This window comes from Lysinibacillus sp. NPDC096382, assembly GCF_044762845.1.
Lineage (GTDB): Bacteria > Bacillota > Bacilli > Bacillales_A > Planococcaceae > Lysinibacillus.
This window is the reverse complement of sequence record NZ_JBIWFC010000001.1, coordinates 671,441-729,111: the sequence shown is the minus strand read 5'-3', so window position 1 is coordinate 729,111 and position 57,671 is coordinate 671,441. Positions and strand designations below refer to the sequence as shown.

Sequence of the window (57,671 nt, the reverse complement as noted above, 5' to 3'; positions counted from 1 at the left end):
TTGGTGTTATCCTCTCCTACCTTTTTTAGTTTTGCATCCTTTTCTAATTGCAAGGCTAAATTGATTTGAATCGTATACCCTTTAGCCGCCTCTGCTTGAATGTAATCCACTACACTATCTTTATCATGCGCATCAATAAACACACTAAACTTTGTATCTATATTAAACAATAGAAACCTACCTTTATATTTAACATCACCAGGATATAAATATTCTAAAAAATCATCAATACTATCTATCACTCTATAAAACCTCCTAAATATTTTATAATCGAATCATAAAATAAATATTTAGGTATCGTCTATAAAGTTTTACGCACTTATAAAAATATTTTTAATATACCTATCTTACAATTTCACTTTAATTAACCATCCTAACACAAAATAAAAAACACTCTCTAAATGAGAATGTTTATTTAAAATTTAGACTTGTTTTTTTATATGATTGGATTGGTAAATTCCCATTACTTATAACTAAATTACCTTACAATACTTTGAAGCGCCTTTGTTTAATACATATAAATCTGCTTCGTATTATATACAACTCCTGTTATGTTTAAAAACTCACTTGAGGTTATCACTCTTTTAGCTCTCATATTTGAACAAAATGCTACATGTTTCTTCCCACTTTCAAACTCTTTTTTAAGGTTTTCATAAATGTTTTCGTCACTTAACAATATCGAAACAGAGGCATATTTATTTTTACCATCTTCATTTTCTCCAAGAAATTTAAGTTTAAGCTTGATGGAGTGATATGAAAAATTCTCATTAGCTTTTTCAAAATTTTTAATCTCTCCCTCTATACAAAGCGGATAATTAATTTTGTTCTTCATAAGTTTACTGAAACATTTTTCATAGTCATCAAATTCAAAATAAAAATCCGACCACCTAATATTCTCACTATTAAATTGAATTTCTATTAATTTTTTCAGTTCAGATTCATCTTCAACTTTGGATTTAATTTGCATTATTTTTTTCATGGTTGATAAATATGCTGAAATCTTCCCTGAAGAAATATAATTTTTAGTAGGCTGTTTTGTATTATCAACATCCACATCTGTGCTTTCTTTCTTTTTTGATGAATCACTATTTTTTATTGCTTTTGAAATTAAATTAAGCCTTAAGCTATACTTTTTATCGTTTAAACTAACCAACGCATCGTCTGAATCTCGAGCTGCAATATTTAATTGACCTAACGTGTTATAACCACACTTTTCAATATGCTCTACTTTCCCTCTCCTTCTAAAATAAGCACTAACTGGACGGTTCTTCCTTGTAGAATTACCAACAAAAGTTAACGGAATTCGACATTTCTCATTACTACAATAAAGCTCATCTTTAATATTATTTTTTGTAGCTTCTTCAATTGTTACATCCCTTTTTAGTTTTTCAGAATATGCTTCCGGCATTTTTAATCCCACAATCTCACCTCGTTGTTATTTACCTATAGTAATAATCTTCGACAAAAGGTAGAGATTTCCTGCTAAAAACGACATAAAATAACATCGACTTATACGCGCATTACTTAGCTTTTCTAACTAGTTACATCAGTTACAATAGTTACACCCTTTTAACATAAAAGTTTTATTACAAAATTTATTTTTAAAAGAAAAGATAAAATTATCTATACATAACTATCAAAATAGTGTAACTGGTGTAACCCATATCTCTTTATTATCTATTGTAAGAAATAGTATGTAGTATTTTATAAAATTAATAGTGCCATAAACTTTGATATATCAACGTTTATAAACCCTTTTATAAATTAAGTATGTATTTCATCATTAATATTTCGTGCAAAAATGGATGTAACCAGCAAGGCTAAAAGTGTAACCGACATAGCCAAAAATGTAACCAGCCCCCTCAAAATTGTAACTCGTTATGTCTATATGCAATAAAAAAACGCTACTTGATGTAAGTAACGTTTATTGAGCAATATTGAACTATTCTTCTTAATTATTCATAGAGTAAATTGTAGCTAACTCGCTCATAATTTGTTGTCCTAACTTTTGATATTTTTCTTCATTTAATGGTTGTTTTTCATAATTAGCTCTTAGTAGGCTCCTTACTGATAAAATATATTTTGTATATTCTTTATGTTTCTTTATATATGTAGGTACATGTAATTTTTTCTCATATTCATTTGAAACATCTGCAAATGCACACCATGTTGCAATTGCATAATTCAAGTCCCTGGCATATTCAAGTTCCTTTTCCCCTGGGTTTTCGAATTGTATTGCGTTTATTTCTTTATAGCCTAAATATGCATCAATACCATTCACCTTTTTCTTTATATCCTCTGTTGAATCAAAATATGCATAATTTTCAGCAGCCTTCCTACAAGCAGTATACTCTGTTAATATAGTCTTCCCTAATTTTGCAATTTCATTGTCAATAATAGCTTGATATTCTTTTTCACCATATTCATCTATTATTCGCTTTTCATCTTCTGCATGTATTATTTCATGTGCTAATATATTTCTGAATTCAATACATTTATCATCTTTAAGTACAACTTTGCTTGGACTATTAATTCCCAATTTAAATTCTTCGATTACTATCGTAATTAGTAATTTATTATTGCATACTTTGGGAATGCAGTATCCAGCTACGTTTTCAGTTAATCTTGTTATCTTTATTTTTTCAATAACATCTTTTGCGTTACTTGATTCATAAACTTCTTTAGCTACTGTGAAATATTTTTCTTTCTCAAAACCTCTAGGAAATGCTGCTTCTTTTCCTTCTAATAAATAAATTATCTTTTCCTCAAATGGTATTTCAGAAATAACTTTCGTTTTAGTATTTTCATGGTTTTGCTTCACATCCTCTTGCGTATTCACCGTATCTTCTTCTTTATTTTTTCTTCTAAATAAATTGAAAAACATATTCAAACTCCCTTCCTTTTTTAGCATTATTCGACAAAAAGGAAATGTTCCCCTTCTTTATTAGACAATAAAAAACTGCTAATCGACTAGACTAGCAGTTACTACGCATAATGGGACTTACTTTTTATAATGAATTAACGCTGAATATTCAACACTTGGGTAAACACCGTATTCAGAATGCGTTGCAATCGCAGTTGGTGTCGTTGCATATTGGATACCAATAAGTTGGTCACTAGAAAGTTTTCCTAAAAATTCGTTTACTTCTTGTTGAAATTCTTTTTTATCCTCATTCGTTATTAATTCTACTTGATTCAAATTTATCACCTTCCTTCCATCTACTCATTTCGACAAAAGGAGATGTTTCCCTTTGATAAAATTCCATTGTTTTTAACAAATAACAATTACTATACACAATAGAACTATTATGAGGTTTTAGAGAAGAGTTTTTCATATCCGTTAGATTTTAAAATTTTCATCTAAAATATTTCTGAAATTTTCAAGGACAAAATTGAGGTCTTTTTTCATTGGTGGTTTACCACTATCATGTGCTAATGTGTTTAGAATTACTATGAAATTATTTGGAATATCTATTGTTGATATTTTCTTTTTTAAATCACCTAATGTTAAGTGACTATATTTTGATAATATTTCGCTTGAAATCTTCTCGAATTCTTTATAATCCATCTCGTAATGTTTATATAGGATATAATATTTCAGTAACCTTTCAGATTCTAATCTAATTTCACTGCCTAAATTTTTTAGTTGGCGACTATTGAGATAATCCTCTAAAGAACACAATTCTCGTAACCAAGTATTATATAGTTCTTTGAATTCGTTAATTAAAACCATATCCATTATCACTTTAGATACACTTATATGTAAAGGATTATTTTTTTCTTGAATCATTACCGAATTAATAGGAAACGGTATAAGTTGACAACTGTGATTATATCCATTTGAATCTTTAAATAAAAATTCAATATAATGACCACTTTCAATTTCAATTATATTTTCTTTAGAAACCTTGAAAGTATTAACAAGACTTGAATATAATTCTTTTTTCGTAGTGTAATTGCACCTTACTACAATATAAATCTCTCCCTTATGCTCAAGGATTTCTAAATTATTTATATTCATCACTTGATAAATGTAAGTATTACCACCAAAAGATTGGTAATTCATTATTTCAAATTCAGTTAATTCATCAACTCTCGAAAAATAATCCTCGAAATCTTTCCAATATAAATAAAAGAAATCGTCTATACGCTTAATTGCACATAATTCGTCTGCATAGCCTCCTCCATAAAAATCAACATTTAAACGCCCATTTGTAGCTTCAATAGCCTTTTCTAAAAACGAAAAAATTTCATCTGGTTGATAAATATTATTTTTCAATCCGAAGTTTTCCCAGACCTTATACAATGAAGTTTTCTGTTTTGGTTTCATAAAACACCAGCCTTTCTAAAAATGTTAAAATATGTTACTTTAGTATTATACAATATTTAGTGAGGTGTTCAATTAAATATGCGTTTCACAATTGATTTTGGATTTATATCAGATAAACATAGGTTGAAAAATAATAATGAATTTAAAAAGATTGATGACCGTTCTACTACTTTTTATGAAGATGATATGATTTTCTCAAATTATCTTGATGCTCAAAAATACGCTGAAAATTACGCTGAATCTCTTAAAACAATTAAATACACAAACTTTTTAGGTAATATTGTAGAAGGTGAGTTAAGTGCAAATTCAGCAGGTTCAGGAATTGTTAGCTTAAAAATCGTTTCTCATAGAATTGAAAAACCAACTGAAAAGCTATTTAGTTTTAACGATGTAAAGGAATTGTTACTATATGGCGATGATTCACATAATAATTCACTGGTTATAGATGAAAACGGTAAATTATTATTAATGGAATTTAATATAGTCAAAGACACATTTTATGCAGTGCGCCATGAAACTTTCGTAGCTAATAATGGATATGTAGGAAATAAAAATATAAGTGATGATTTTATCCGTTCTGTCTATATTTCTATGTTAGATGGTTGGGAAAGTCATCTACATTCGCATCAATCAGTGTATGTGGATTTACATATAACTGCTGATGAAGAATCTCTAATAAATAATATTTCAGAACTAATCGAGAAGATATAGAGATATATGCATACTAAAATATTTTTCATAAACTACTTTAGTATGCATATTACCAAATTGATTTATTTTACACCGTTCATTTCCATTTTGCTCATCATTTCAAACAACTTTCCTAATAGCCTTTTATTGCTCCCTTTTTCTTCTTCTAACCCCTTCTCCATCTTGGAACTTTATCAAAAACATAAGATATCTTTTCTTAACTCTTCATCAATTTGTTTTAAATTGTTACCAGTAGTACCACCAGAACGAGTTAGTTTTACATATCCTTTTTCTTGATAAATAAATACTTATTACTAGATATTTTTAATTTGTTTTTTATAAATTAATCTCCCTATTTCATAAATTACAGATTCTTCAAATGAAGTTACTTTGTCAATTTTTTTGTTTGTACTACGGTTATAATAATATATGCCATCTGAATATATCCATTTATAGAATATACTCATATCAATCACTTTAGCTGGCATCGTTCCTTGTGAGGTAAGGATACCTATTGTGCTTGAATGATACCCATTGGTAATTATTCCTATTTTGAATGGTTCTATGTAGTGAGCTATATGATTACTCGGCTTATATTCCCATTCTCCTCTTTTTATATTTACCATTACACTATAAAACCTACTTAAAGACCACGGGAAACTAAGAACAATATCTATGCTAAAATCTATCATGACTTCTTTTTCAGTATACATTTCACTAAAAATTTCAGTAGGTATATTATGCTTTTTTATCAAATTGTACTCTGGATGAAATAAATTTATATCTCTTTGATGAGGTATGTCATGTTCATATGTAGTAATTATATTTTGTAAAAAATGTGATTGTATACCTCGTGCAAATATATGGATTACTTTATAAATTGGATGGTTAATTGAATCTAATGAAATACTTTCGTTATCCTCAATTATATTGTTTGCAATTTCTAAAGCATGTTTAAATCGCTTTCTTGTCAAATTATCGGTTTTGAATATCAAATTTTTCATCCCCTCTCAACGACCATATTCTACAAAAGGTGAAATTTTCCTTCTTTATTAGATACCAAAAACAGTGTGAAACAAAAAATCTCTGCAACATTTCACAGAGATTTTTACAATTTTCACAAGATTTCTTTATTCAATACCCAACTCATCATTTACCATTTGGTCAATTTCTTCATCTGTTGGTAAATAAATTGCTTCATGCATTTTTGTTAAATCAGATTCAGTAACCAAATCTAGGTTTCCATATGCCCACGATTCATCAGGAAATTTGATTTGAAAGCCTTCCCTTCCATGCCACCCTCCACGAATATAAGCTGTACCCCTAACATCAGCCTGTGGCAAAACATACAAAGAAAAACCTTCTTCTATATATTTTTTAGGAATATAATTCACGATGTAAAACTTATTTGAATCGCCTTGAACATACTTTTCCGTATGCTCTCGTTCCTCATTGTTAAAGAAAAATACTTCATCTATACTTAGATTAAAATTTTGGTCATCACGGTACAAATCATATCTCAATGTATCTGGTTCAGCATGTATTTTTAAAGCTGGTCGGACATACCCTACACTGCCACTTGTAGGATAATCATTGACAATTGTGCCCTCATATATCAATACAACATTATTCTCGAACTTTTTTCGCTTTCCTTCTTCTGTAACTTTATCAGATACAATGCTTTGACGATACTGTGTTGATAAATCACCGTAGCCAATATAAATATTATCTATATAAAGGGTTAAATACTTTGAAAATTGCATGATAGAACCAGGGACGAGTATATTACTACTATCACCATAATGTTGAGCATTAGGGAATCGTCTGTAATGCAAAACTGCGTGTTCCCCTTTAATAACCGCATCAGAAATCATATCAGCATACCCAACAACAGGCGTTACATTAGCTGGTTCTGTGTTTTCGTCATTATAACGTGCGGTTTCTCGTAATCTTTCTACAATTTCTTCTCGTTTAGCAGACTTCTCTTCTTCTGTTACGATTTTTGGTTCTAGTTCCTCAGATGATTGTTTTTTATCAGATTTAGATACAGCTTCATTCTCTGTATTTCCGCACGCTACTAAAAATAGAGCCAGTAAAGGGAATAAAAATAATTTTTTCATCGACTATCTACGCCTCTCCATATGGATATTGATGTATCAGCTTGCTAAATAATTATTTTTACTCATAATCTCCATTTCTTGTTTTATCGGGGAAATAAGTAAAACTAAACTCGCCATCTTCATATGGGAAACCTGTTAAATACGTTTTAATGCCAAAACGAACGACAAGATTTCCAGCGTAGCCGTATTCATACGATAAGTTTTGCTTTTTATCAATCCATGTTTTATATGAATTGATTTCAGTAAGCGTTCGCTTTGTGCCTGAAATATCGCTCACTATCATCGCCAATGCTTGATTAGCAGTAGGTGTATTGCCTGTAGCTCTTACATGGTACTTACGTTTCCCATATAAAGATGTAGCAAAATCATTTGAGCCATAAGTAATGGTTAGATACTTGTCGTTTTTATCCACAAAAAATATTAAATAATGGTCATCACCGCTTGTTGCTCCGTCTACTACATAGTGTTGATTTAAGTATTGAATCGTTTCAGATGTTAATTCTTTTTCCAATTTATCCAATGCTTTAAAATCAAATAACTCATGACCAGCACTTTTATTTTTTACACGTTCTGCAAACTTAAACGTAGCCGAATCAAATAATGCTCTGTATCGTTTATTGTAGTCCTCCGTTTCTTCTTGATTGATTCTTCCTCTTTCTAAATCCACATGTATACTACCTTTCGTCAATAGATAAAACAGATAACCAGTACCTTGCTTTGCTAATTTCTCGATGTCTTCATTGGAAGCATATTGACTAAGTGCTTGTTTGCCTTGCACCGATTTGATATTTGCTAAATGCAATTTGTAAAAGAAAACAACCACTTGTGAACGAGTGACATGATTGGCATAGCCAAAATGTTGCTCAATTAATTTTTCTGTTGGGTTTTGACCACTTGATACTTTATTATCATATAAAAATTGAATGCTATCTTTTAACGTCATCTCATCCTTTGCAAGATAAGCGAGTGCTTCTGCTACAACGCCACGCTTCACAGGCTCAAAACGTTGTACCTCGTTGACATAACCATTTAATGGCACACTATAACTTGCTAATTGGTCATAAAAATCATCAGACCAATGGCGTTCCCCACTATTTCTCATCAAAGTGCCTTTTGCAACATCCAGCTTAAAGTAATTCACTAACATTTTTGCAAATTGAGCCTCTGTGACTTTATCATTTGGCTTAAATGTACCATCCTTATAACCGCTAACAATCCCTTCTTTACTAGCCCATAGAATAGCTTCATAAGCAGCATCCTTTTTACTCACATCTTTAAATGGATTGCTTACCTGTTGCGCTACATGACTTGATGCATGTGCTACCATGTCACTTGTACCGAGAGTTCCGCCTACTAAACTACTTACTAATAATGCGCTACACATGCCTAATTTCATTTTGTTCCTCATACTTTCGCCTCCTAAAAATTATAAAAAATAAGGCTATTGATAAAGTGTATTAAAAATAGCCTTTAAAACACTTTAAATAAATTTGTTATCCATTGATGGTATTGACTGTTAACCTACTCTTTAGATTCATCTAATTGTTCGGATTCTTTTGCTAAACATTTTTTTGTAAATGCCATACCACGTAAAATATCAAGAATTCTTTCCTGACATTCAATGGGTAGCTCATTTGCCGTATCAATGATTTCGTTCAGTACCCGAACGGATGAAACAGCTCCGTTTTGCTTTGTCAATTCATCCACCACCTTATTTTTGCTTTATAAATGAATAGTAACATATCCATTTTTCATTGTAAATGCAAAACGATTAAAATTATTTTCACCATCAAGGCAAAAATGCTTTGATAATGATTTTTAATTTGGTTATAATAAAATACGAGGTGATAGTTTAATGGATTCTTTAGGAGAAAGATTAACTCATGCTAGAAAAAGTAAGGGATTCACACAAGAGGCACTTGCTGAAACAATTGGTGTATCAAGGGGTGTGATTTTTAATCTTGAAAAAAATAAAACTGAGCCACAGATGATTGTGATGAACGCCATTAGCCAATGTTTAAAAATCAATAAAGAATGGCTTCTAAATGGTGAAGGGGAAATGCATGAAAAAGAGGATGTTGCTCAAAGTGCTAAAGTGCTTGCGGACATTTATGCCCTTGCAAACGAACTATCAGAAGAAGAACAACTATATATTCTCGATGTTATCAAGACCTATAAAAAACATTTTGAACGATAATAACACCACTTTTCCTATTTATATCTTCACACATAAAAATCCATTCTTACCTAGATGGTCTGAATGGATTTTTATACATACTAGCTATTCATTTTCTGTTAAGCTGAATCGTTTCAACATATACGGTAAACGTATTTTTTCTCTTTCAATTATAGCTCTTTTTGCATCTGATTTATCTTCATCTATCCCTAATAGCTCAATACGATTAGTGAACAACCAACGCATAAAATAAATTTGAGCCGAACTTTTTCTTATTTTTTTAGACAGCGTGTAAAACGTTTTTGGATTTTCATATTTTTTAATCAATGCATCAATTTGCTCCCTATCCATTAAAAAGATACGCTTATCCACATCTTTATCTGATAAAGACTGATTTATCATAACCTTTGCAAAGGCAAGTGGATAATATTTTTTGAACCACGCTAATCTATAAGCATTAATGACATAAGCAGCAGCATGGGCTACCGGATACAAATATTTAACTTTTTTCATACTTGCAATAAACCACTCATCTACATGATGCTGTCTTAAAACTTCCTCATATTTTTTCCATTCAATTTGATTAGCGGCTTTATTTTTCTCACTATGCAATTTCCCTTTGCGAATAAATTCAACGATTTTATTACTTAAAACTTCTTCCACACCGTATTGCATTAACAATCTTTTAAAGTTCTCTCTGCTTGTAATCAGTTCGCTAATTGCCTTGCCGTTCTGTAGCAATACATCCGCATTACCATCCCATAAACCTTCTCCATGCGTTAAACCGCTAATTGCTACCAAGTCGCTAAATTTTTGAGGGCATACTTGCTTGGTGACATTGGTAGAATAATTTGTATTAAATTCGCTTATCATTTCAGTGCGCCCTAACGCAAATTGTTGTATCACATCAGTATCATACATATCAATATCAACAATACTAAAGCCTGTTTCTTTTTCTAAATAGTACAGCCTTGTACTATCATCTTGGCTCAAAATGTCAAACTTTAAAATTGCATCCTCATACGGCTTATATTCTGATTGCAAGGCTATATTACTAGCGTCATTACCATCCTTACTGTAGGTAATACCACTGTAATAATGTACATCTAACTCCTCTGGAATCACTAACATACCACCAGCATGTTGACCACTACTAAATGCTACACCATTTAAAAAATCGAGTGTTTCTTCTAACACCAAGCTATCGAAATCAAATGTTAATATCTCTACTAATGGCTCACGATTATCCTCTTGTTTTAATTTTTCTATATAAATCATGTTGTGATTATTTATATCAAAATGAATGTAATCAATTGGATGTAAATTTCCCTCATCATCTAATTCATAAAAATCACTAACATCATTATCGTATCGTTCTTTTAGCGTTTCTACTTTTATATTTCCTTTAGCTTTATGATACTCCCATATGATTTTCTTACTTTTCCCCTCGGCAAGTGTGCTGGTTGTGCCAGCTCGTACTATATTGCGCTCACCGAATAAGCTGGTGATAAAATCAATCATATGCTTTTGAATCTCGCTGCTAAAATTTAAATCCACATCAGGCGTTTTCTCACCGTTATAGCCCATAAAGCTACTCCAATGAATGCCAAAACCATTTCCCTTTAAAGAACCACCACAAGCACATTTCTTAACAGGCAAATCAAAGCCACATACTACATTTTCCTCTTCGTAAAATTCTACTTTTTGGCATGTATCACATTGATAATGTGGCGATAATGGATTGACTTCACTGATACCCATTACATAAGCAAGTAACATACTGCCAACGCTCCCACGACTACCTACTAAATAGCCTTTGCGTTTGCTTTCCTCTACTAATAAATAACTGCCATAAAAGACAACCTCATAGCCACCTTTAAAGACCATTTCTAGCTCTTTATTTAACCTTTCTTGAATAACCTTATCAACATGCTCACCATATAACTCTTTAAGCCTTCTTTCTACGACTTCAAGCATTTTCTCCTTCTCATTGCCTTCTAACATAGATGGCTTTACTAGTGGATGCGTTGGTACTACCTCATAGGGAGAAAATTTATCTAATAATTTGATGGTATTGGTGGACACAATTTCTCGGCTTCTTTCCTCACCAAGGAAAGCAAAATCATTTAATAGTTCCTCTGTCGATTTATAATAAACATTGGTTCTTGCTAATTCCTTATTTTGAATATATGGATGAAATCTTCCACTCACAACCTTTAGTTTTAAGTCTTTAATATCAGCATTTAATAAATCACCACCTGTTAATTCACCTTGAATAAATTTGTTATATATCTCTTGTTCAGTATCAGTAAAAGCTAGTCCTTTTTGAATTTTATTATCAAAATATTGCTGAATGATGGTGACATTTTTATCAAAAAATATCTTACTCCTGTTATCGAACCACAGCATATCTAAATATCTCTCTTCGTATTTATGAAGACACAACACCTCACCCAAGCTGATAACCATTTTATTTTGCTTTTGACAGATACCATCAACAATTTTGATTAATTGCTTTAATGTTGCTACTGGTACATCCTCATAATGATGATTACTATATGGGCTATTTAAACCAATCACATCATAATTCTCTAAAACACGCTCATCAAATTTGCCGTTTAGTAAGCATTCAAAAATGTCTTTGCAATAAAAGCCATTGCTTACAACCAAAATATTTTCTCGAAGCCCTTCAACATTTATATCATCCCAGCTTAAAACCCTGTTTGTTGTATCAGTGTTGACCTTGCTACTTAATTGATTAATAAAAGTTAAGCCTTCTCGATTTAAGGCATACAGCGTGACCATTTGGGGAAAACGCATATCTAGCTGACTTTTTAAAGGCTCATTACACGCTACTAAATCTTTATTATGAGCTTCCATATCCTCTAACAACTTTTGGAATAATTTAAACGTATACGAGCTATCAGAAACAGCTCTATGATGATTTTCAATCTTGATTCCATACTTTTTTAACATGCCTTCTAAGCTATAATTCTTACGCTTTCTCTGCTTCGCTAATACCTCTTCCTCTACAAGTTTACTTAAATACAGGGTATCAATTAAGGCAAAATCATTTAATTTCTCATCGAGCTTATACATTCTGCTTCTTACATTGATAAAATTTAAATCAAAATCCCTAGCATTATGCCCGACTAATACATATTCTTCATCACCAATAAATTCATAAAAACGCCTTAATGCTGTTTCTTCATTCACACAATACTCTACCATCTTATTTGTGATATTTGTGATGCTGCTAATTTTTTGAGTGATTTTATTTTTAGGTTTAATCAGCTCATTAAACTCTTTAATAACCTCACCGTTCTCTATAACTACTGCTCCTATTTCAATCATTTCATGAAAAAGTGGGTAAATACCTGTCGTTTCTATATCAAATACTAGATATTTAACATTTCTCAAAAATTTCTCACTAGTGTTCTCACTGTTTTTCTCATGCAATTTCTCACTATTTACTAGGTAATGCAGATACCGATTTTGATGAACTAAAAAATCAACACCATAAAACATCTTTAATTTTTCAATATTCTCTAAGCGTTTTTGATTCTCTTTGCTTGGATTATTCTTGTATTTATCTACCATCACCTTTTTGTATTGATTAAATTGTTGCTCTATCAAAGGAAAGCCTCTTACCGTTCCTTTTTCTACAAAGCCTAATCCTTGATAATTAAATCTATTGGTCAACTCTATAGCGGCTGCCTCTTTTACAATGCTTTGCATCGTGGAATATTGACTAATCGCTTTAAATTCAACTCGACCTATTTCATCTGTGTCTACTCTATGCCCAATATCATTCGTAATATCCTTACAGTCCTCTATATCTACTTGCAATTGCATAGTAGGCACATTGGTATTACCTATATGAGCAGATGTCACACTAAAATTTGTGTATTTTTTATCTACGCTTGTACTACCTTTCAATTCGTAAAAATGCCCTTTAACAAAGAAGTTTTTAATTGTTTCTATGCTGGCTTTGTCATGGTTTTCGTACCTCACAAAGATAATACACTTTAGATTGCTTGTTCCATCATTCAAAACAAAAATGAGATTCTCACCTTCGCCACTTTTCCATGTCTTGACCGTTAAACCACTTACCATTTTTCCACTGACACTTACAAATTCATTTTCTTCGACCATTTCATTGATACTTTTTTCTTTATAATATTTACCCATTATTCGCCCTCCTTAATTTTTAGAAAAATAAAGCGAGTGAAGCACTTACACCCCCACTCGCATCAACATATTTAATCAAACTTGATAAAATCAGTATAATTAATATCATCTGTTCCATTTACATTGGCTTGAGTGCTTTTCTCCTCATTTCCTTTTACTTCATTTTCCAAAACTTGATGTGCTTCATCTGGTGAAACCTCATCAACTTTCTCAATGTCGCTTACTACCCCATCAACTTTCTCAATTTTTTCAACAGGTTCATCAAGTTTCTTAAATTCTTGATTTTTTCGATGAAAATTTTCTAATGCTTTTTCCTTCTCTTCTATGCCATACAGCCACCCAACTTCATTCCTCCCATTCTTTGTGTAGATAACGCTAACAACTTTCAATTCCTTTAACTTTTCTATTAAAAAATCTTTTAATTCTGACTCTTTTACTGCTAAATTATCAAAGTCAATATCCAGCAATCCTATTAAATGCATTAATTGATTTTTTCCTATGTCATTCACATTTGCTTCATCATAGACTAATACATTTTTTGTTAATCTATAATCTCTATCTACTAAACGCAATTTGAATTTCCACATTTCATATCTATTTTGATTTTTATCTACTTTATCTGATTGGCATTCAATATTTTCTATGATTAAATCATATATATCATCCTTTAATAATCCACCTTTCTTATTTTTTATATTTATCAAATCATTTAAATTAACCATACCATCATCCTTTCTTCCAATCTTACAAACATATATTATTACATAACTATCAATTCCATCAACCAATTTTTACGCAGTTTCAATTTTTTATTATGTAGCGGTTACAAATTTACTATCATGGGTTACATTTTTACCCCTCTCGGTTACAAAAATAGCTATGCTGGTTACACATAAAAACCGCTAATTTTTCATTTAAAATAGAACATAAAACCTCCATAAACCCTGATATATCAAGGTTTATAATTAATACTTTATTTTTAATATGATTAATTTATCTATTACGGTTACACTGGTTACACTATTTTTATAGTTAAGATATACATCTATTTTTTTTATGTAGTAAAGAAAAAATCCTAATAAACCTTTTAGTCAAATAAGCTGTAACTTGTGTAACCGATGTAACCGCAACAAATGGAATCCATAAACAAAAAAACCATGCGTTTATACTCGCATGGCTGCATCTATGACCTATGATATTTTGGCTTATTACTTATGCTAAAACAGCCTTAAAAGCTAGATTATGCCTTTTCCTTTGTAGGAAGAATTACCTCAAATAAATGTGCTTCTTTATCTACGCCTAATTTCTCTTTATCGGCTTCGGGAACAACCTCTATTTTCAGGCGTTCAAGTGGTAAGTCAATGCCATCCACTTTTAAATCATCCACAATTTGATTGATACTAACCGTTGTTTTATGACCACCCTCCGTATTTCTCAACCCGTAAAAAGTATCTTCTTCATTACTAAATAAGATAAATAACTTTGTTTTATTGCCTTTTTTATCAACACCAAATTTAAAAAAGCCTAATTGTTGTTCATCTAAATATTCTTTTAGGATTTTGGATGTAGTTAGCTTTGTAAACTCTCTACCTGTATCGTTATATACTTGTTTTCCAATTTTTAAGAACATATATTTATTCCCAGCACCATAATATCTACTTTTATCATTCTTATTATCTTTCCAATTCACAAAACCATCTCCTTATTACATATCATTATTTAATTATATTATAAATTAAACAATCAAAAATTCCAACTACAAAATAAAAAGGTGCTGATTTCATAACCAACACCTCACCATTAATTTAATTCATAAATATTTAAAATCTAACTATACAATCTTTCTATAAAGCACATCTATCCTCCGCATCATAAAAATACTTTAACATCATGAATATCTCTTGTTTTGTTAATGTAACCCCGCCTATCTTAATCGACTTACCAATGGATAAATTGATGAATGTTTCAAATGTAACTGTTTCAGCTTCTTCATTATAAGAGGCTGTTATCTCATGAAATCCATCTATTTCTGTGTTAAATATGGTTGTCATGTGTAAATATCTATAAAAAATCACGTAAATTTTTTGCTACTGTATCAACATCTAACCCCAAATATCTCGTAGTTGTCGATAAGTCAGAATGCGCTAAAGCATGAGATACTAAGTTTATATCCGCCCCACGTTTCACCAAATTCTGAGCATACAACCTTCTAATAGAATGAGGATTAATGTTCTTTAAATTCCATTTTTTACTGTATACCCATAAATTTTTTGCAATTAAATTGGACGGTGAAACTGTATTTGAAACTGGTACGCCTATGTTTGAAAGAAAAATATAATCATTCTTTTCTCTATGTTCTTTCCTAACATCATCATTTATTGAAATTAGCTCGCTTAATAAAGTACACATTTCATCATCTAAAGGGAGAATCAATGGTCTATGCGATTTCATTATCTCTCCCTGTAACTTCAAAAGCATATTTTCAAAATCAATATTCTGTTCTCTCAATGCACCTAATGTTTTAATTCGAATACCTGTTTTGTATAAAAGTAAAATCGCTATGCTATCACGTAATCCCGAATACGTTGATTTATCCAAAAGTGATAACAAGAGTGCCAGTTCACTTTCCGTAGTAGCTTCCTTAACGCTTGTATTTACTTTTATTTTGATGTTTGTCCAAAACTTCGAGTTATACCAACCATTATCGTGACACTTGCTTAAAACGGCTTTAATTTGCTTTAAACGACCATGTAGCGATGTGTCCTTTGCATTTTGGAAACTTGATAAATATTGATAAATTTTTTCATTGTTGATTTCGTGGAGATATTCAACTTTAGTAACTTCAACAAATCGCTTAAAATTATAGTTGTAACTATCAATTGTCCTTGGTCTTAACCCATTCAGTCGCCATTGTTGATTTAAAATTTGTATGGCGTGTTTAATAGTTATATTTCTGTTGTCCAATTCATCAAACGTATCCATTTTGTTATTGATTTTTGTCACCATTTCTTTCTTTGGTTCTTTTTCAGTTTTGATAGTCAATAAGCTTAAATCAATGTTTTTGTTAACTTTATTAAATGATTTCGACAAATAAAAAACCCCCTAACATTTTTTGTTAGAAGGTAAAAGTTACATCGGAAAATAGATGATTTTTTTATTGAGTTCTATTCGTAGTTATTTTCGCTACGCTTCTTAGATTAGAAATTAAACTAAATCTTCACCGAAGAATAAGCCGATTTCGCGCTCTGCAGAAGCAAGTGAATCAGAACCGTGGATAATGTTGTGAGAAACAGTTGTTGCATAGTCACCACGGATTGTACCTGGGTTAGATTCTTCAGGTTTAGTTGCTCCCATCATTGTACGAGCAAGTTTAATTACGTTTTCGCCTTCCCATACCATAGCGAATACAGGACCAGAAGTGATGAAATCAACTAATTCACCAAAGAATGGACGTTCTGCATGCTCTGCATAGTGCTTTTCTGCTAATTCTGTAGGAATTACCATTAATTTAGCACCTTTCAATACAAAACCGCGACGTTCAAAACGATCTACGATGTCTCCTACTACTTGACGTTCTACGCCATCAGGCTTAACCATTAAAAAAGTTTTTTCGATTGCCATTGTTTAAAACACTCCTTAAATTCGGATAACAGGTTTTACACCTACCGATAAATATTAACAAAAAATGAGCCTTTGTACAACAAAAAGCTAGAATTTACGCTTCCCCATAAATAACGCGACATCACGTAGTTTTTTCTTGACGGGATGTTTTGGTAATGCATCTATTTCTTGTAATGCCTTTTTCAAATATTTATCACTCATTTTATTAGCTTGCTCAATCGCGTCGGATTTACGCACATACTGCAGCATATTTTGACGTTCTGTTTCCGTCAATGTGCCTGCAAATACTTTTGCCAAATAAGGTTGCATTACAGGATCATCTTTTAACATTAGAATCGGTAATGTAATATTACCTTGTAGTAAATCACTACCTGCTGGCTTTCCTAATTCTTTATCTGTTGCCATAATATCTAAAACATCATCGATAATTTGGAAGCTCATGCCCACAAAATAGCCAAATCGTTTCAAATGTCTTACCGTTTTAGGATCGACACCTGCTGCCACTGCACCAAGTTCGCAACTAGAAGAAATCAATAATGCCGTTTTTCGTTTGATTCGTCTAAAATAGTCCTTTAAGCCTTGATCTAATCTGAATTTATCTTCGATTTGAATGACTTCACCGTTACAAATTTCAACCATTGTACGCGCTAAAATTTGATGAACTAATGGGTCTTCAAGCTTTGTAATATATTCAAGTGCACGCGCAAAAATAAAATCGCCCGTGTACATTGCAACTCTATTATTCCATTGTGATTTGACCGTCGGGCGTCCTCTTCGCATATTGGAATCATCAATTACATCATCATGCACAAGTGATGCCATATGAATAAGCTCTACTGGTACGGCTACATCCTTCATCTTTTCGATATCATATACGCCAAATTTCGCGCCAAGCAACACAAAAATTGGTCGTATCCGTTTGCCACCAGCTTGCAATAAATGGAGAGAAGCATCATTGATCAAACCTGAAGAAGAGTTCACTGCTTTTTCTAATTCTTGTTCAATGATTTCGATATCTGATTTCAAATCGGAATAGAGTAGTTTTAACTTCATCTTTTCCACGTGTGAAAACCTTCCCCCATTAACGTACTTTTTTTAAGCCCATATGCATTGCCGCAGCACCGCCACTGTATGCTTTGTACGTTACTTTTTCTAAACCTGCCTGCCCAAACAATGCCGCTAACTTCTTCATACCTGGGAAATCATTTGCTGATTCCTGTAGCCAAGAATATTCTTTATAGCTTTTCGCAAATATTTTACCAAATATCGGCATTATATATTTAAAATAAAAACGGAATAGTTGTCGATAGCCTGGAATTTCAGATTGAGATGTTTCTAAACAAACAACCATTCCCCCTGGTTTTACAACACGATTCATTTCCTTTAAAACTTGTAAATAATCTGGTACATTGCGAAGCCCAAAACCAATTGTTACATAATCAAAAGTATTGTCTGGGAAAGGTAACTCCATAGCATTTCCATGTATTAGTTCAATTTGTGGGTATGGCTTTACCTTGTCTTCACCAACCTTCAGCATGTTTTTACTGAAGTCTACCCCTTTTACTTCTCCGCCTTCACCAACTGCCTCGGCTAATGCAATTGTCCAATCTGCCGTACCACAGCAAACATCTAGAGCCTTCGCTCCAGGTTTTACTGCCATGTGCTTCATTGTATCATTGCGCCAGCCAACATGCATTTGGAAACTAATAACGCCATTCATTTTGTCATAGTTTTCCGAAATACTTTCAAATACTTCGTGCACGTGCTCTTCTTTCGTTTTAGCCATTTTGAAAAACCCCTCTTATCCATTAGTAGAAGCAATGGATGCCTCTACACGTGCTTGTAGAGCTTGTTTCACATCACCTTGTAAAAACGATGCATCTTCTATCACCTGTAACAGCTCTGTTGTTAATTGCATAATTTTGTCCTTTATGATGTTGCCATAGGTCGCTCCAGCATATCTCGCGCTTTCTTCAAGAACTTTACTCATTAAAGATACTTGCCCACGTTGATATGTCGCCCATTCTCTTTCTAAACGCAAGATTAATAAGCTCTTCTCCACAATTGGAATATAATCTCTAAATGAATAGAGCTCAAAAAATTTTGAGATTAATCCTGATTCAATGTTAGTGATTGAGGCAAACCATTGTTCAATTGATCGTTTTTCTGCCTCATATACTTTAATTTGGTGCTCACAACGTGCCACAATTCCTTGTGACAAATTTAAAATCATTGCGACATTTCCCGACATCGCTAAAATCTCATAATAACGGCCACTATAAAAGTCTCCAGCTAAAACGGTTAGCTGCTGTTCTTTTGATGTGGCATCTAGTTCTTTAATATGATCGTGCGCTGCTAAGGCTGCGTACACAATTCCAACAGTGATTGCAGCTTCTCGTTCATCTTGTTGCCACTCTTCCCCATTAAAAAAGGGCACTAACAAGTAAAATAATTGATTTTCATCGAGCACAGGCAATCCTGTGTATTTTTGCAAAGTTCTATGACGAACATCCATGAAAATCTCTGTTTTTAATTGTGCAATTGAATTTTGAATGTATGTTGCATTCATAGACCTTACTCCATTTCACTTTCAAATTCGTTAGTCCTTTCATGACCTAACGCTTGCTTACTGAGTCATTATAGCATACGCGACGATTCGGAATAAAAAGTTTTTGCTTTATTCAACATGATAGGCAGAAGAGCTTCCCCGTTTAAAAACGGAAGAAATCCAACTGCCTATCAATTATGCCTCGGCATAATCGCGTCCGGAATCGGCTTTGTGTTTGCACAAAGCGCTTTCGCACAGATAAATTGCCACAGAACGTGGCATTCTTAGTCTATTTCAGCAATGTTTAACACCTGCTGAAAGAATCGAATCGAAAACTCCATTACTAAGTTTTACACATCTAGTCGATTTATATGTGCCCTCACTAATTTACATAGACACGATGCATTTCTGAATGGTATTTCTCTCTATTACTTTTTAGCTTCGCTATTTATAACACCGTGTGCTGTATGAATCTGTGCTTTCCCACGAATTTTCATGGCAGATGTATGTTCGGTAAATTGAGCAATCATAACTTCGCCTGCATCTAGTTTTTCAGAATGATGGAACTTTGTATCTGTACCTCGTGTTAAACCGATTACATGTACGCCATCTTCCTCTGCTTGAATAACAATATAATCTTGTGCCATTGTCTGTACACTCCTTAAATCCGACAAATTCTTAGTCCATCATAACATAATTAGACACTCAATTTAAGACATTTGAATAAATGATAAAACTTCTCTACGTTTTACTTCATCTTCTTCATAAATACCACGTGCAACCGATGTCACAGTTTTAGATCCTGGCTTCTTAAGTCCTCGCATAGTCATACACATATGCTCCGCCTCTATCACTACATAAACACCTTTCGGAGAGAGCATTTCCATAATCGTCTCTGCAACAGTGGAAGTAATTCGTTCCTGTAATTGCGGTCGACGAGCAATAGTTTCTACAGCACGTCCTAATTTACTTAGTCCAGCAACAATGCCATCGTTTGGTATGTATGCAACATGAGCTTTTCCATAAAAAGGAACTAAATGATGCTCACACATTGAATAAAACGGAATGTCCTTTACAAGTACTAATTCCTCATGGTCTTCATGAAACACGGTTCTAAAATAATCTTTTGCATCTTCATGTAAGCCGCTAAACATTTCCGCATACATTTTTGCTACCCGTTTCGGTGTATCGAGTAAACCTTCACGATTTACATCTTCTCCTACCGCCTCTAAAATCATTTTTACTGCTTCTTCTATTTTCAATAAATCAACATTCGACATCCGTAAAAACCCTCCTGCGTATCAGTACATTACACATTTCCTTATGCATCGTAGCATATCCAAAAGGTAAGCGCAAAACGTCTTACTTGATTCAAAAGAAATTCAACGCTATATGAGCAAAATAGCCACTTATTGCTTTCTAATTAGCAGTATGTTTTGTAAATTTTGGCTCATCACCATAACGTCAGGTTGATTTCCGTTCCGGCTGGGCGCTTTGTTGCTGCCGCTACGTTAGCACTACGCTTTCGCACAGAGCAAAGCTTCCTGGGGGCGTCCGATGAGCCGCTTCACTCGCAATGCTCGCTCCAGGGTCTCGGGCCAACACGATGTTGGTCACGAAGGCGTTATCACAGGATGTGATGCTTTTAGCCTTCGTTCCTCTATCGCTGATCCCCAAGGAGTCGCCTAGCCTCCACTCCAATCAACTAATATTCTGGTATTAGCAAAGATAGCTCTATTTTTAGTGATGGACCTAAATTGTGCAAATAATATCTCTAACGCTTACACTTTCGTTTATTGCATCTTTCTATGTACATTAACTTTTTTAGCTATCTTTCACATCTTTTCTTAGTGGAAAAACCATTATGTGGGTCATTCCGTTTCTATAGCTTCGCCTTCGCACAGTTAAATTGCCAAAGGTCGGGGTGTTCTTAGACTCTATTTAAGCGAATTTTTGGATACCCGCTGAAAAAAGTTAAAAAGAGCAGCCTCCATGTTATTTACATGAAGACTGCTCTATGTAACTACTAGACGTGTATTATTTTACAGCATCTTTAAGCGCTTTACCTGGTTTGAAAGCAGGTACCTTGCTAGCAGCGATTTCGATTTCTTTACCAGTTTGTGGGTTACGACCTTTACGAGCCGCACGTTCACGTACTTCAAAGTTACCAAAACCAATTAATTGTACTTTGTCACCCTTTGCAAGAGCATCTTGAATTGTATCAAATACAGCTTCAACTGCTTTAGAAGCGTCTTTTTTAGAAAGACCTGCAGCTTCAGCAACAGAGTTTACTAATTCTGTTTTATTCACACCATTCACCTCCTCTCAAAGGGTCATGAACCAATTCTGTAAAAAGATTAACACATAGAAAACCGCTACGCAACTGTATTCATACATGATTATAACCAAAAAATGCGTTTTTCACCCAAAAAACAAAAATAACAGGACTTTTCGCATAAAAACGAAGAGCCCTGTGATAATTTTTTGCGCTTTATTTTTCATTTTTTCACTACAAAATAAATGTAACTAATCCTCTATCACCTTCATTCACCATACGTTCAATTGTTTGGCGCATCCGTTTTTTAGCTGTTGATGGAACGGCATCCATTTTATAGCGTATTCCTTCTTTTAACACTTCATGTAGCGGAGTTCCAAAAAGTTGTGTGTTCCATAAAGCATCACGATCATGTAAATAAGCATGATTTAAATCCTTAAGTAATTGTTGGCTATGGAATTCTGAGCCAATTAGCGGCGCGAATTCTGATTCCATATCTACACGAATGATATGGTATGATGGCGCTTTTGCCTTCATACGCACACCATAAAAATTATTTTGTTTAATGAGCTCTGGTGCTGTTGGCTCAAACTCCTGCATCATCGGCAATGTTACGCCATAACCTTTCGAATCTGCTTCACTAATAGCAGTTTTAAAGCGTTTTTGCGCCTCCTTTGCTTCTGCTGACTCTTTAATAAATAGTAGCCAATCTCGCTTCGTCTCAATCGGCTCATCTAGCCATTCATTGCAAACCGACTTATATAGCTCACCTTGTAATGACACTCGAATGACTGCGGTCCCAACACCAGCATCCACATGCACCACTTCACTCTGGTCAATAAAATCAATGGCTTTAAAGGCATCTGACGCCTGCTGTACATCTCTTATTTTCATAATAGATGACAACACTTCTTCCATCGAATCAATTAACGCAACATTCAACGGGTGTGTAGCATCTAAAACATCTAACCAATCTGGTTTTTCCACCTCAATTGTTCGAATTGGAAATTCAAATAATGCTTCTTGCAAAATAAACTGAATATCAGATGCACGCATTTGATCAATTGAAGTAGCAATTACTGGAACATTATAGCGCTCAAATAACTCATTTCGAAGCTGTACCGTTTCCTCTCGCGCTGGCATTTGGCAATTTAATACAATAACAAAAGGTTTTCCAATGTCCATTAATTGCTCTACAATTTCCTCTTCAGCCTTCTCTGCCGCACGACGACTAATTCCATTTACCGTGCCATCTGTTGTTACAACAATTCCAATATTGGCATGGTCACGAATAACTTTATCTGTGCCTATTTTCGCCGCTTCTTGGAAAGGGATAGGCTCTGTATGCCAAGGTGTATGCACATATTTCGGCCCATTTTCATCTTCATAGCCCTTTGTACCTTCAATGACATAACCAACGCAATCTGCTAAACGAATTTGGAACGTCATTTCATCATCACCGACCGCAATACGTGTTGCTTGGGCAGGCACAAACTTCGGCTCAGCAGTCATAATGACTGGCCCCGGCGAGCTTTGTGGCAACTCGTCTTGTGCACGCATTCTTTCTGTATCATCCACAATATTTGGTAACACGACTGCTTCCATAACCTTTTTTACAAATGTTGATTTACCTACACGTACTGGACCGACAACACCAATATAAACATCGCCATTTGTGCGCTCTGCAATTTCTCTAAATACTGCTTCACTCAAGGTTTCTGCCTCCTTTATCTACGCTTTTTCACTATATGCGAGCAGATAGATAAATATGAAAAGCTCCTCACAAATGTAAGGAGCTTAGTGACTAATCTTTTTTAGTTTTGGATTTAGATTCTTGAATTGCTTTTTCTCTAGCTTTTTCTCTAGCTTTTTTTGCGTCACTATTATAGGCGTCCATAAAATAAATTGGCTCACCTTTTTCATCTACTGTATATGGTATAGAATAAGCTGGTACTACTGGATATTTATCGACAAGTAGCTGACGTATATCATCTCCAGGCTTCACATTAGGTTTGTCTTCCTTTAGTAGTTGACCTAAATCGATGGAATAGTCCACATGCATTTCACCATCACCTGTCATAAATATTGGTAATTCGGTACCAGAATAGGGGCTTTTCACAGTTACATCTTTTTTATAGCCCAATTCTTCAAAGTTAATTTGATATACATTATTAGAAGACGCACCCTTTATCGGTAAATATTGGGTAGAAAGTTTTTGAATATTAATTTCACGAATTCGCTCTGCAGCATTTAAATCTACCAATTTTACTTTAGCTTCATTCTCAGGATCCCAAATAATATACTGGAAAATCCCACCCTTTTCATAGGCATTTCCTGGAATTTGAGCAAGATATTTAGGCATTAGTTTTTCAAAATCAATTAAATATTTTATATATATATCTGTATCTAGCTCACTATTTTTAATTGGAACTAGGCCTCCAGTTGCTTCACGGTATTCATCAACCGCACGCTGAACAGCGGCTAACTGGTCAGCATCAGGCACTAATTTTGCCCTTTTTTCGTCTTCTGGATATGCACAACCTACTAGAAGAACTGCGGTTACTATTACCAAAAGAAAAGCACTTAGTTTTTTCATGTCACTTCCACCTCATCATTTTTTATCATGGCCATGTTGCTACAATTAGTACCATTAAAAATGTGCCTAGCCCAAATAGTATGTATGCAATTAAATTTACGATTGTACGTAAAAAACCGTTTGAAACCTTATTCCGAGCTAAATAAATTAAACCAACAGAGATAATCATAAAGCTGATACAATAAAATGATACCCACATTACATCAAGCGCTGGCAAATGTGCTAACGGACCCATTTAAGACAACCACCTTTCTTCAACGTCACGAAACAATCAAATTATATTATACTATGTGCTCTCGCCAAAAAGAAATAGTTGTCCAATAACTATCAATCAATTATGCCACGGCATAATTACGCCCGGAATCGAGCTTACGCAAAGAACTCCTTTCCGATTCCGTGACATCCACCGGAGGCTTTAACTTCTTTCAGCGGGTGTTTGGACATCCGCTGAAAAGTAGCTTAAATTCGCATCATACCAACACCTATAGAGGTGGGAGACATTTGCAAAAGAAGTTAAATGTACAACCTTTGTAGCGTTATAGATTTTTCAACTAAAAGCATACAATAAGGTGTCTCAGTTATTCACTGAGACACCTTATTTATGTCCATTTTATGACAAAACTAATCACATAGATCAGGCATGTTGATTAGTCATTTTTATCCACTATCCAAAAATCTATATAGCGGTTAATGATAACACTTACCTTTGTATATTTTTTATTAGTATATCATGTCATCGATTTCTCGCTTTTTCATACGCATCATTAATGCATCAACCGCTACTTTCGGTTCTATATCACTAAATAGAACACTATAAAGCGCCGTAGTTATTGGCATAGCAACGTCATATTTCTCCGCTAGTTGATAGGCAGCTTTTGTTGTGCGTACCCCTTCAACAACCATACCCATTTGGTCTAGTACCTCTGGCAGTTTCATTCCTTGCCCCAGTAAATTACCTGCACGCCAATTACGAGAGTGCACACTTGTACATGTTACAATTAAGTCTCCCATGCCTGTAAGTCCTGAGAATGTAAATGGATTCCCACCCATTTTAACACCAAGACGTGAAATCTCAGCCAATCCTCGAGTAATTAGTGCCGCTTTGGCATTATCACCATAATTTAAGCCGTCTGAAATACCCGCAGCTAATGCGATTACGTTTTTTAAGGCGCCACCTATTTCTACACCAATCACATCTTTGTTTGTGTAGACACGGAAAAATTGATTCATAAATAAATCCTGTACTTTTTCCGCGGCTTCAATGCTTGCACAAGCGGCTGTAACAGTTGTCGGGTGGTGTAAGACAACTTCCTCTGCATGGCTTGGACCTGAAAGTACAACAATCTCTTCTACACATTCAGCTGGTAGACTTTCTGCTAAAATTTCTGAAATTCGTTTTAATGTATCAGGCTCAATCCCCTTCGAAACATGAACAAACAGTACTTTTTTATCGAGCTCTGCTATCATTTTTTCACATACTTCTCGAATAGCCTTAGTAGGTACAGCTACGACAATAGTCTCCGAATGAGCAACTGCTTGAGCAATATCACTTGTTGCATACAAATTTGCTGGCAGCTCCGTTTCAGGTAAATACTTCCTATTTGTATGCAAGCTGTTAATTTCTTCAGCTTGATCAGTTCGATGAGTCCATAGAAGTGTATCATGCCCATTCTCTGCAAGTACCATCGCAAGTGCTGTACCCCACGAGCCTGCCCCTAACACACAAACTTTTTCCATTCAAAATCCTCCCTTGTTTAGAAAAGACAATTCATTCTTATTCGTTACGAAAAATGCTAGAGAAAGGCTTACAACAGTAAAGCTTTCAAAGCAATCTTATAGTAGACATTAGAAAAATTGTTCTTTCCTCTCTTGTAAAAAGACGCCACCCAACAATAATTGTCGGGTTGGCGTATTGTATGTGTATATTTTTCCTAAGCACGAGCACGGGTAATTAAACGAATTGGCGTTCCTTCGAAATCAAATGTTTCTCGAATACGATTTTCTAAAAATCGCTCATAAGAGAAATGCATTAGCTCTGGTTCATTGACAAACACCACAAACGTCGGTGGCTGTATCGCAACTTGAGTAGCATAGTAGATGCGCAGACGGCGGCCTTTATCAGTTGGTGCTGGGTTGCGTGCTACTGCATCCTCAATCACTTCATTAAGGATAGATGATTGAATACGCATTGCATGGTTTTCACTTACACGTTGTATAATCGGTAAAATTTGATGTACACGTTGCTTTGTATTGGCTGATACAAAAATAATTGGAGCATAGTCTAAGAATAAGAAATGCTCACGAATTTGCTGTGTAAAGACGTTCATTGTTTTTTCGTCTTTTTCAATAGCATCCCATTTATTAACAACGATGACAATAGCTTTTCCAGCTTCATGCGCATAGCCTGCAATTTTTTTATCTTGTTCTTGAATGCCTTCTTCTGCATTTAGAACAACTAAAACAACATCAGAGCGTTCAATTGCACGTAACGCACGTAATACAGAGTATTTCTCTGTCGTTTCGTATACTTTCCCTTTTTTACGCATACCTGCAGTATCAATAATGACATATTCCTGTCCATCATACTCATAAGGCGTGTCAATAGCATCTCGAGTAGTTCCTGCGATATTACTAACAATAACGCGGTCTTGACCTAAAAATGCATTTACCAACGAGGATTTCCCAACATTTGGACGACCAATTAACGAGAATTTAATGACCTCGTCCCCATATTGATCTTCATCTTCTTTAGGGAAATGTTTTGCACATTCATCCAATAAATCCCCTAAGCCTAAGCCGTGAGAACCAGAAATTGGCCAAGGTTCACCAAAGCCAAGCGCATAGAAATCATAAATCATCTCACGCATGTCCGGGTTATCAATTTTATTCACTGCTAAAACGACCGGTTTTTTTGTTTTGTATAAAATTTTTGCTACTTGCTCATCAGCAGCTGTTACACCTTCACGACCATTTGTCATAAAGACGATAACGTCCGCCTCATCAATGGCAATCTCTGCTTGTTGACGAATTTGCTCTAAAAACGGTTCGTCCCCAATCTCAATACCACCTGTATCAATAATATTAAAATCATGTGCTAACCACTCTGCCGAACTATAAATACGGTCGCGTGTAACTCCTGGAATGTCTTCCACAATCGATACACGTTCTCCAACGATACGATTAAAAATCGTCGACTTACCTACGTTCGGACGACCTACGATGGCTACTACTGGTTTCGTCATCTGTACTTCATCCTTCCAACTTCTTGTCTTTCGCTATTATACACGAAAAATGCCATTATATCATATCATATCCATAAACGAGCGCGCTATGTACCGTTCTATTTATCTCTTTGGTATTTTTTTCATCGTTTCCTCTTAAATCTGCTGGTTCGATGTGGTTTATCCTCACTTTGTCTTATTCGATCCATCTCTTTGACACTTCTATCTATTTTCTCCATAAAAAAGCGAGGACACAAATTGCATCCTCACATGTCTAGTTTATTTAAAATTTTTCAGTTTATCGCCAATGACATCACCGAAAGAGAAACCTGTGTTTTCTTCTGGTAATTCATAGTCAACTACTTCCTCTGCCTCAGGATTTTCAAGTAAATCCTTAATGCTTAATGCTAAGCGACCTTCTTCAGCATTAACGTCAAGCACTTTTACTTGTACATCTTGTCCTTCTTTTAGAGCTTCGTGTGGCGTATTAATATGCTTATGCGCGATTTGTGAAATATGCACTAAACCTTCTACACCTGGGAAAACTTCAACAAATGCTCCAAATGAAGTAAGACGTTTTACTTTTCCATCAAGTATTGTACCTTTAGCTGCACGCTCTTCGATGTTCGACCAAGGACCAGGAATCGTTTCCTTAATGGATAGCGAAATACGCTCATTTTCTGGGTCTACAGAAAGGACTTTTACCTTCACCTCTTGTCCTTCCGATAAAACTTCGCTTACATCACTCACATGCTCATGAGACACTTGTGAAATATGCACAAGTCCATCAATACCACCAAGGTCAATAAATGCACCAAATGATGCGATACGCTGTACTTTACCATCTAAAACATCGCCAATTTTAATGTGGTTAATAACATCTTTCTTTTGAGAAGCTTTTTCAGCTTCAACTACAGCACGATGTGATAAAATCAAGCGATTTTTTTCTTTATCTAGCTCAACAATTTTAAAGCTAAGAGATTTGCCTTTATAGTCTTCAAAATCATCAACAAAGTGGTCTTCTACTAGGGATGCTGGAACGAAGCCACGTACTCCTAAATCAACGACAAGACCGCCTTTAACAATATCTTTGACTTCCGCTTCGAAAATTTCCCCAGCGTTGAATTGTTGCTCAAGTGTATCCCATGCTTTTATAGCATCTACTTTACGTTTTGATAATACATAGTTTTCTTCTTCGACTTTTGTAATCATCAGCTCTAACGCATCTCCAACGGAAATTACATCAGACGCTTTTTCAATGTGTAAGCTTGATAATTCACTTATTGGTATAATACCGTCAAATGGTGCACCTGGAATTGAAACAGTTACCGCTTTTTCATCAACTTGCTCTGCAATACCTTTGACGATATCACCTTCGTTAAACGTTTGTTCTGCATAGTTCATTTCTTCAGACATATGTAACCCTCCTTCGCATCTTCCCTTACTATTTTATTCGAAATTGAAGATAAAGACAAAAATAAATCCTTTAAATTCAAAAAATGTCTGAAATTTTAGGATTTATACCATTTTTTCTTGCGCTAATTTTAAAATGGCCTGTGCTGCTTCATCAATTGACAATGCTGTCGTATCTAAAAATTTGGCATCTTCTGCCTGAATTAGTGGCGATGCTTCACGCTCGCTATCCATTTTATCGCGCAGGGCAATTTCTTCTTGAAGTTTTTCAATAGAAGATTCGATTCCTCGTTTTTGATTGTCCATAAAACGACGTCTTGCTCTCTCTTCTACAGTTGCAGACATAAAGATTTTTAGTTCTGCAGTTTTTAATACATGCGTAGCAATATCGCGACCATCCATAACAACACCACCTTGAGCCGCAAGCTTTTGTTGCTGCGCTACTAATAGTTCACGTACTTTAGCGTGTGCCGCTACTTGTGAAACAGATGAAGTTACCTCATTAGATCTAATTTCTGCCGACACGTTCTTCCCGTCTAAAAAGACAAGTTGTCCTTCAGCAGAAGGCTTTAAGTCAATTGTGCTGGATGCTAGCATTTCTGCTAATTTTGTTTCATCATTTAAATGTATGTTTTGTTGCATTGCTTTATACGTCACAGCACGATACATAGCACCTGTGTCTATATAAGTAAATCCAAGTGCCTCTGCAACAATTTTCGCAATTGTGCTTTTCCCAGCACCAGCCGGTCCATCAATCGCAATTTGAATGTTTTTCTTCATATTTCCCCCTACTTTCTAACACACCATATTGTATCATAAAAAAGCCCTCTTTAAGCAGAGGGCTTTCTTAAATCAAAATACTACTCGAGTTGAAGATGTGTAAACTCCCTGCAAAATTTCATGGAATTTTCCACTCACCAATGGAAGTTGGGAAAACCAATCAATTATGCCACGGCATAATTGCGTCCAGAATCGGCTTTGTAAAAATCAGGCATCAAAAGGATTTATTTCTTTACGGCGATTCACTAATTGGCGATCAAAGCAGAAACGAACAATATGCTGTTGGTCCACATCATCCGTTTCTGTTAGTTGAATAGTTGCAATTTTCATCTCATCTTTTTCGTATATACGAACAACCGTCGCATCTGTGACCACGTATTTTATATCCCCATTGGCATATGGTAAAACGATTGTTAATTGAACCTCATCACCATCTTGGAAAGCAATTGCCCCTTTCAAGGTTACTGCCAAACCACCTGCGCTAATGTCTGATGTTACTAGCTGATATTTGTAATCCTTAAACTGTATCGCTACATCCACAGGCGTTTCCACACGTACATATTCACGACGTTGAATTTTGATAAAGTCATCTGCCTTTGGACAATGCAACATAATCATAGGTATATTACCAGCCTTACGTCCAATTACTTCAGTATTAAAAGCAAATGATTGTTTATCTTCCGTGTGAAAAGTTGCTCTAAATTCAGAGCCATCTATTAAAAAAGCTGTTTTCTTTGTGGCAATATTTATTGGATAATCGATATAAATAATATTATCTTTTTGTTCTACAACTTTACAGCGGAATTTTTCAACACGCTCTGTATAAGTTGGTTCTAGTTCTAATTGTGTACCAATTTTTATTTCCATGAGCATCTCCCCGAACACAAATATACATTTATTATCGCATGAGATGCCCATTTTGGCTATATAAACTGGTAGTTTTTTCTCATATTATGTTAAATATTCCACTTTTAAAACATTGTGATTTTCAGCGTCAATAACAATTCGGAATGTTTCTTGCGCGTTTTTATCACGGACCGCAATTACCTCATAACAAAGACGTTGTTCAAATGAGCCGTTATCTGTATAAATATTTTTTACTTCTTGTACTTTCACATCATCATCGAAGAAAGTTTTCCAATCAATTGGTTTTGCAGTTTGTGGTTTAATCGTCTCTGCCTGAATATATTCCATCGCATTTGCACCAAGTAACTCGCCTGTATCCTTAGCCAGTTTCAATTGCACCCCATCTGCATAAATCAATGCGTTATCGCCAGGGTGAACACGCGCAAATGTCACATGCCATGCTTGATGGTTTTCACGAGATTCCACAAATGCAACATCATTCATTCCAAGTCGTTTTACATATTCTTCAGCTTTTTTCATAATTTCATCTTGTGATAGCCTTGCTTCATCTACTGGACGTTCCACTAAATAGGATATTAAATGTCCACCCTTTTCTGTTAAATCGACATATCCTAAACGAATATCTTGGTGGAATTGGATATGATAAAACGGATATGGTGCCGTATCGCTGCTTTTCGTTACAGTAAATGTTGCGTCTTTTATGATAGGGAATAATTGTTTTACTTTTTCCAACGCTTCTTTTTCAGTAATGTCTGAATCTTGCAATGCTTTAAGATCCATTTTTTTCTGCCAATCCGATTCGCTTAATGTAAGTGGGAAGTCTTTTTCACTGTAATCCTTTAATGTCTTTTGTACATTATCAAATGTTGTATTCGGGTTCTTAGTATCTACTTGTCTTAACCAGACATCCATCTTACCGTTGTTTTTATAAAAATCTACTGTTGCAGATGACCATTCATCTGAAAGTGCCTGTAAATTTGTAGAGACTTGTGGCATTTTTTCTCGCCATGCTTTATAATCACCAGTTTTAGATGTTTTCTTTGCCTCATCTCCTAGGCGCCCTAAGTAGCTTAGCCAGTCGTTCGACACTTCCTGCCCGATAGGAATATTCGATATAGAAGATCGAACGTCAGAGCTTAGTCGCCAAACAGAATCTAACTCATTGTGAATGGCATTGTCATCTCGAAACAATAGAGATTGCGAAACAGCTCTTTGTAAATGAGATAATTTCTCGGATGCATCCGTTAAATTATCCGTGTACTGAGCTAGCACAGTACGTTGTAAACTTGCATTTTTGCCGTGCATATTAATGCTATATGCCCCTAAACCAATAACTGCAGCAGTGAGTATAACGAGCATAGTTCTCATTTTTTTCCTCCTTTCTTATGAACAGAAAATATGTTCTCCAATTCGTTTAATTTGAGGTCGTGACCAAATCCACTTACTTGTTGCTGTTTTCGGATTAAAATAATAAAGTGCATTTTCCGAAGGATCCCATCCATTCATAGCATCAAGAACTGCTTCTTTTGCACGTTCATTTGGTTCAAGCCAAATTTGCCCATCTGCCACTGCAGTAAAAGCGAGCGGTTGGAAAATAATACCCGAAATAGTATTTGGGAATTCAGGACTTTCCAAACGATTTAAAATAACAGCCGCTACAGCCACTTGACCTTCATAGGGCTCTCCCCTAGCTTCGCCATAAACCGCATTCGCCATTAACTGTACATCTCTGTCAGTATACTTTGGAGGTACTTGAGTTTTAGTCCCATTATTATTACTACTACCACTACTTTTACCACCTCCACCACCGCCGCCAGTGTTTGTTTTCACTTGCTGTTCAAGTGGCGTTCCACCATAATAAGTAAATTGATTGCCTGCATTTAATTGCGCTTTTACCCATCCTTCATCGTAATCCGAATAACCTGATAAAGTTTTTTTAGTTTTTGCACCGGCTATTCCATCTACTGGTAAACCATATCTCTCTTGGAAATTTCGTAAAGCCCAATATGTGTTATAGCCAAATTTGCCATCAATTTTACTTTTATAAAATCCTAAGTATTGTAGCCTTGCCTGTAGCTCAATTACATCATCTCCATAAGCACCACGAGAAATCTGTTGCTCGGTAAATGCAATGGCGTCATTTTGCGGAATAGCAAAAATACTAATCCCCAACATCAAAGCAAAAACTATGCTTACTAAACGCATGATCATCACTCCTTTTTTCATAGCTTGAAACAAACGACTCATTTTATACATTTAAAAAATAGAAAATGAAAAACTATTGTATCAATGAGATTAAGGTGTCGTATTAAATAAAGTATGGTTCTTCAGCAAAACGAGAGGTTGATTTCCGTTCCAACTGGGCGCTTTCCTAGGGGCGTCCGATGAGCCGCTTCGCTTCGCTGCAGGGTCTCATCTGTGACGCTAATCCCCAAGGAGTCGCCCAGTCTCCACTCCAATCAACCACTTCACATAACATACATCTTCTGGGCATGTGTATTAAAATGAAACTTCAACAATAATGTTTATCTTTGCGAAAACGCAGTGAAAAAGTAGCTACTGCAACTACAAGTGTGCTGTGCAAAAGCGAATTATCTGCAACAATGTTTTATCTGTGCAAAATCAAATCGGCAACAATGATGCTTTTATCATACAAAAAAACTGCAGTAACAACAGATTTAACATTCGCATTCGCTTTATAAGTCTATTCAGTTCTATTGCAATAGCGTTGGCTTTTGAAATGCAAAACTATCGCTGATTGGAGTGACAGGCTGCTCGAGTGCTCTTGTCGCTGCGCTTTCGTCGCAAAGCAAAGTTCCCGCAGTGAAAGCGAAACAAGCGAGGTATTGTGAGAAACATTAAGAAAAGCGCAGAAATCTTTTTTAGATTTCTACGCTTTATATTTTTTTATGCATATGCAAATGTTGTACTAGGTGATAGTGAGCGAGCTTGACTTTCCGTAGCCCAAACCACCACAAAAATAGCATAAAAGGGATCATTAAATATACCCAATACCCTTTGAATGATAATATTGTATTATATAAAATGTGTAATACTACCGGTGCACAAAGCGCCATAGCAATCATTTCTTTCGTCTTTGCAAGCTTAGAAAACTTGGCACGTCCATAATAATAGCCCATTACAACACCGAACAAAGCATGACTCGATACAGGTAATAATGCACGCATAAATGCAGTATTCAAACCGAAAGAAAATAAATAAAGCACATTTTCTATCGTGGCAAAACCAAGAGATATACTTGCACCATACAGTATGCCATCATAAGGATCATCGAATTCTACATGATTGTAGATTGCGATCAACAGCACAAACCATTTAAAAAACTCTTCAACTACACTAGAAAAAACTACATCTTGTAGATAAAGATAACGAAAGACCCCTTCCTCTGTTAGTACATATTGTAAGAACAAGATTGGGAACGTTAAAAATGCGCCATACAAAAACGTTTGAAGTAAGGTTCTTCTTGGCTCCGTTGCCATCTGATTGCGCAAATAAAAGTAACTAAAAAGCGCTAGACCGGGAGCAATGGCAGCTGATAATAAAATGATCATGATGCCGGCTCCTTTCAAAAAATCAATTTCGCCTTGACATATTTATGTTAAGATTTTAAAATTCGTGACATCCTTCAAATACATTAAACCAACAAATCTATTCTTGCGCGTAAGCGAAGCGACAGCACATAATGTTGGGTTACTTTGGTGTTTTCAAAGGATTAAAATTCCATATCCCAAGTTTATCTTTATCTACCGAATATTGGACACCTGCATAAAAAATATATCCGTATATCTCAGGTGGAAAACTTATGAGACATTAAGCTTCCGTTTTCGACAATAAATATCTTTTACATGAAGATAAACTGCTATTATTATACCATGATATGATAAAAAACTTTTTAAAAGGAGATAAATATTTTTTATGAAAAAAACAATTTTATTAATTCATACAGGTGGCACAATTTCTATGGCGATGAGTGATGAAGGTGCCGTTATGCCAAACAAGGAAAATCCTCTAATGAAGGAAAGCCGTAAACTTGATGCACTTGCCACAATTATTGAAATGGAGGCTTTTAACCTCCCATCACCACATATTACGCAAAAAGAAATGCTTAAATTACGTAATCTAATTATCGAAAAAGTTGCAGAGGAGAAAATTGATGGCGTTGTTATTACTCATGGTACTGATACATTAGAAGAAACAGCTTATTTTTTAGAGTTAACGACTGATTTATCAATTCCTATTGTCTTAACAGGTGCAATGCGCTCCTCAAACGAACTTGGTGCAGACGGTATTTATAATTTAGTAGAAGCCGTTCGTGTGGCAGTTGATGAAGAAGCTCGTGAGAAAGGTGTACTTGTTGTCATGAATGACGAGGTCCACCTTGCTGTTAACACTACAAAAACAAGCACTAGTTCTGTAAATACCTTTCAGTCACCTCAATATGGCCCAATTGGACTTATTACAAAATCAAGAATATTATTTCATCATGCCCCTATCCGCCGTCAATATGTAGAAATTGATGGATTATCAAAACGAGTAGCCATGCTGAAAGTGTATGCTGGCATGGAGGTTGACTTACTTGATAAAGTACTCGCATGTAAATATGATGGCGTTGTGTTAGAAGGCCTTGGACAAGGCAACGTCCCTCCAACAGTTGTTAAAGGTATTGAAAGTCTTTTAGAGCGCGGTATTCCTGTTATACTGGTATCCCGTTGTTTTAATGGTATCGCAGAAGGAGTTTATGGCTATGTTGGCGGTGGCAAAATGCTCGAAGACTTAGGTGCTATATTTGCAACTGGTATTAATGGTCAAAAGGCACGACTAAAATTATTAATTGGGCTCAACAAAGTAGGAACTCCTCTTGATTTAAAGGAATTTTTCATATAAGGCTATTGTATTCAATTTTCAATTAAGCTTATGCATCTACAATTTGCTTATAATAATTCAAGATTTTATGTAAATGATTGATTGCTATCTCAAAATCCGGCTGAATAACAGAGAGCTGTATGAAGTCTCTTTGACGTAAGTATTGGCTATCCGCATGAACATAATAACCATTTAACATTAAATCTCTCTGTAGATTTGCCAAAGTCTTAGGAAGCTGTAAAGTTATCAGCATCGGATACTGTCTAGTTGAAACTTGGTAGTGCATAAATGGTAGTTGCAGTAATGTTTTAAAACGTTGCTGTAACTGTCCATACCTTTCTGGATATGCTTGTAACGCTGCAGTAACATTTGCAACAAGTACTGCTGGTAATGTAAATGGAATCGCACCTTGCTGGTAATTAGCTAAATCGAGATAAGCTGGTAATGTTGAAGAAGATGTCACAATGTTTTGCGAAAAAATAAAAGCCAAACCACTGAGCGCACCTATTGCTTTTCCACTCACAGCAGTCGCTAAATAACAATCTTTTAAAGAAAATGGCATTGCTCCGAAAGAACTAATACAATCAATGCAAAGCTTTATATTATACCGCTTTGTTAGCTGTATAATTTCCTTTATATCATTATAAGTACCAGTCGACGTTTCTCCATGTACTGCTAGAAGCCATTGATACGATCTTTTTTGCAAATAAGCGTCCAAAATATTTGTATCAAAGGAACTTCCCCAATCTTGCTCAATTACATCAAAATCCAATGACCATCTCTCTGCTTGCTTTCGAAGACGTTCTCCAAACTCACCATTTGTTAAAATTAGTCCACGCCCTAATTGTTGAGCCTTCAATTGCCCTAGCATAACTTCATTTGCCAATGTCCCAGTCCCTACAATTGTAGCTACATGCTCTGCTCCTGATAATTGAAGCAACTTATTTCTCATTTGCTCAAATAATGATTGAAAGCCTAACGAACGATGAGAAAGCTCTGAATACATAAATGGTTCTCTTTGTTTCACTGGACCTGGATAAAAAGTATGACATTCCTTCTCAAGTCTTTGCTGTAAAGACTTTTCAAACTGCTGTCTTGTTAATACCATTGGTAAAAATAAAGCATCCTCGGTCCCTGTAGCAGGTGCAAATTGGCTAAAGCCCATTTGCTTATAAAGCTTCTCTTCACGAGTAGTACCTGAAATAACCGCTGCCGAATATCCTTTTTCGTATGCAAAAGCAGTCAATGCCTGTGTCAATTTCAGCAGTACTCTTCCTGTACGGTATGCCTTCTTAACTGCAAGCAATCTAATTTCACATAGCTTAGCACTAATCTCTTTTGATAAATATTGCTCAACTTTTCCTATCTTTTCATCAATTGAGAACGGCCTCTGATCTCTAAATGCAAGCATACCTATAAGTTCTATTCCTTTATAAACAACAATATACGTATTTTCATGATGAAAACGGTCAACTTTTTTCCTTTCAGAGTTTGGTTTATGCTGTGGAATTTCTTCAACAAAGGTTTCGTAATTTAAACGTGCAATTTCCTCAAACTCCGCTTCTGTATGCGCAATTTTACACCAATACATATAATCACTTCCTTCTCTCTAAAGACTCTTTAATATTCGACATATGTTTAATAAGCATAAAACAAATTGCTACTAGTATCGGTATGTATAACAGTAATTTATCTGTATAAACAATTGCTCCAACATATAAAACTAAGCCACCTAACATACTAAGTGTTAAACTTCTAGTTACACTAAGCGTAATAGCTGTTCCAACAACCATCATAAAAAATAAGCTCGGAGATAATGCCAGACCTATACCTATAAAAGTTGCTACTCCTTTTCCCCCATTAAACTTAAGCCAAAACGGAAACATATGACCAAGCATGCCCAAACTAGCGCCTAACACAATTACCCATTCTTCGCAATGCAATAAACGCCCTACACTAACAATGAGTGCACCTTTAAAAGAATCCCCTAAAAAAGTCCATAGAAAAGCACCTTTCCCAATCACACTACCAGCATTTCTAGCACCTAAGTTTTTACTTCTTTCTTCCTGTAAATTAACGCCATATGCTTTTCCAACGACATACGCTGTCATGAAGTTCCCTATAACATAACTTATAATCCAATATAATCCAATCATTCTTTCCACCTTTTTTATCAACTTCCATTAAAGAAATTATGTACTATCACCATAATATAAGGTTGATTTCCGTTATGACTGGTCACTTACCTGGGGGTATCCTGGGAGCCGCTTCGTTCTCATTTAGTCTCTCTGGACCTTTCTTCCGTCGCTTCGAACTTCTCCCGCTGCTTTCTCTCTTCTATCCGACGGTTTAAAAAAGCTGTATAAGCTTATATGCCTATACAGCTCATCTTGCTATTTTGCTCTTTTGTCAATTGTCTTTGCAATACAATCGCCATGGAAACGGCCATTTTCTATAAAAATTTCATTGGCATTATTTCCAGCTGCAATAACTCCCGCAATAAATAAGCCTTCTACATTTGTTTCCATAGTTTCTGGATTAAAGAAAGGACGACCCGTTTCATAATCAATAGAGACACCCATTGCTCGAATAAATGAATGATCCGGATGATAACCTGTCATAGCAAAAACAAAATCATTTTTTAAAGTTTTCTTGCTACCAGCAATTTCTATTACGACCTCATGCTCTCGGATTTCCAGTATATTTGTATTGAAATGCATTTGGACTTCTTCATTTCGTACTACACCTTCAAATTCTGGTAAAACCCATGGCTTGATGCTAGGTGAATACTCACTGCCGCGATAGGCAACGGTGACGCGAGCTCCAGCCTTATTTAACTCAAGCGCCGCATCTATTGCAGAGTTTTTCCCACCTATTACAAGAACATCCGTATCAAAAAATTCATGTCCCTCTTTAAAGTAATGGAAGACTTTCGGCAATTTCTCACCTGGGATGTTTAAATAATTCGGATGGTCATAGTAGCCTGTTGCAATCACAACATAAGGCGTTGTATAGACCTCTTTATTTGTCGTTACTGTAAACATCGCTCCATTTTTTACAACGCTATTTACTTTCTCGAAACGGTTTACTTGAATACCTTTCAAACGTACAACTTCTCGATAATAAACTAGTGCTTGATTTCGCTTTGGTTTACGACCTTCAATTATAAAGGGTACATCACCAATAGCTAGTCGTTCACTAGTACTAAAAAAAGTTTGATGCGTAGGGTAATTGTAAACCGCATTTACGATATTGCCTTTTTCAATGACAATTGGCTTTAATCCAATATTTTGCAAAGCTATTGCTGCTGCTAAACCACATGGGCCTCCTCCAACAATAATTGCATCTACTTGTTGCATTTCTTGACACTCCTATCAACTTTGTATCAGCAATTTGCTAATACTTTACTTTCAATAATCGGGCTTTTACCGAATAAATCCTTATCGCTTCCATTATACGCCTTCAATCGAGTTTTGGTTGTTTATTTACCCGAAATTTCAATGTCAATAATATGACACTGTGGTCTCGCACCAAGCCGGAAAGGCAATAATGTCGTACCATAGCCGTTACTTACTAACGTCATCACACCCTCACGCTTCCGGTAAGAGCCATTAGGATGCACACCGTATGGACCAATTCTAATTTGACCACCGTGTAAATGCCCACCAATCATTAAATCTGCTCTAAATTTTGCACGGACTCTTGCAAAAACACCAGGGTTATGTGAGATGAAAACAACTAAGTCTTTCTCTCCTACCTTTGCAAATGCTTCATCAAAGCTATATTTCATTGTAGATGTGTCTTCAATTGCATTTAGCCAAAAACGGTTTTTTTTAGGTAGTAATACAGCATCATTAGCGATGATCTGAACACCATGTTCCTGCAAAATACTTCTTAATCGTCCTTCGCCTACTTCTCTGTCATTATTACCCCATACAAAAAATGTCGGTCCTAAAGGAGTTAATAATTTTAGGTTGTCATGAATACGTTGAATAGGTGTGCGTCCATCTGCAAAATCTCCACCAATAATAACAGCATCAAATTGACCATCTAACTGTTCAATCATTTGGCGATTAATTTTGCGTAAATGTGTATCCGAAATAAAAAATAGTCGGATCTTTTCCTGTTCACCCTTTAATAACAATTGATGCTGTAAAACATTATTTTCATGTGCCACCTTCAACATATAAAGCAGGAACGCAATGACTAATAAAACAAATAGTCCAAAATAAATCATTCCCTCACATCTCCTTACGAAAGCAAAAAGACGATTCGTAATAATGAAGAATCGCCTTTTCACTAAATCAGACGTACGCCTCAACCATATTTGGTGTTGACGTTTGTCCATTATTTTATACTAGAAAAACATCGTTGCCAAAGAATGACACCCGCTTTTCTTATGGTAGCTTAATCACTTGCCCAATCATTACATTATTTGAAGACATACCATTTGCTGCACGAATTTTCGATAATGTTGCTTCACTTCCATCGCCGTAGTGATTTAAAGCAATACGATATAGATTTTCATTTGCTTTTACAGTATGAGTACTTGCTTTTGCAGATTGTTTTGCTTCTTCTGCTTTGCGTGCTTCATCGGCTTTACGTGCTTGTTCCGATCTTTTAGCCTCTTCTGCTTGTGCTATTCTAGCTTGCTCAGCTTTTTTAGCTTCGTCGGCTTTTCTAGCTTCTTCTGCCTTCTTGGCTGCTTCGGCCTTTTTCGCTTCCGCAGCTGCCTTCTGCTCATCAGCTAATTTCTCAGTGTCTTTCTTAGAAGGCTCTTTTGCTTTGTCTGCCTTATCTTTGTTTGCTTTATCGTCTTCTTTTGCTTTGTCAGTAGATACAGGCACCTTATCTTCATCCCCTGAATTGTCAATTTCTACAATTTCCGAAGAATTTTTTTCAGCCTCTTCAATTGTTGTTCCAGGTTCATAGAATTTCAAAAAATAGACTAATATCGATAATGGAATTAAGATAAAAATTACAAAAAGAATCGTCATTAATGGCGGTTTTCGTTTTGTATTACTTGGTTTTTTATTGTCATTTCCATTTTTCTTCATTCTTGAAACTCTAGATAAATCTTGCTGTTCTTTTTGTTCTTCCTCAAAAGATTGACGATGTTCTTCGATTTTATCGCGATAATCTTCTTTACTCATTCGCCGTTCCTCCAACCTTACTACGCTTTCTATCATTCTATTATGACGAATTTTGCGAAAAAAGTAAATGACCGTCAGTTATAGGCTAAAAAGGACACATCGCCATAACGTGGGGTTGATTTCCGTTCCACAGGGCGCTTTCCTGGAGGCGTCCAGTCGGAACGGAAATCAACTTATATATGGCATACGTTTTTAACAAATGTCATCCACAACTTTTAGTGATGAGCCTTTAACAACCCATTAAGAGCTGCTTTAGCCGACTTTTCCATGGAATCATTTCTATTTTCTTCTCTTCTTTTAAGCGTACCTTATTGATTTCATCATAATGGATTCCACAATTTTCACAACAGTTTTCTGGTTTTTTCAGCAATTTTTGCCCAAAATACCCGACTAGCTGTGTGCGAATACAGTCTTTTGTCTGAGTAATTTTATGCATTTTATCGACAGCTCGATACTTTTCCAGTGCTAAATGATTTAAACGTACTTTAACTTGTTCCACCGTTTCTTGTTGTAGCCAGTAATCAAGCACACGAAAAGCGGTCTCACTCACCTCTCCATTTTTCAACATTTGTGAAGGATGCATTTGTTGATTTAGTAGTTCCTGATAACGATCAACATAACCAGCTGTTGGCAAATCGCCTGTTACAACAAATTTCGCAAGTTCCTCATCACCATCACTATAAAGTAAAATTGCGAGCGCTGATTGACCATCACGCCCTGCACGGCCAATCTCCTGCATGTAATTTTCTACATTAGCAGGAAGCGTTTCATGAATAACCTGACGAATATTTGACTTATTGATACCCATTCCAAAAGCATTCGTCGCCACAATCCAGTCGAGCTCCCCGTCAATAAACTGTTGCTGAATAAACTGACGGTCCTCAGCACCATAGCCTGCATGATAAGCTGCCGCTCGTATACCAGCCTGTATAAGCGCTTCGCTATATTGTTCAGCACGCTTACGCGAGGACATATATAATATACCCGGTCCTGCCGTCTCTTTAACATGTTGCATAATCCAGTGTGTTTTATCTGCCCTATCCTCAAATACGACACGCCCAAGATGAATATTAGGCCGATCCACATTGTACAAAAACTCAAATGGTGTATCTAGCGACAGTGTATCTCGTATGTCATTGATTACTTTATTCGTCGCAGTCGCTGATAATGCTAAAATCGGTGGACGATTAACTTGTGAAAACCATTGTCCAATTCGTAAATAATCTGGCCGAAAATCAAAGCCCCACTGAGAAATACAGTGTGCCTCGTCCACGACGATAAGACCTAGCTGCATTTGTGAAAGCTTGTCTTGAACTTGCTGCTGTAAAAGCATCTCCGGTGACGTAAATATAAAACGATACTGCTCTAAAAAATGTAATACATATCGTTTTTCACTTACGGTTAAAAATGAATTTAAGGCAACTACCCTCTTTTCACCAAAGCGTTTTAGCTCCTCTACCTGGTCCTGCATTAGAGAAAGCAGCGGAGAAACAATTAATACTGGCTTCTGCAGGATATATCCGGATAGTTGGTAACAAAGTGACTTTCCCATTCCAGTTGGTAATAAAGCAATAACATCTTTTTCTTCTAAGATCGCTTCAATAACCTCTTTCTGGCCTGGACGAAATGTTGTATAGCCAAAATACTTTAGTAACGTTTGTTCAAGTTCCATTTATACTTCTCCTTTCGCGAGGACAAGCCTTAACTGGAAATAACTCATACCTTCAACTACTTCATGCAATGTTTTCAATTTTTTTGTTTGATAGTGTTTCGATGCCTGCCAAACTTTTTCCGCTTCTTCATATGAGACGAATGGACCAATCGAAAAGTTCGGTTCGTTCATGGCTAGTTCCACCAAATGATCCTCGATTGTACTTTGTTTTAGTTTCCTTATTTGCACAATCTTTTCAATTGAATAGCCCTGCTCATATAAATGTGCTGTTTGCTGCGCTGAATCAGTTAGTAATGCTTTTACTCTTAATCCTTCTGCGATCTTACCAAGCAACGGATAATCATTTGTCTGACGAACTTCATTTAATAATGTATGTAGCAATTCTATAAACGCTAACTGACAATCTAAAACTGTTTCCTGACGTTCACCCGCAAGCTGCTGCCACGTCCATCCAGGTAAACTTTGACCACTCAACCGATAGAGGACAAGCTGTTTGTTGGCATCTGATAAAGGTAATACAGAAAGTACCTGTTCACATTCCTCCAATAATCGTTGCTGTAAATGCCCATCTTGATAGTTATGCTCGATTAAAAATGTACGCACCCAAGACTGAATATTCGTATCCCTACTTATGGGAGAAAAAGAACGAACCCCAGCACTTTGATAAGATAAACTTTGTACAATTAACGAGAACCTCGCAAAAAAAACATGCTCATTTCCCCGATAGTGCCACCCGTCAAATAAAAAATCAGGTGTCTGCTCTGCTCGCTGTAAACCTAGATTTTTCATGGAATAGTGACCAGATTGTTGCATTGTTAACCAACTATACTGTAAAAACGAAGTTACGGCTTCATCAAATGTCTTCCTAGGTAACTTAGGTAATAGCCCAAAATAATTATATAACTGAAATAGGCCAATGTCTTGAATAGTCTGACCTGAGCGCTTTCCTCTTAATACGTGATAAGCAGCAGAAATTGTTCTTTCGTTATTTAGTTTTTGAAAGATTTGCAATAAAATTTGATGAAACATAGACGCAAATTCCTCCAATTTAATAGTATTTATGTTGAAATGTAAGATAAACATCTTTAAAATGAGTATGAAGCTTTGTAGGAACATGTAAAAGGAGAGATAGAAAAATGGCTAAATTCACAATTGTTGATAAAGATACATGCATCGCTTGTGGCGCTTGCGGAGCCGCAGCCCCAGATATTTATGATTATGATGATGAAGGGATTGCCTTCGTTATTTTAGATGATAACATGGGAACTGCTGAAGTTCCAGAAGATCTACTAGAAGACATGCAAGATGCTTTCGAAGGATGCCCAACTGACTCAATCAAAGTAGCAGATGAAACTTTTGATGGCGACTCATTAAAATTCGAATAGTTCTTCATACGTATCTTTAAAGGCATCCTTAACTGGGTGCCTTTATTTTATCCCCTCATGTATTAGTTGATTGGAGCGGAGACTGGGCGACTCCTAGGGGATCAGCGATAGAGGAACGAAGGCTAAATTCATCATATCCTGTGATAACGCCTTCCTAACCAACATCGTGACGCTGCCGCCATATCGTCACTACACTTTCTCGCAAAAAACATCTGTTGGCTCGAGACCCTGTAGCATAGCGAAGCGTCAGCAAATGTTTTATCTGTGCGAAAGCGTAGCGTCAGCAACAACAAAGCGCCCAGCCGGAACGGAAATCAACCACACGTTATGGTAATAAGCCATACAAATGATTTCTAATAAATTTTTGTCTATCATGAAAATTAGAGAGGACATTTTATCAAAACGTATTCCGCGCATATTAGTTGATTGGAGTGGAGGCTGGGCGACTCCTAGGGGATCAGCGATAGAGGAACGAAGGCTAAAAGCATCACATCCTGTGATAACGCCTTCGTGACCGACATCGTGTTGGCCCGAGACCCTGCAGCGCAGCGGCTCATCGGACGCCCCCAGGAAGCTCTGCTCTGCGCGAAAGCGAAGCGTCAGCGACAATGTTTTATCTGTGCGAAAGCGAAGCGACAGCAACAAATGTTTTCTGTAGCGAAAGCGAAGCGACAGCAACAAAGCGCCCAGCCGGAACGGAAATCAACCACACGTTATGGTGATGAGCCATTTTCTACAAACGAACCACTTAGTAACAGATTCTTATACCATGATTCATCTCTAACATAATGGAGATGAATTTTTTTTGTACTTTTCAAGTAAAGTTGGTCACTCTTTTCATCTTGTTATTGCAACCATTTTTTATGTATGATAAGATTTTAGTAGTTGGTACTAATAACAGATATTATTTCATAAAGGGGTCCTTATAAATGATAGATAATTTATTACAATTAAAAGATAAGAATATTGTCGTAATGGGTGTGGCAAACGATCGAAGTATTGCTTGGGGTATCGCAAAACGTTTATTTGATGTAGGTGCAAATGTTATTTTCACATATCGCCAAGAACGTTCATTAAAAAAATTACAAAAGCAATTAGAAAACATCGGACAATCTGATTCACTGATCGTACAATGTGATGTCAACAGCGACGAGAGCACACAAGCGGCTTTCAATGAAATCGGTACAAAAGTAGGCGTTATCCATGGTATCGTGCACTCAGTAGCTTTTGCCAATGCAGAAGATTTACACAATCGCTTCTTAGATACAACTCGTGATGGCTATGCATTTGCACAAGATACTAGCGCTTATTCTCTTATTTCAGCAGCAAAGGCCGCACATCCTTATATGACTGAGGGTGGCTCTATCGTAACAATGAGTTACTTAGGAGCAGAGCGCGTGCTTGATGGCTACAATGTCATGGGTGTAGCGAAAGCAGCATTAGAAGCATCTATGCGCTATCTTGCAGCAGATATTGGTAAAGATAATATTCGCGTTAATGCGATCTCTGCTGGAGCAATTCGCACACTTGCTGCAAAAGGTGTTCCTTCATTCAATACAATTTTACACAAAATCGAAGAAACAGCTCCATTAAAACGTAATGTTCAACAAGACGAAGTAGCAGATATGACAATCGTGATGCTTTCTCACCTATCACGCGGTGTAACAGGCGAAACGATTTATATCGACGCAGGCTACAATATTATGGGTTAAATACAAAGAAGCATGAAAGATCATTTAATGATCTCTCATGCTTCTTTGTTTCGTATTGTACTTCAGAATATAACAAACGTTATTTTATTACATTAGGGGCTGGATAATCAAAGCCCTTTGTATCCACTTCTACCTTTTTCATTTGCTGATCTTTTATTGGTTTTTCACCATCTCGTTGAGCAGCAGCGATAGCATCTACTGTTTCCATCCCCTCGATCACTTTTCCAAAGGCAGCATATTCTCCATCAAGATGTGATGCTTCATTTACCATAATGAAAAATTGAGATCCCGCAGAATTTAGATCTTTCGAACGAGCCATTGAAATGACACCGCGTTCATGCTTTAAATCATTTTTAAAGCCATTTAAAGAAAACTCACCTTCTATCGAGTAGTCTGGGCCACCCGTACCATTACCTAAAGGATCTCCACCTTGAATCATAAAATCAGGGACAACTCGATGGAAAATAAGGCCATCATAAAAACCTTTTTTAACTAACGAAATAAAATTAGCTACCGTATTCGGCGCTGTAGAAGGTTCTAATTCGATTACGATTTTTTCATCATTGTTCATCGTAATCGTCACAATTGGTTTTTCCTTCACTTTTGATGAATAATCCACATTTTCTTCCGTTTTCTTTGCCGTATCTCCTTCCGATTGCCCACTTTCTTTAGCGGCTCCACAACCTGTCAAAACAAATGCTACCATCAGCAAAGCAAAGACAACAGAAATTCCTTTAAAACGCGCGAACATATTCTTTCAACTCCTCTTAATCACCAGTCTACTCTTTATATTATCAGATAGTTTACGACAAATCATTTTTATAATAATTCATGCAGATGGCTATATTTATAGATGCGAAGACAAGAAAAGTATATAAACTAAACAAAAAATACTATTCCAAGTGCCCCGCTGCTATGCGTTGCTGTTTAGTAATAATCCCATTTAATAAAGGCATTTTCGTTTAGATTGTTGTTATTAAGACATAAAAAAACAGAGCTAATCTTCCATTAGAAAAATACTCAAAGTGAGTTTGATATATCCTGTAAAAGGGTCTGCAACAAAATTAAAAAACTCCATCCACTTTCCTTAACAGTATCAACTTTCTTTATATCATGTATGTAAATACGCAACGTAATAACTATACAAATCATCCCTATAATAAAGGATCCTTTTTATACTTAAAGCTTCATTATTTTAACTCAGACCAATGACTTCTTCCACTGAACTGATTCGTTAGTTAAGTAGCAACAATCTTTTAGAAAACAGCTTTAATAAAAAAGACAGCAAGCATGCAACGATTAAAAATACAGCAATCATGACAATAACGCCTCCCCAGCCGTAATGCATCCAGAATATTCCTCCTATTGTTCCTCCAACACTTGAACCAAAATAATAGAAAAATAAATAGAGCGAAGAGGCTTGCGCTTTATCACGAGTGGCTCGTTTACTTACCCAGCCACTGGCAATCGAGTGCGCTGCAAAGAAGCCAAATGTAAAGATTGTAATCCCTAAAATTTTCAAACTAAGTAGCCCATTTAATGTTAAAATCGCCCCTGCAAACATGATCGCAATAGACAATAACAACATCTTTTGACGGCCATATCGATCAGCAAGACTACCAAACCAGGCAGAGCTAAATGTACCTACTAAGTAAATTACAAAAATCCAGCCAACAATCGTAGCACTTAAATTATAAGGTGGTGCCATCAATTTAAAGCCAATGTAGTTATATAGAGTCACGAAACTTCCCATCAACACAAAGCCAATGCCAAACAAACAAAGCATGGATGGGTCCTTTAAATGCTGCAAAAGAGATGTCGTCAATGATTTTATCTGCAAAGGGCGTGCTGTAAAATGCTTGGAGTTAGGTAGCATCCAGATAAATAACACGCTTATCATCAGACTGATGACACCCAGTACTATCATCCCCACCTGCCAATTGTAAAGATCCGTTAATGTCCCGATAATAACTCGGCCACTAAGCCCGCCGACCGAATTACCGCTTATGTATAAGCCCATCGCAATACCTAAACTAGCTGGATCCATTTCCTCTCCTAAATATGCCATCGCAATTGCCGGCAATCCTGCAAAAACAACACCCTGTATAACACGTAATACTAATATCGTTTCAAAATTAGGCGAAAAGGCGAGTGCAAGTGTAATAATAGATGCCGCAAAAATAGAACTCGTCATCAAAGATTTCCTACCCCATGCCTCTGATAATGAACCCACAATAATCATACTGATGGATAACGCAAAAGTTGTCACAGAAAGCGTTAAACTCGCAACTGCAGGTGATACATGAAACTCCTTCGCAAATGTTGGTAATAATGGCTGTGATACATATAAATTGGCGAAGGTGATAAAGCCTGCTAAAAATAAAGCCCAGTTTGCTTTATGAAACGCCTTTGTCCCCTTTTGAATGTAACCCATCTCTCTCTCTCCTTACGTTCTTTCAATTCTACTATTATTCTAATACAATGATCTTCAAAATACACGACAACTTGTCAAAAAACAGACAAATTCACCTCTATTTTTTTATTATTCGTATGATTTTATTTGACAATATTTCCGTGACTAAAATCACATTTTCTTCATATAAATTTAGTTTTTATCTATTTTGAATTGGCAAATATTGTGTTACAGTGAGAGTAATCATCTAGCAATCATTGGCAAAAAGCTCCGATGACTAAACTATTTTTCACTGCACAGACTTGGAGGAATTTTCATGAAAATTATTGAAGCTTTAGCACTTTCAGTACCTTATATCCACCTTGCATTAAAGGAAGAGGCAATTGTGGCTGTCATCGAGAAGGAAAGTGAAATAGTTGTAAAATATTTAGCCGGCAAACGTGTAGATTCAGGCTACCTAGATGGACAAAAAGTAAATGCTAATGACCAAAATGTTTTCATTGCCTTTACTGGGAAAAATGCTGATGTCGTAATACCAAAGGATGTATACGGGGTTGCCATCAATGCTTTTTCATTTCCAATCAGTGAAAATGGTAAAGTCGTAGGTGCCCTAGCATTTGGACTACCAATCGACAATGAGCTTAAACTTGAGGATTATATGGGGACAATGGATAGCATTGTAAACAGCTTACAGGACAAAGTACATACAATTGCCTCACATTCTGAGGAATTAGCAGCAACAAGTGAGGAAATTAACAAACAAGCACAGCACGCCCTTGAAGATTCAAAGAAAACAAATGAAGTAACAGATTTAATAAAAAGCATTTCTCGCCAAACAAATTTACTCGGCTTAAATGCATCTATTGAGGCGGCTCGTGCAGGCCAGCATGGTGCTGGCTTTAACATCGTAGCGCAGGAAGTTAGAAAGCTCTCGTTCGAAACATCCAGCGCCACGGAAAATATCGAAGCCTCCCTACGAAATATAAATAGGAACCTAGAAAACCTTAAGCAAAATATGGGGCAAATCAATGACGCAACGAACGAACAGTCTCAGCTCGTTCAAGATTTTAGTGAAATTATTGAGGAGTTAACAGTTCTTAGTCACGAAATGAAGGGCTTTATGCATAACGCCTTAAAATAATAAAGAGGTGAAGAATATTGCAAATTACAATTAATCCGGAATTATCTTTACGTACTGTCGAATTAGAAGATGCAAATGCTGTTTTTGCCTTAACAGATGCATCACGTGCATATTTGCAGGACTGGTTGCCGTGGCTGGATATTACAAAAGAAGTAGCCGATACAACGGCATATATAGAAGGCTGTATAAAAGGACACGAAGCTAAAAGCAGCCTCTCTCTAGTTATCATTTTTCGAAATGAAATCGTAGGCATTGCTGGCTTTAATACGATAAATCATAGTAATAAAATCGCTGCTATTGGCTATTGGCTCAGTGAAGGTTCTCAAGGACATGGTATTATGACAAAGACTGTACAAGCATTATTACAATATGCTTTTGAGGATTTACTGCTCAATAAGGTCGAAATTCGTGCTGCTACGGGCAACGCAAAAAGCCGTGCCATCCCTGAACGACTTGGTTTTACAAAAGAAGGAACGATTCGTGCAGCAGAATGGCTTTATGATCATTATGTTGACCACGTTGCTTATGGCATGCTCGCTAGTGAGTGGAAGGAAAAATAGAGAAAAAAATAGCCACCTGAGGTCAAATCAGGCGGCTATTTCTATTATTGTTCAACCGTTTCTTTTATTTCGTCTTGTGTTTCATTAGCTGTAGCTGTTGTTTGCTTTCCTAAGCCTACTGCTATTTGCTCTAGCTCAGGACGCAACGTATGCTTACCTGCATAGCTTTCAATTAATTCCTTCACGTCAATTCCTGAAGTTTCCTTCAACGATTCCTGTAATGTTGACATTAAATTCGTTGCATAGGCAGTTACTTTATTAGCACCGCCTCCGCCTTCCCCACCACCAGTATCAACGACAGTAATCTTATCAATATTGCCAAGTGGGCTCGCAAGTTCTTTCGCATATTCAGGCATCATACGTACAATCATATCCAGGACAGCTGCCTGACCGTAGTATTCGAAGGCTTCCGCAATTTTACGTTTCGCCTCGGCTTCTGCTAGACCACGAAGACGAATAATATCCGCATCTGTTTCCCCTTTTGCACGCTCAGCATCCGCTTTTGCAAGACCGTCCAAACGAATTTTCTCCGCTTCGGCTTGTGCCAATGATTCGATACGGTATTTCTCCGCATCTGCCTGCGCAAGCTCACGCATTTTGGCTGCCGCTGCATTTTGCTCGACAGCGTAACGATCAGCATCAGCCTTTTTCTTAACTTCTGAATCGTATTGCTTCTCACGACGTAAAATCTCTTTTTCTTCTAATTCAATTTGCTTTTGACGTTCAATAATGCGAATCTGCATTTCTTGTTCAGTAACCTCTTGCTTTGCACGAGCCGTTTCAAGTTCATAAGCTTGGTCAGCACGTGCCTTAGCGATATCTTGCTCACGACGGAATTCTGCTACCTTTAATTGATTTTCTTTTTCCGCTTCTGCAATTTCTGTCGCACGTTCAAGCTCAGCCTTTTGTGCTTCTTTTGATGCTTCAGCACGCTTAATGCGTGTTTCCTTATCAGCATCTGCAGTAGCTATATCCGCATCACGTTTAACCTGCGCAATACGCGGCTTACCAAGCGATTCTAAGTAACCATTTTTATCACGTACATCTTTTATCGTAAAGGAAACGATTGTCAGACCCATCTTCGCCAAGTCCTGAGACGCAACACGCTGTACTTCCTGAGAAAATTTATCACGGTTTTTATAAATTTCCTCAACCGTCATTGAACCTAAGATCGAACGTAAATGACCTTCTAGCACTTCACGTGCCTCATTTTCACGCTCATCCTTTTGCTTTCCTAAAAACTGCTCCGCCGCCGTAGCGATTTCTGAAATGGAACCACCGATTTTAATGATAGCCGTTCCATCGGCCATAACCGGTACACCTTGTTCCGTATACACTTCAGGTGTTGTCACATCAAGCTTACTAGACAATAAGCTTAATGGATGTGCTTGCTGGAAAATTGGGAATACGAATGTACCGCCACCACGAATAATTTTTATACGGTTTCCCGACTCATCTTTATGTACATTTTTTGAGCCAAGATAGCTACCAGTCACAATCAGTGCTTCATCAGGACCTGCTGTACGATACTTTGTCACATATAGTGCAACTAGTGCAATTAAAACAAAGGCTACAATCCCTATAACAATTAAAATCTCCATTGACATATAAATATCGCTCCTCTATAAAAATTTCTTATCATAAGATCTCACAAAAAGCGTTCCTTCTTTCACTTCTACCACAAGTACCGTCGTATCGTAATCAATAGCCTCATTGTCAAATCCTGTTGCTCGCTTTGAAATCATTCCGCTAGTCGTTTCAATAACTACCTCTCCAAAACCGTCAGTCGGGATTGGAACAATGACCTTTCCTAGCTGACCTCCAAGCGATTCTTCTGTATAAGCTAACGAAACATCGGCTGATCGTAGCGGAACTAGAACAAATAAATAAAATAGTGCACTTAAAATAACTCCGATGATACAAGCAGCAACAATATTCCAAACGCTAGGGAAGAAGGCTAGTTTTTCTAAAATAAATCCTGCTGCTGACATCAACGTAATGAAAGATAGAATGACACTTGGATTAAAAATCGGTAGCCCCTCTCCAATGCCCTCGACAGCATCACTAAAAAACGTAAATAAAAGTGTTGCAAGGCCCCCGAATATTAATCCCACTAAAAAGATTTGCTCGAGTGAATAGCCAAATAGCGTCAAGTTGTTCACCCCTTTTCATTGTATTACCTACTATACGGATGCAGCCTATAAAAGGTTTCGTAATCTTTTACATTTTCTTAATTTTCTAATGATATGTTTTTAAATAGTAAAACTCTTAAAGTAATACTAGCCATGTCATAATAAAAGGTAGTATGGCAACTAAGGACATATTGCAGAAGGCTTTCAACGGTTTTAAAGGCTATAAAAATACAGAGAGCGTTGTACAGGAATGTGTGCGTAAGAAAGCTCTTTAGGCATTAGATATTTGTCTTTTCCTATAAACAAACAGGCCAATAATTGAAAGAAGTAAAAGTAAAATACTGGAGGTTAAAAAGAATAATGATAAAGTAGTCCTTTCTCCCCAATGGTTATATGCTTGTAAAAAACCGATAAGAACCATAAAAAAAGATAGTGCTAATTGGTGTTTTGAAACATTTTTAAACAATAGAATACCTCCTTTATGCATATTTAATTTTACCATATAAATACATGAACAAGTACATTTCGAAGAATCACCAGCCAACACTATAATTTAGGAATCAAACAATGATATGAAACTACTATAAACAACCACCCGGTACTGTTCAAAATTATTTGGTGTAGGTAAAACGCACAAAAAACAAAATTCTTTTTGCATATTGTATCAATGTATCCATATATGATAGAAAGGGTGTGCATTGTGGAAAAAGAAAATAAATTTAGAAGATTCAAATTTAAATCAAACCCAAGTTGTCGTTGTAATTGTTGTGGTTTTTGTTGCCCTTGTCCTTGTAAGCCACCATTTACACCACCATTTATACCTGAACCACCAACTCCACCATGTCATTTTTTAGTGTACGTTACAGACGCTGGTCAGCTAGCTACTCCTGATAATATGGTATCAGTAATTGATACAGCTACAAATACTATAGTCGCGACCATTCCAGTAGGAACTGCTCCTCTTGAGGTAGCGATTACACCAAATGGAGAATTCGGTTATGTTCCAGCCCTTTTCTCAAATAATGTAACGGTTTTTAATACGGCAACAAATGCAGTGGTTGCTACCATCCCAGTAGGACTTGAGCCTCTTGGTGTAGCTATTTCACCAGATGGAACACTTGTTTATGTATCAAATCATGGACTTGGAGCTAACTCTGTATCTGTCATAAGTACAGCTACAAATACTGTAATCGCTACTATTCCAGTAGGGCTCCAACCTCAAGGCATAGCTTTTACTCCTAATGGCGCGTTTGCTTATGTTGCAAACGAAAACTCAAATTCAGTATCAGTTATTAATACAGCTACAAATTCAGTGGTTGCTACAATTCCTGTGGGACTTCGCCCTAGATCTATTGTTTTCACACCAAGCGGACAATTTTCTTACGTTACAAATGAATCTAGTAACACAGTATCTGTAATTGAAGTAGCAACAAATACAGTATTTACTACAATTCCTGTGGGTACAGGACCTGTTGGAACAGCGATTACACCTGATGGAATATTTGTTTACATTGTTAATAAAGGTAGTAATACTGTATCTGTCATAAGTACATTAACCAATTTGGTGATTGCTACGATCCCTGTAGGATTATCTCCTGACCAAGTAACCATCTTGCCGGATGGAACACTTGCTTATGTCACAAACCAACTTGACAATACTGTGTCTGTTATAGATATAGAAACAAATACAGTAATCGATACAATTCCAGGATTTAACGGTCCTACAGGAATAAAAACCGGAACAATCTGTCTGACTTCAGAATTCTGAGTCCTAGGGGCTCAAGGTAAAACAGGCACCTTCCCTTATTCAAAAAAAAAGACCTACTTCAATTGCCATCTAGGCAATTGAAGTAGGTCTTTCGATTTTGTTATGAAGTCTACCTTGAAATGTTTGACATAGAACTTAAGACTAAGCGATATGCCTTCAACTGTGTTGTTAGTTCTTTTGATTCAACCGACACATTTTAACTGAGCTATTGAAAATGAGGCAAGCTCAATAGCTAAACCCCACACAAAACGCAATATATTCATTAACATAGCCTTTAAGATTCTAGTACATTTAAAATTGCATCAAGATCATTGACAGCAACATCTAGGCGTTCCTTTGCCTCGATATTTTGCTGTTTTAATTGACTAAACTCTAGTAAATTTTTCTCATGCTTTAACTTGATAGAAGACAAGCGTTCAATGCGCGATTCTACCTTTTCTATTGCTTGCTCACAAACTGCTGTCCAGATCTTTTCTGACTGCTGCATTTCAGTCGTTGACGGGTTGTGGTAACGCATAATTCGTGCATATACTGCTTCAATTTGTTCAATTAGTTCTGAATAAAAATGTCGCTCAACACGAGTTGTTTGGAATGTTGGGTGCTCTACCTCTTTTGCATATGGGGTAATTTGACGAAGCAGCTTTCCAGCATTTTCTCCGAAACCATGCGATAAATTCAATACATTCATTAACTGTAAAAGCAAACGAATTTCTTCTAGATTAATAAGCTGTGAATCGATGCTTTCCTTTAGCTTTAAGGATTCCATATAGCGTCGATCAAAGTGCTCAATTTCACCATTGCGTTGTTCTACTAAATGATCACCTGCATTGTCTTTTAAGCTTTTAATATAGCGAATTGCATGGCTTTTTAGCTCTTCCATCGATAGCAAGTTGTCATTGTCTTGTTGTGGCTTTCCTCGTTGAACATACGCAAATGCATCCATTTTTTTGGGCCATTGTGCTGTTGGGGTTTCTTCTAAGACATTATAGCGTATATAAATTCCGTGCATTCCATATCCTCCAAGTCCATTAAACAAGTATCTCTAAAGAGAGTAAATCGAATTCGCCATTTTTTCAAGTAAAAAACTTTTAAAGATTGAAAATCCTTCTTTCGAAACATTAATTCAAAAATTCCTAAGTAGTCGTTACTGTTCAGGATTACTAAAGTTTTCAAAATGAGGAATTTTACCATTTAACCTCTAATAAGCTTTGACTTACACGGTTTGAACATATTCTACGACTAAAATAAGCGAAATTAAACCCCTAAAAGCACTACTCCTATGGAAAATTCTGTCCCACAGGAGTAAGGCAATATTTTTTATCTTTCATCCAATTAAGACTCTTGTCGTATTTGCTTAATGCTATTTACTTCAGTAAAGGCATGAATTGATTTTATTGTGCCTACTGATTTGAAATTCGCCCTGTTATAGACTTTTGCAACCTGTTCATTGATAGATAACATCCAGAGATATTCTAACCCTTGCTTTATCGACTCTTGCTGAATATGCTGCAGAATATATCCAATTAACTCCCGACCTCGATAGCTTTCAAGTGTTGCTACACCCTTGACCCTCCCTTGATTTCCTGAGACAAAATATTGGCAGTACAGCAAGCTTTGCCATCCAATCTTAATAAATAATACGTAAAATGCAGGGAATGATATGTCTCCTCAAAAGCTTTTTTGATTCCAAATGTAGAAATGCTCATTTCTACAGCAAATGCTTCTTCCATATTGGCACCTGTTACACGTTCAATTTGTATGACTGGATTATGAGATAATCGCGAGTATTCACATTCCAACATTGTACCTAATCGGTAAAACTTTCGAATTGAAAGCCATGATTCTCTAATGCTTCTATATATGACTAATTTTCCTCCAGATTGTATAAATTCAATCTTGGAATGAGAGATTTTGACTGATAGAAATCCTTGATTTTCTTTAAAAACATATCTGGCTCGAAAGCCGATTCCGGGATGCAATTATGCCGTGGCATAATTGATAAAAATCAATATCTAGCTGCATGATGTGCTCAATTTTATGCATGCTCTGGTCCTCCCTCAATCCATTTTCCAAATAAATCCTCTAGCTGCTGTTCAAGCTTTTGACGTTGCTCCTTCGCAAGTGTCGGCTCCTTTAATCTTATTTCAAGCTTTTCAATTTGTTCTTCAATTGCTATCTCTTCTTTAACAGCATAGGATTTTTCAGACACTTCTTTTTTAACTGGTTCTTTTACTATTGCTAAGCGTTTTTGTCTTGCCCATTCATAATCCCCTTCAAATACTTGAATGTTTTCATGCTCAATCCATGCAACTTTTGTAAAAATCTTTTGTAAAAAATAACGGTCATGCGAGACGCCTATAATGGTTCCTTCAAAGGACTCCAGTGTATCCTCCAATACCTCTCTCGCTTCAATGTCTAAATGGTTAGTCGGTTCATCCAGCATCAATAAATTAATATCCTCATGCATTAACTGTGCTAGACGTAAGCGCATCTTTTCACCGCCACTTAAATCCTTCACTTTTTTAAAAACGTCATAGCCATAAAATAAAAACTGAGCAAGAATATGACGTGCCTCCGCCTCTGACACAGAGACACTCTCACGAAAGGCATCTATTAAGCGAATGGCCGGATTTTTATGCTCAAATTGCTGTGATAGATAGCCAATTTTAACACTGTTGCCGACATGACAAGTACCTTTATTAGGTTCAACCTCACCTAACATCATTTTTAATAACGTTGATTTCCCACTGCCATTGCCACCAACAATCGCCAAACGTTCTCCGAAGTAAACCGCTAAATTACTTTCCTTAAATAACGGTTTCTCAAATGCATGGCTAATACCCTTCATTTGTACAACCTCTTTTCCACTACGCTCAGCCATCGTTAACGCTAAATTCATTTTCTTTTTCGTTGAGGGCTTCTTCACACGCTCTATACGGGCTAGTGCTTTCTCCATACTTTTAGCACGACGATGCAAGCCAGCATTTGGCGGATTCGCTTCATTTGCCCATTGCTTTAAGCGCTTTATTGTTTCCTGCATTTTTTTTATTTTCTTTTGCTGTTCTTCGTATTGAGCAAATTGCTGTTCAAGCTTAGTTTCCTTTTGTTCGACAAATGCATCGTAATTACCAATGTACGTAAATGCCTCTCCATCTTCAATTTCAATTATTTTTTGAGCCATTTGATTCATAAAGTGGCGATCATGTGATACTGCAATAACAATTCCTGCAAAATTTCGAACATAATTTTCTAGCCATTCGATTGCCTGCATATCTAAATGATTGGTCGGTTCATCTAATAACAAAATAGAAGGATTACTTAAAAGGATTTGCCCTAGCATTACCTTCGTTTTCTCCCCACCACTTAAGCTACTAAAAGGTTGCTCAAGCAATGGTGTTATACCTAGACCATTTGCAATCATCGCTAATTGCGCATCAATTTCATAGCCACCCTGCAGCATAAACTGTTCCTGCACATGACCATATTGCTGAAGTACCTTATCTGTTACAGCTAACTGCATTTCCTGCTCAAGCTTTGTCATTTTAGCCTTTAATGCATAAATTTCCGCAAATGCTTCCTCCAGCACTTCCTTCACTGAGAACATAGGATATTGTGGAATTTGATGTAAATAACCAATCGTCGCTTCCTTGGTTTTTATAATTCGTCCCTTATCTGGCATATCCAAACCGGCAAGTAACTGTAATAGAGTCGTTTTCCCACTGCCATTCACACCAACAATAGCGACATGCTCCCCTGTATTTACTTCTAATTGAAGCTCTTCAAATAAAACATTTCCACCAATAATTTTTTGTATTTGTTCAGCCTTAATTTGCATCGTTTTTTCCTCCAATGAAACGTGCGAAAAACATCTAAATACACAAAAAAGACTGCTCGATTAACAAGCAGTCTTTTCCTCATAAGTTTGTGAAAAAGAATGGTTAATTCGCTACGTTTGATATTTGATTTTGCTTAAAAATGGACAGACCTATCCCGTTGTTCGCAAAATCGAAAGTAATAACACGT

General features: G+C 36.0%; 56 protein-coding genes (2 of these 56 running past the window's edge). 8 read left to right on the top strand and 48 right to left on the bottom strand.

Features of this window, described 5'->3' with window-relative positions; translation table 11 throughout:
• The 5 genes from ACIQZA_RS03505 to ACIQZA_RS03485 form a co-directional block, all read right to left on the bottom strand.
• Nucleotides 1-242 carry the start of a PriCT-2 domain-containing protein gene (locus ACIQZA_RS03505; RefSeq protein ID WP_402879705.1) on the bottom strand. Its footprint begins 1,099 nt before the window's first position, so 242 of the gene's 1,341 nt are visible here — the first part of the coding sequence; the start codon lies at nucleotides 240-242; its stop codon lies beyond the left edge, outside the window.
• A 266-nt stretch (nucleotides 243-508) separates the two neighbouring features.
• Complete coding sequence (locus tag ACIQZA_RS03500; protein ID WP_402879707.1) at nucleotides 509-1,420, bottom strand: hypothetical protein; 912 nt, start codon at nucleotides 1,418-1,420, stop codon at nucleotides 509-511.
• Between the two features lie 531 nt (nucleotides 1,421-1,951).
• Nucleotides 1,952-2,884 (bottom strand): hypothetical protein, encoded by a 933-nt coding sequence (locus ACIQZA_RS03495; RefSeq protein ID WP_402879709.1) that lies wholly within the window; start codon nucleotides 2,882-2,884, stop codon nucleotides 1,952-1,954.
• A 117-nt stretch (nucleotides 2,885-3,001) separates the two neighbouring features.
• The gene (locus ACIQZA_RS03490; protein ID WP_403009841.1) at nucleotides 3,002-3,199 is read right to left on the bottom strand and encodes a sporulation protein Cse60; all 198 of its coding nucleotides are present in this window, start codon (nucleotides 3,197-3,199) and stop codon (nucleotides 3,002-3,004) included.
• Nucleotides 3,200-3,340: 141 nt separating this feature from the next.
• Nucleotides 3,341-4,330, bottom strand: coding sequence for a hypothetical protein (locus ACIQZA_RS03485; protein WP_402879712.1), 990 nt, complete (start codon nucleotides 4,328-4,330; stop codon nucleotides 3,341-3,343).
• 78 nt (nucleotides 4,331-4,408) lie between these two features.
• Here ACIQZA_RS03485 and ACIQZA_RS03480 point away from each other — a divergent pair, with 78 nt between their 5' ends.
• Nucleotides 4,409-5,041 carry a hypothetical protein gene (locus ACIQZA_RS03480; RefSeq protein ID WP_402879713.1) on the top strand — a complete coding sequence of 211 codons (633 nt, stop codon included), beginning with the start codon at nucleotides 4,409-4,411 and terminating at the stop codon, nucleotides 5,039-5,041.
• Between the two features lie 293 nt (nucleotides 5,042-5,334).
• On the opposite strand, the gene ACIQZA_RS03475 is transcribed toward ACIQZA_RS03480, so the two are convergent.
• The 4 genes from ACIQZA_RS03475 to ACIQZA_RS03460 form a co-directional block, all read right to left on the bottom strand.
• Nucleotides 5,335-6,015 (bottom strand): DUF6710 family protein, encoded by a 681-nt coding sequence (locus tag ACIQZA_RS03475; RefSeq protein ID WP_328025488.1) that lies wholly within the window; start codon nucleotides 6,013-6,015, stop codon nucleotides 5,335-5,337.
• A 135-nt stretch (nucleotides 6,016-6,150) separates the two neighbouring features.
• Nucleotides 6,151-7,140: a hypothetical protein gene (locus ACIQZA_RS03470; RefSeq protein WP_402879714.1), complete on the bottom strand. Its 990-nt coding sequence runs from the start codon at nucleotides 7,138-7,140 to the stop codon at nucleotides 6,151-6,153.
• A gap of 58 nt (nucleotides 7,141-7,198) precedes the next feature.
• Nucleotides 7,199-8,548 carry an S-layer homology domain-containing protein gene (locus ACIQZA_RS03465; protein WP_402879715.1) on the bottom strand — a complete coding sequence of 450 codons (1,350 nt, stop codon included), beginning with the start codon at nucleotides 8,546-8,548 and terminating at the stop codon, nucleotides 7,199-7,201.
• Between the two features lie 113 nt (nucleotides 8,549-8,661).
• Nucleotides 8,662-8,838 (bottom strand): hypothetical protein, encoded by a 177-nt coding sequence (locus ACIQZA_RS03460; RefSeq protein WP_402879716.1) that lies wholly within the window; start codon nucleotides 8,836-8,838, stop codon nucleotides 8,662-8,664.
• Nucleotides 8,839-8,995: 157 nt separating this feature from the next.
• Between ACIQZA_RS03460 and ACIQZA_RS03455 the strand changes: the two genes are divergently transcribed.
• Nucleotides 8,996-9,337, top strand: coding sequence for a helix-turn-helix domain-containing protein (locus ACIQZA_RS03455; protein WP_402879717.1), 342 nt, complete (start codon nucleotides 8,996-8,998; stop codon nucleotides 9,335-9,337).
• An 84-nt stretch (nucleotides 9,338-9,421) separates the two neighbouring features.
• On the opposite strand, the gene ACIQZA_RS03450 is transcribed toward ACIQZA_RS03455, so the two are convergent.
• From ACIQZA_RS03450 to prsW, 23 genes are all read right to left on the bottom strand, one after another.
• Nucleotides 9,422-13,507, bottom strand: coding sequence for an exonuclease domain-containing protein (locus ACIQZA_RS03450; protein ID WP_402879719.1), 4,086 nt, complete (start codon nucleotides 13,505-13,507; stop codon nucleotides 9,422-9,424).
• 71 nt (nucleotides 13,508-13,578) lie between these two features.
• Nucleotides 13,579-14,229: a hypothetical protein gene (locus ACIQZA_RS03445; protein ID WP_402879720.1), complete on the bottom strand. Its 651-nt coding sequence runs from the start codon at nucleotides 14,227-14,229 to the stop codon at nucleotides 13,579-13,581.
• Nucleotides 14,230-14,747: 518 nt separating this feature from the next.
• Nucleotides 14,748-15,197 (bottom strand): hypothetical protein, encoded by a 450-nt coding sequence (locus tag ACIQZA_RS03440; RefSeq protein WP_402879722.1) that lies wholly within the window; start codon nucleotides 15,195-15,197, stop codon nucleotides 14,748-14,750.
• A 154-nt stretch (nucleotides 15,198-15,351) separates the two neighbouring features.
• The gene (locus tag ACIQZA_RS03435) at nucleotides 15,352-15,558 is read right to left on the bottom strand and encodes a hypothetical protein (RefSeq protein ID WP_402879724.1); all 207 of its coding nucleotides are present in this window, start codon (nucleotides 15,556-15,558) and stop codon (nucleotides 15,352-15,354) included.
• Nucleotides 15,559-15,568: 10 nt separating this feature from the next.
• The gene (locus tag ACIQZA_RS03430; RefSeq protein WP_402879726.1) at nucleotides 15,569-16,597 is read right to left on the bottom strand and encodes a tyrosine-type recombinase/integrase; all 1,029 of its coding nucleotides are present in this window, start codon (nucleotides 16,595-16,597) and stop codon (nucleotides 15,569-15,571) included.
• A 114-nt stretch (nucleotides 16,598-16,711) separates the two neighbouring features.
• Nucleotides 16,712-17,128: a nucleoside-diphosphate kinase gene (gene ndk / locus ACIQZA_RS03425; protein WP_132359254.1), complete on the bottom strand. Its 417-nt coding sequence runs from the start codon at nucleotides 17,126-17,128 to the stop codon at nucleotides 16,712-16,714.
• Nucleotides 17,129-17,215: 87 nt separating this feature from the next.
• Nucleotides 17,216-18,190 (bottom strand): heptaprenyl diphosphate synthase component II, encoded by a 975-nt coding sequence (gene hepT, locus ACIQZA_RS03420; protein ID WP_400937341.1) that lies wholly within the window; start codon nucleotides 18,188-18,190, stop codon nucleotides 17,216-17,218.
• A gap of 19 nt (nucleotides 18,191-18,209) precedes the next feature.
• Entirely contained in the window at nucleotides 18,210-18,914 is a 705-nt protein-coding gene (locus ACIQZA_RS03415; RefSeq protein ID WP_402879728.1) for a demethylmenaquinone methyltransferase, read from the bottom strand.
• A gap of 15 nt (nucleotides 18,915-18,929) precedes the next feature.
• Nucleotides 18,930-19,697, bottom strand: a complete 768-nt coding sequence (locus ACIQZA_RS03410; protein WP_402879730.1) for a heptaprenyl diphosphate synthase component 1 — start codon at nucleotides 19,695-19,697, stop codon at nucleotides 18,930-18,932.
• A 407-nt stretch (nucleotides 19,698-20,104) separates the two neighbouring features.
• Nucleotides 20,105-20,323, bottom strand: coding sequence for a trp RNA-binding attenuation protein MtrB (mtrB, locus tag ACIQZA_RS03405; protein ID WP_049666799.1), 219 nt, complete (start codon nucleotides 20,321-20,323; stop codon nucleotides 20,105-20,107).
• A gap of 63 nt (nucleotides 20,324-20,386) precedes the next feature.
• Nucleotides 20,387-20,956, bottom strand: a complete 570-nt coding sequence (folE, locus tag ACIQZA_RS03400; protein ID WP_400937333.1) for a GTP cyclohydrolase I FolE — start codon at nucleotides 20,954-20,956, stop codon at nucleotides 20,387-20,389.
• A 757-nt stretch (nucleotides 20,957-21,713) separates the two neighbouring features.
• On the bottom strand, nucleotides 21,714-21,986 hold the full coding sequence (locus tag ACIQZA_RS03395) for an HU family DNA-binding protein (RefSeq protein WP_004232618.1): 273 nt from the start codon (nucleotides 21,984-21,986) through the stop codon (nucleotides 21,714-21,716).
• Nucleotides 21,987-22,185: 199 nt separating this feature from the next.
• Nucleotides 22,186-23,664, bottom strand: a complete 1,479-nt coding sequence (gene spoIVA, locus ACIQZA_RS03390) for a stage IV sporulation protein A (RefSeq protein WP_142508377.1) — start codon at nucleotides 23,662-23,664, stop codon at nucleotides 22,186-22,188.
• A gap of 91 nt (nucleotides 23,665-23,755) precedes the next feature.
• A complete protein-coding gene (locus ACIQZA_RS03385) occupies nucleotides 23,756-24,547 on the bottom strand; it encodes a hypothetical protein (RefSeq protein ID WP_400937330.1) in 792 nt (263 codons plus the stop codon).
• A 25-nt stretch (nucleotides 24,548-24,572) separates the two neighbouring features.
• The gene (locus ACIQZA_RS03380; RefSeq protein WP_142508379.1) at nucleotides 24,573-24,782 is read right to left on the bottom strand and encodes a DUF2768 domain-containing protein; all 210 of its coding nucleotides are present in this window, start codon (nucleotides 24,780-24,782) and stop codon (nucleotides 24,573-24,575) included.
• Nucleotides 24,783-25,267: 485 nt separating this feature from the next.
• Nucleotides 25,268-26,284, bottom strand: coding sequence for an NAD(P)H-dependent glycerol-3-phosphate dehydrogenase (locus ACIQZA_RS03375; protein ID WP_142508380.1), 1,017 nt, complete (start codon nucleotides 26,282-26,284; stop codon nucleotides 25,268-25,270).
• 194 nt (nucleotides 26,285-26,478) lie between these two features.
• On the bottom strand, nucleotides 26,479-27,789 hold the full coding sequence (gene der / locus ACIQZA_RS03370) for a ribosome biogenesis GTPase Der (RefSeq protein ID WP_402879733.1): 1,311 nt from the start codon (nucleotides 27,787-27,789) through the stop codon (nucleotides 26,479-26,481).
• A 258-nt stretch (nucleotides 27,790-28,047) separates the two neighbouring features.
• Nucleotides 28,048-29,184 carry a 30S ribosomal protein S1 gene (gene rpsA, locus ACIQZA_RS03365; RefSeq protein WP_400937322.1) on the bottom strand — a complete coding sequence of 379 codons (1,137 nt, stop codon included), beginning with the start codon at nucleotides 29,182-29,184 and terminating at the stop codon, nucleotides 28,048-28,050.
• Between the two features lie 102 nt (nucleotides 29,185-29,286).
• Nucleotides 29,287-29,961, bottom strand: a complete 675-nt coding sequence (gene cmk, locus ACIQZA_RS03360; RefSeq protein ID WP_402879735.1) for a (d)CMP kinase — start codon at nucleotides 29,959-29,961, stop codon at nucleotides 29,287-29,289.
• Between the two features lie 207 nt (nucleotides 29,962-30,168).
• Nucleotides 30,169-30,828: a flagellar brake protein gene (locus tag ACIQZA_RS03355; RefSeq protein WP_402879737.1), complete on the bottom strand. Its 660-nt coding sequence runs from the start codon at nucleotides 30,826-30,828 to the stop codon at nucleotides 30,169-30,171.
• 84 nt (nucleotides 30,829-30,912) lie between these two features.
• Complete coding sequence (locus ACIQZA_RS03350; protein WP_400937315.1) at nucleotides 30,913-32,196, bottom strand: PepSY1/2 domain-containing protein; 1,284 nt, start codon at nucleotides 32,194-32,196, stop codon at nucleotides 30,913-30,915.
• Nucleotides 32,197-32,211: 15 nt separating this feature from the next.
• A complete protein-coding gene (gene sleB / locus ACIQZA_RS03345; protein WP_400937312.1) occupies nucleotides 32,212-33,033 on the bottom strand; it encodes a spore cortex-lytic enzyme in 822 nt (273 codons plus the stop codon).
• A gap of 692 nt (nucleotides 33,034-33,725) precedes the next feature.
• Nucleotides 33,726-34,400 (bottom strand): glutamic-type intramembrane protease PrsW, encoded by a 675-nt coding sequence (gene prsW / locus ACIQZA_RS03340; protein WP_132359285.1) that lies wholly within the window; start codon nucleotides 34,398-34,400, stop codon nucleotides 33,726-33,728.
• Between the two features lie 364 nt (nucleotides 34,401-34,764).
• Between prsW and ACIQZA_RS03335 the strand changes: the two genes are divergently transcribed.
• The gene (locus tag ACIQZA_RS03335; RefSeq protein ID WP_402879739.1) at nucleotides 34,765-35,733 is read left to right on the top strand and encodes an asparaginase; all 969 of its coding nucleotides are present in this window, start codon (nucleotides 34,765-34,767) and stop codon (nucleotides 35,731-35,733) included.
• A 28-nt stretch (nucleotides 35,734-35,761) separates the two neighbouring features.
• Here ACIQZA_RS03335 and ACIQZA_RS03330 read toward each other — a convergent pair whose 3' ends face one another.
• The 7 genes from ACIQZA_RS03330 to ACIQZA_RS03300 all read right to left on the bottom strand — a co-directional run bounded on the left by ACIQZA_RS03330 (nucleotide 35,762) and on the right by ACIQZA_RS03300 (nucleotide 43,566).
• Nucleotides 35,762-37,303, bottom strand: coding sequence for an aminotransferase class V-fold PLP-dependent enzyme (locus tag ACIQZA_RS03330; protein WP_402879741.1), 1,542 nt, complete (start codon nucleotides 37,301-37,303; stop codon nucleotides 35,762-35,764).
• A gap of 4 nt (nucleotides 37,304-37,307) precedes the next feature.
• Nucleotides 37,308-37,868 (bottom strand): glycerol-3-phosphate acyltransferase, encoded by a 561-nt coding sequence (locus ACIQZA_RS03325; RefSeq protein ID WP_402879742.1) that lies wholly within the window; start codon nucleotides 37,866-37,868, stop codon nucleotides 37,308-37,310.
• 237 nt (nucleotides 37,869-38,105) lie between these two features.
• Entirely contained in the window at nucleotides 38,106-39,071 is a 966-nt protein-coding gene (locus tag ACIQZA_RS03320; protein WP_402879743.1) for a YpdA family putative bacillithiol disulfide reductase, read from the bottom strand.
• Nucleotides 39,072-39,193: 122 nt separating this feature from the next.
• Nucleotides 39,194-39,949 (bottom strand): metallophosphoesterase, encoded by a 756-nt coding sequence (locus ACIQZA_RS03315; RefSeq protein ID WP_400935128.1) that lies wholly within the window; start codon nucleotides 39,947-39,949, stop codon nucleotides 39,194-39,196.
• A 160-nt stretch (nucleotides 39,950-40,109) separates the two neighbouring features.
• Nucleotides 40,110-40,865 carry a LysM peptidoglycan-binding domain-containing protein gene (locus ACIQZA_RS03310; protein WP_400935130.1) on the bottom strand — a complete coding sequence of 252 codons (756 nt, stop codon included), beginning with the start codon at nucleotides 40,863-40,865 and terminating at the stop codon, nucleotides 40,110-40,112.
• A gap of 229 nt (nucleotides 40,866-41,094) precedes the next feature.
• Nucleotides 41,095-42,537, bottom strand: coding sequence for a RecQ family ATP-dependent DNA helicase (locus ACIQZA_RS03305; protein WP_400935132.1), 1,443 nt, complete (start codon nucleotides 42,535-42,537; stop codon nucleotides 41,095-41,097).
• Entirely contained in the window at nucleotides 42,538-43,566 is a 1,029-nt protein-coding gene (locus ACIQZA_RS03300; protein WP_402879746.1) for a YpbB family protein, read from the bottom strand.
• A gap of 107 nt (nucleotides 43,567-43,673) precedes the next feature.
• Between ACIQZA_RS03300 and ACIQZA_RS03295 the strand changes: the two genes are divergently transcribed.
• Complete coding sequence (locus ACIQZA_RS03295) at nucleotides 43,674-43,922, top strand: ferredoxin (protein ID WP_053482601.1); 249 nt, start codon at nucleotides 43,674-43,676, stop codon at nucleotides 43,920-43,922.
• A 929-nt stretch (nucleotides 43,923-44,851) separates the two neighbouring features.
• On the top strand, nucleotides 44,852-45,634 hold the full coding sequence (locus ACIQZA_RS03290) for an enoyl-ACP reductase FabI (protein WP_142508395.1): 783 nt from the start codon (nucleotides 44,852-44,854) through the stop codon (nucleotides 45,632-45,634).
• Nucleotides 45,635-45,713: 79 nt separating this feature from the next.
• On the opposite strand, the gene ACIQZA_RS03285 is transcribed toward ACIQZA_RS03290, so the two are convergent.
• Both ACIQZA_RS03285 and ACIQZA_RS03280 read right to left on the bottom strand, forming a co-directional pair.
• Entirely contained in the window at nucleotides 45,714-46,385 is a 672-nt protein-coding gene (locus tag ACIQZA_RS03285) for a peptidylprolyl isomerase (RefSeq protein WP_400935138.1), read from the bottom strand.
• A 483-nt stretch (nucleotides 46,386-46,868) separates the two neighbouring features.
• A complete protein-coding gene (locus ACIQZA_RS03280; protein ID WP_400935141.1) occupies nucleotides 46,869-48,068 on the bottom strand; it encodes an MFS transporter in 1,200 nt (399 codons plus the stop codon).
• 295 nt (nucleotides 48,069-48,363) lie between these two features.
• On the opposite strand from ACIQZA_RS03280, the gene ACIQZA_RS03275 reads away from it, so the two are divergent.
• Nucleotides 48,364-49,188 (top strand): methyl-accepting chemotaxis protein, encoded by an 825-nt coding sequence (locus ACIQZA_RS03275; protein WP_402879748.1) that lies wholly within the window; start codon nucleotides 48,364-48,366, stop codon nucleotides 49,186-49,188.
• Between the two features lie 17 nt (nucleotides 49,189-49,205).
• Complete coding sequence (locus ACIQZA_RS03270; protein WP_400935147.1) at nucleotides 49,206-49,748, top strand: GNAT family N-acetyltransferase; 543 nt, start codon at nucleotides 49,206-49,208, stop codon at nucleotides 49,746-49,748.
• Between the two features lie 44 nt (nucleotides 49,749-49,792).
• On the opposite strand, the gene ACIQZA_RS03265 is transcribed toward ACIQZA_RS03270, so the two are convergent.
• The 3 genes from ACIQZA_RS03265 to ACIQZA_RS03255 form a co-directional block, all read right to left on the bottom strand.
• Complete coding sequence (locus tag ACIQZA_RS03265) at nucleotides 49,793-51,355, bottom strand: flotillin lipid rafts scaffold protein FloT (protein ID WP_142508400.1); 1,563 nt, start codon at nucleotides 51,353-51,355, stop codon at nucleotides 49,793-49,795.
• Between the two features lie 15 nt (nucleotides 51,356-51,370).
• Nucleotides 51,371-51,901, bottom strand: a complete 531-nt coding sequence (locus ACIQZA_RS03260) for an NfeD family membrane protein (protein ID WP_400935150.1) — start codon at nucleotides 51,899-51,901, stop codon at nucleotides 51,371-51,373.
• A gap of 250 nt (nucleotides 51,902-52,151) precedes the next feature.
• On the bottom strand, nucleotides 52,152-52,346 hold the full coding sequence (locus tag ACIQZA_RS03255; RefSeq protein ID WP_402879750.1) for a hypothetical protein: 195 nt from the start codon (nucleotides 52,344-52,346) through the stop codon (nucleotides 52,152-52,154).
• A gap of 234 nt (nucleotides 52,347-52,580) precedes the next feature.
• On the opposite strand from ACIQZA_RS03255, the gene ACIQZA_RS03250 reads away from it, so the two are divergent.
• Nucleotides 52,581-53,648: a beta-propeller fold lactonase family protein gene (locus tag ACIQZA_RS03250; RefSeq protein WP_402879752.1), complete on the top strand. Its 1,068-nt coding sequence runs from the start codon at nucleotides 52,581-52,583 to the stop codon at nucleotides 53,646-53,648.
• 274 nt (nucleotides 53,649-53,922) lie between these two features.
• On the opposite strand, the gene ACIQZA_RS03245 is transcribed toward ACIQZA_RS03250, so the two are convergent.
• From ACIQZA_RS03245 to ACIQZA_RS03230, 4 genes are all read right to left on the bottom strand, one after another.
• Nucleotides 53,923-54,657 carry a hypothetical protein gene (locus tag ACIQZA_RS03245; protein WP_142508403.1) on the bottom strand — a complete coding sequence of 245 codons (735 nt, stop codon included), beginning with the start codon at nucleotides 54,655-54,657 and terminating at the stop codon, nucleotides 53,923-53,925.
• 547 nt (nucleotides 54,658-55,204) lie between these two features.
• The gene (locus ACIQZA_RS03240) at nucleotides 55,205-55,378 is read right to left on the bottom strand and encodes a hypothetical protein (RefSeq protein ID WP_402879754.1); all 174 of its coding nucleotides are present in this window, start codon (nucleotides 55,376-55,378) and stop codon (nucleotides 55,205-55,207) included.
• 305 nt (nucleotides 55,379-55,683) lie between these two features.
• Nucleotides 55,684-57,483, bottom strand: a complete 1,800-nt coding sequence (abc-f, locus tag ACIQZA_RS03235) for a ribosomal protection-like ABC-F family protein (protein ID WP_402879756.1) — start codon at nucleotides 57,481-57,483, stop codon at nucleotides 55,684-55,686.
• Nucleotides 57,484-57,586: 103 nt separating this feature from the next.
• Nucleotides 57,587-57,671 carry the 3' portion of an RAxF-45 family protein gene (locus tag ACIQZA_RS03230; protein ID WP_402879758.1) on the bottom strand. Its footprint extends 56 nt past the window's final position, so the window shows 85 of its 141 coding nt (coding positions 57-141); its start codon lies off the right edge, out of view; it ends in the stop codon at nucleotides 57,587-57,589.

Coding starts and splice junctions, on each gene's coding strand:
- ACIQZA_RS03380 (WP_142508379.1), bottom strand. CDS start 24,782: ATGGGTCCGTTAGCACATTTGCCAGCGCTTGATGTAATGTGGGTATCA.
- ACIQZA_RS03455 (WP_402879717.1), top strand. CDS start 8,996: ATGGATTCTTTAGGAGAAAGATTAACTCATGCTAGAAAAAGTAAGGGA.
- ACIQZA_RS03355 (WP_402879737.1), bottom strand. CDS start 30,828: ATGGAAATAAAAATTGGTACACAATTAGAACTAGAACCAACTTATACA.
- ndk (WP_132359254.1), bottom strand. CDS start 17,128: ATGGCAATCGAAAAAACTTTTTTAATGGTTAAGCCTGATGGCGTAGAA.
- ACIQZA_RS03325 (WP_402879742.1), bottom strand. CDS start 37,868: ATGATTGGATTATATTGGATTATAAGTTATGTTATAGGGAACTTCATG.
- folE (WP_400937333.1), bottom strand. CDS start 20,956: ATGTCGAATGTTGATTTATTGAAAATAGAAGAAGCAGTAAAAATGATT.
- ACIQZA_RS03375 (WP_142508380.1), bottom strand. CDS start 26,284: ATGGAAAAAGTTTGTGTGTTAGGGGCAGGCTCGTGGGGTACAGCACTT.
- ACIQZA_RS03265 (WP_142508400.1), bottom strand. CDS start 51,355: ATGTCAATGGAGATTTTAATTGTTATAGGGATTGTAGCCTTTGTTTTA.
- ACIQZA_RS03435 (WP_402879724.1), bottom strand. CDS start 15,558: ATGACAACCATATTTAACACAGAAATAGATGGATTTCATGAGATAACA.
- ACIQZA_RS03330 (WP_402879741.1), bottom strand. CDS start 37,303: ATGTATTGGTGTAAAATTGCGCATACAGAAGCGGAGTTTGAGGAAATT.
- ACIQZA_RS03285 (WP_400935138.1), bottom strand. CDS start 46,385: ATGTTCGCGCGTTTTAAAGGAATTTCTGTTGTCTTTGCTTTGCTGATG.
- ACIQZA_RS03470 (WP_402879714.1), bottom strand. CDS start 7,140: ATGAAAAAATTATTTTTATTCCCTTTACTGGCTCTATTTTTAGTAGCG.
- ACIQZA_RS03495 (WP_402879709.1), bottom strand. CDS start 2,884: ATGTTTTTCAATTTATTTAGAAGAAAAAATAAAGAAGAAGATACGGTG.
- ACIQZA_RS03335 (WP_402879739.1), top strand. CDS start 34,765: ATGAAAAAAACAATTTTATTAATTCATACAGGTGGCACAATTTCTATG.
- ACIQZA_RS03300 (WP_402879746.1), bottom strand. CDS start 43,566: ATGTTTCATCAAATTTTATTGCAAATCTTTCAAAAACTAAATAACGAA.
- cmk (WP_402879735.1), bottom strand. CDS start 29,961: ATGAAGAAAAACATTCAAATTGCGATTGATGGACCGGCTGGTGCTGGG.
- ACIQZA_RS03245 (WP_142508403.1), bottom strand. CDS start 54,657: ATGCACGGAATTTATATACGCTATAATGTCTTAGAAGAAACCCCAACA.
- ACIQZA_RS03310 (WP_400935130.1), bottom strand. CDS start 40,865: ATGAGTAAAGAAGATTATCGCGATAAAATCGAAGAACATCGTCAATCT.
- ACIQZA_RS03315 (WP_400935128.1), bottom strand. CDS start 39,949: ATGATTTATTTTGGACTATTTGTTTTATTAGTCATTGCGTTCCTGCTT.
- ACIQZA_RS03280 (WP_400935141.1), bottom strand. CDS start 48,068: ATGGGTTACATTCAAAAGGGGACAAAGGCGTTTCATAAAGCAAACTGG.
- ACIQZA_RS03240 (WP_402879754.1), bottom strand. CDS start 55,378: ATGGAAGAAGCATTTGCTGTAGAAATGAGCATTTCTACATTTGGAATC.
- ACIQZA_RS03385 (WP_400937330.1), bottom strand. CDS start 24,547: ATGAAAAAACTAAGTGCTTTTCTTTTGGTAATAGTAACCGCAGTTCTT.
- ACIQZA_RS03350 (WP_400937315.1), bottom strand. CDS start 32,196: ATGAGAACTATGCTCGTTATACTCACTGCTGCAGTTATTGGTTTAGGG.
- ACIQZA_RS03320 (WP_402879743.1), bottom strand. CDS start 39,071: ATGCAACAAGTAGATGCAATTATTGTTGGAGGAGGCCCATGTGGTTTA.
- ACIQZA_RS03290 (WP_142508395.1), top strand. CDS start 44,852: ATGATAGATAATTTATTACAATTAAAAGATAAGAATATTGTCGTAATG.
- ACIQZA_RS03415 (WP_402879728.1), bottom strand. CDS start 18,914: ATGGCTAAAACGAAAGAAGAGCACGTGCACGAAGTATTTGAAAGTATT.
- sleB (WP_400937312.1), bottom strand. CDS start 33,033: ATGCGTTTAGTAAGCATAGTTTTTGCTTTGATGTTGGGGATTAGTATT.
- abc-f (WP_402879756.1), bottom strand. CDS start 57,483: ATGCAAATTAAGGCTGAACAAATACAAAAAATTATTGGTGGAAATGTT.
- ACIQZA_RS03410 (WP_402879730.1), bottom strand. CDS start 19,697: ATGAATGCAACATACATTCAAAATTCAATTGCACAATTAAAAACAGAG.
- ACIQZA_RS03295 (WP_053482601.1), top strand. CDS start 43,674: ATGGCTAAATTCACAATTGTTGATAAAGATACATGCATCGCTTGTGGC.
- ACIQZA_RS03305 (WP_400935132.1), bottom strand. CDS start 42,537: ATGGAACTTGAACAAACGTTACTAAAGTATTTTGGCTATACAACATTT.
- rpsA (WP_400937322.1), bottom strand. CDS start 29,184: ATGTCTGAAGAAATGAACTATGCAGAACAAACGTTTAACGAAGGTGAT.
- ACIQZA_RS03465 (WP_402879715.1), bottom strand. CDS start 8,548: ATGAGGAACAAAATGAAATTAGGCATGTGTAGCGCATTATTAGTAAGT.
- ACIQZA_RS03445 (WP_402879720.1), bottom strand. CDS start 14,229: ATGGTTAATTTAAATGATTTGATAAATATAAAAAATAAGAAAGGTGGA.
- prsW (WP_132359285.1), bottom strand. CDS start 34,400: ATGATCATTTTATTATCAGCTGCCATTGCTCCCGGTCTAGCGCTTTTT.
- ACIQZA_RS03485 (WP_402879712.1), bottom strand. CDS start 4,330: ATGAAACCAAAACAGAAAACTTCATTGTATAAGGTCTGGGAAAACTTC.
- ACIQZA_RS03275 (WP_402879748.1), top strand. CDS start 48,364: ATGAAAATTATTGAAGCTTTAGCACTTTCAGTACCTTATATCCACCTT.
- mtrB (WP_049666799.1), bottom strand. CDS start 20,323: ATGGCACAAGATTATATTGTTATTCAAGCAGAGGAAGATGGCGTACAT.
- der (WP_402879733.1), bottom strand. CDS start 27,789: ATGACGAAACCAGTAGTAGCCATCGTAGGTCGTCCGAACGTAGGTAAG.
- ACIQZA_RS03450 (WP_402879719.1), bottom strand. CDS start 13,507: ATGGGTAAATATTATAAAGAAAAAAGTATCAATGAAATGGTCGAAGAA.
- ACIQZA_RS03480 (WP_402879713.1), top strand. CDS start 4,409: ATGCGTTTCACAATTGATTTTGGATTTATATCAGATAAACATAGGTTG.